This window comes from Acinetobacter sp. FY683 (assembly GCF_059515885.1).
Genome location: NZ_JCAKNA010000013.1, coordinates 1 through 57671 on the forward strand (window position 1 = coordinate 1; position 57671 = coordinate 57671).

Below are 57671 nucleotides of genomic sequence, written 5' to 3' on the forward strand. Positions count from 1 at the left end.
TAGGGTCTGTTGACATTTGCTGTGCAAAAAAAATAGCGAGAAAGTAAAATTTAATCGCCAAACCAAATCTACTCCTCGCTATGCCTCGTACAATGTTGACTGATCAACACTGGTCTAAGTTAGAAACTATTTTCCGTAATTTTCGTATTTATCTCAAACAAAATCTTCGTAATTTTATTGAAGCTATTCTTTATAGAATCCGTACAGGTTGCCCATGGCGGGATTTACCCGCCACTTTTGGAAAGCCAAACTCCATATTCAAGAAATTTTCTAGATGGTCGAAAGATAATAAGCTATTAAAAATATTTAAGTTAATTTCATCTGATGCTGACCTAGAGTGGATATTTATTGATGCTAGTCATGTGAGAGCTCATCAACATGCTACAGGAATTAAAAATCAGGCTATTTCAAAAAGTATCGGTGGAAACAGTTCTAAAATTCATTTGGCTGTTGATGCTCATGGGAACCCTGTTCAGTTTCTAATAGAGGATGGCACGACCCACGATGTAAAAGTGGCACCTAAATTAGTTGATAGCCTCTACCTAAACGAGACAGAAACTCTATGTGCAGATAAGGGTTATGACTCTGAATCCTTGAGAGAACAGATAGAAAATACGGGTACTCAAGCCAATATTCCTAAGAAATCCAATACACTATCAAATCATGATCATATGGATTGGTATTTATATAAAATCAGGCATTTAGTTGAGAATGCCTTTGCTAGATTAAAGCACTTTAGAGGCATTGCCACACGCTATGATAAGCTAAAGCAAAGCTATGAAAATTCTGTTGCCTTAGCTTGCATCTTTATTTGGTTACCATTATGAAATGTCAACAGCCCCTACTATCTTCTACTTTAATAAATTTTTCTTTACCCGTTACAACAATGGTATTCCCTTGCTGATAAGTCTTTAAAATATCGAAGTACTCAACCTTTAATGTCGTGAAGTTTGCTTGGAAAAATTGTTTTACACCTTCTTTTCCCTCAAAATGTAAAGATGGCAATTTTTGTGTACCATGGTGAATCCAAACTGAATCATCCGATACTGTTTCTACTGCTGCATCTACATTTTGCTCAGCAAAAGCTGCATACATTTTATCGAGTGTTATTTGTTCTGCTGTTCGGCTCATTTATTTACCTTTTTATCTGTTTTTAATGATGTAGTGAGCATACGATTTTTATACTTTTAAAAGCACTATCACGAGTGATAGTCTAATTTTTACCAATATTTAAGTACTGTTTTATTATTAACACTGAACATTTATAATTTAATGACTCCTCGTAGATAGCTTTTAATCTTCGCCCACCCATTATTATGCTTTAATATTCTTCTAATAATCTTAATTAATTGGGGGAATAAGTGGCTAAGTTTTTGAATACCAGTGCAACTAACTTTTTTTTAGAAGAGCTCATTAAAAATGCGAAAGAACGCCTTATTCTTATCAGTCCATATTTAAGATTAAATGATCGCATCAAAGAATTACTTGAAGATAAAAACCGACTAAAAATTGATATTCGTATTGTTTATGGCAAAAGTGACTTGCATCCAGATGAAATAAAATGGATGCAAAAATTAGATTATGTCCGCTTAAGTTTCTGTAAGAACTTACATGCAAAATGCTATTTAAATGAATCTGAATGCATTATTTCAAGCTTAAATCTTTATGAGTTTAGCCAAGTCAATAATAATGAAATGGGTATACTCGTTCGAAAATATGAAGACAATGATGTCTTTAAAGAAGCCTATGAAGAAGCTCAGCGCATTATTCGTATTAGTGATGAGGTTAGAATTACATTAGATGAAGTAAAAGCTGAAACAAGCGCTGATGAAGATATAGAAACAGAAAAGCAAACCGCTACTTTTGAAAAATTAACAACCTCTAAATTAGCGGCAAAACATAAATTGAAAACAACAGAACTATTAGAAAAGCTTGTCGAAAAAAATTTACTTACCCTAAATGAAAATGGAAAACACTACTTAACTGACTCAGGTAAAACCATTGGTGGTGAATTCAGAGCAAGTCAATATGGTGGCTATTTCCTATGGCCTGAAAATACTGAACTTTAATTTCCAATAATCCATAAAAAACCGTACAAATGTACGGTTTTTGATCATCTAAAAAATTAAACCACCAAATCGGCTAAATTACCTTTTTGCTCTAACCAATCTTTACGGTCACCCGAACGTTTTTTCGCAAGTAACTTATCTAACAAACCTGCGGTAAATTGCATATCGTCTAAATCAAGTTGAACCAAACGACGTGTATTCGGGTCTAATGTCGTTTCACGAAGCTGACTTGCGTTCATCTCACCCAAACCTTTAAATCGAGTAATTTGAGGATTCTTTGTTTTACACTTTTTCAAAATACCTTCAAGTTCAGCATCATCTAAAGCGTAATGAACTTCTTTTGCATCATCAATTCGGTACAACGGCGGCATAGCGACAAATAAATGCCCTTCTTCAACCAATGTCGGGAAATGCTTCACAAACAGCGCGCATAACAAAGTTGCAATGTGTAAACCATCCGAATCGGCATCGGCAAGAATACAAATTTTACCGTAACGAAGTTCTGAAAGATCATCACTGCCAGGGTCTACGCCAATCGCAATCGCAATATTATGAACTTCTTGAGATGCCAAAACCTCATCTGATGAAACTTCCCAAGTGTTTAAAATTTTGCCTCGAATTGGCATAATGGCTTGAAAGTTTTTATCACGTGCTTGTTTAGCAGAACCACCTGCAGAGTCACCTTCTACAATAAATAGTTCAGACTCTTCCAAAGTATGTCCCACACAATCGGACAATTTACCCGGAAGTGTTGGACCTGAAACAATCTTTTTACGCTCTACTTTTTTCGCTGCTTTTAAACGACGACCCGCTTTGCTAATCATCATTTCAGCCAATTGCATGGCAACTTCTGAATTCTGATTGAGCCATAATGCAAAAGCATCTTTGGCAATATTTTGTACAATACCTGAAGCTTCACGGCTCGAAAGTCTTTCTTTGGTTTGTCCTGAAAATTGTGGCTCTTGAAACTTTAAAGACAGAATGTAATTCACGCCATCCCAAACGTCTTCAGCAGAAAGTTTAAGATTACGTGGCAACAAATTACGTAGTTCACAAAATTCACGTATTGCATCTGTTACGCCCGAACGTAAGCCATTTACATGCGTACCACCTTGTGCTGTAGGAATTAAGTTCACGTAGCTTTCTTGAATACTTTCGCCACCTTCCACATTCCAACAAATGGCAAACTCAGCACTTGAACGGTCAGCTTCACCCGTTGCTACAAATGCAGGATGTGGAACAATTTCACGATCTTCCAATTCATCCATCAAATAGTCGACTAGACCATTTTCAAACTGCCAAACAATTTTTTCATCGTTAATTTGGTCTACATAAGTAATTTGTAAACCTGCAGCCAATACTGCTTTTGCTTTTAAATTATGCTTTAAGGCTTTTAGAGCAAATTTTGGTGAGTCAAAATATTTTGCTTCAGGCCAAAAATGAACACTCGTTCCGCTTGCACGTTTTGGTGCTTTTCCTTCTAAAACTTCAAGTGGCGCAACAGGTTCACCCTGTTCAAACGCCATTTTGTAAAGATTGCCTTGACGCTTCACTTCAACTTCTACACGGGTAGATAAGGCGTTTACCACCGAAATACCAACACCATGTAAACCACCTGAAAATTGGTAATTATCTGTACTAAATTTACCGCCTGCATGAAGCTTAGTCAGAATAATTTCAATACCGCTTTGCCCATATTCAGGATGAATATCGACAGGCATACCACGACCATTATCATCTACAGATAATGAACCATCTTTATAAACAGTTACCGTAATTTGGTTAGCATGACCTGCAAGTGCCTCATCGACAGCATTATCAATAACCTCTTGTGCCAAATGGTTTGGACGAGTGGTATCTGTGTACATGCCGGGACGACGGCGTACTGGATCTAAACCAGATAAAACTTCAAGTGATTGAGCCGTATATTGAGACACGTTGTACTATTTCCTTTATTTTATGCTGTCCGATAAAAACTGCAGTGCCATTGGGATTTTAGTTTTAAAATCATCCATTGCATGATTTCCATTGGATTCGCTAATGAGCAAAGACCGCTTATAATAGCGTTCTGCTTCACGATAATCCAAAACTTCATCGCCTTGTTGTAATAACACCAATATTTTGTCTGCATCTTGCACAAACGGTACAGCAAGTTGTTCTAAATCGATCAATTGAGCCTGATTTAAAGTCCATTTATCACAGACTTTGTACGGAATCTGCCCATCCCCAAATAAATCTTTAAACAGTTGCCATGGTCGCATAGCAGGATTAATTAAAACAGCAGGAACAGCAAACTTTGCGACCAACTGCGTCGCGTAAAATCCACCTAAACTGCTTCCAACAATTACAACATTGTCTAAACTCTTTATTAAACTTTCCATTTTTTTCATGACATCTAAAGGTGGCATGTTTAAATCTGGTAAATGAATCTGAATATTTTGTTGTTGTTCCACATAATCTTTCAACCACTGTCCTTTCATAGAGAGCGGTGTGCTTTGAAAACCATGTAAGTAAATAAGATTCATCAATTTTTTGCTTATTTCTTCAATTAACTTTAAACTATTTTATGTGATAATCATCACAAATGTTTAAATTTGTATTTTAAATATAATTGTCAGACAAAATAGCTCAAAAATAGTAATCGTGCCCTGTATTTTTAAAGTTGAGATAAAAAACCTCTCAAATTGTAGAAATTTATACCGCGATCATGACTAAAAATAAAGCGTTAATAAAATTATCACCTTATGAGGTGTCTAAATATGCCCAGTTTAACCCCCCTACATGAAACATATTGTAAATGGGATCGTACACCTCCAAGTCAAGCAGACTTATTGGAAGGGGTCGCTCAGGTTGTTAGCACACCATTTAATAACATAGCACGTGAACTGATTCAAACCATCCAACATGAAGTCATTTCAAGTGTTTTTGGCATAAGCCGAAAACAGTCGACTCAGTTAAAAAACAACTCAAATATTCAAAAATTTTATAAATATTCTTTCGATACGGTTCAAAACTACGGTAGCCAATATATTGCACCGGGTTTACGTCAAATTATTACCAAGTTTCCAACATTACATGCTTCACCATTAAGCCCTAAACAACATTATGTTGTTGGCGCCTTAAATGGCATTTGTGGTGATTATTTATTAGAACAGCATAATCCCATTGGTTTACCTATGGTCATTTATGATCACTATGGAAGCGTACAGAAAGGTGAGCTCACTGGACATGTTGTGTTATTTATACATGGTTTGTGTATGAACCATTTAGATTGGTCAAATCATCAGTTTGGCGGTATTGGTGAAAAACTCTTAGCACAACGTGACCATAACACCATGCTGTATTTAAATTACAACACAGGTCGTCGTATTTCATCGAATGGACGTAGCCTTGCAAATACATTAGAAGACCTAATTCAACGCAACCCCCAAATCACCAGTTTAAGTTTAATTGGACATAGTATGGGTGGGCTTGTTGCACGTAGCGCCTTATTTTATGCAAAGCAAAGCTTATACTCATGGCTTAATTTGACTGAAAATTTGGTGTGTATTGCATCACCTCATCATGGAGCTGCACTAGAACGTTTCGGTTTTAGTATTCAAAATAAACTCGGTCGATTTCCAATCGTCAAAATTTTTGGTCATTTATTTAATATTCGTAGCAATGGTATTTTAGATTTACGCCATGGAAGTATTCGAGATGATGATTGGGAGTACAATCATGCCCGAATTGGCTTTGTAGATGATCTAAGAAAGCCTGCTCCCCTACCTTCGCATATTCGAGCATATTTAATTGCGGGCTCTATTGAACGTGAAAAAAAGAATCCTAACTCTCGCCACCTTTTTGGTGATTATTTGGTAAGTATACAAAGTGCATTGGGTGAACATTCAAACCCACGTTTACAACTGAATGTAGCAGATTCACATAAAGCTATTTTTTATGGTCTAAATCATTTTCGGATTCATCACAACTCAAGTGTTGCCGAACAAATCGCTCTTTGGTTCTATCCATTTCAGCAAGAAGGTTCTGACGCTCAGGTTCATGAATATTTTATTAATTTAGATCACTATGAAGGTATTGCCTTAACCTAAAAATATATTAATAAAATCAGAATAAAAAAGGCCAGTTGGAACTGGCTTTTTTACATTTCTGAAAATAAGTGTCTTAAACATTAAGCAGGATATTTTCTAAATAGCTGCCACAAACTAACGAACGTTAAAACAACAAAAAATAGAAGTGACCAAACAGGTAAAGACTGTCCTAAAAATGTCCAATCAATAACAGCACACTCTCCAGAACCACTTAAAACCTGAGATAAAACAGATTTTAATGGAAGTGCATCAACTAAATAATCTAAACCAGGACCACAGCTTGGTACTTGATCTGGTGGCAAGTGTTGCAACCAAACATGCCTTGCAGCAACACCAGCAGACCATAAAATACCTAAGGATCCAAGCAATGCATAAACACGCTTCATAATATTTGAAGCTGGATTATGAAGAAATGCAATAAGTGAAATTACCCCTAAAGCAATTAAGCCTATGCGTTGAAATACGCATAGTGGGCAAGGCTCTAAACCTTGCACATGTTCTAAATATAAAGCGAATGCCATACCAATGACGCTCGCCAAAAATAAAAAACCACTCACGAAGCGATAACGACTCCAATTCATGGTAAATCCTCTTTAATTTTTATCGAAATTGAGAAAGATATTCCTCAAAGCTTTGAGTCGTATCTTGTTCCAGTTGTTCTTGCTTTTCTAAAGAAACTTGTGCAACTTCTTTGAAATAAGCCGATGTTTTTTTACTAAGCTGATGTTGCTCATAAGCTACCGCATGTTGTTGTGCTAAATAACTACCAAAGCTCCAAGTACCACCATATTCCACAGTATCTTCAATCATTTTGGCAGATAAAGTTTCATCGACTTCATTAATTCGAGCTTGCATCACTTGCAATGCTTTTGAATAAGTTTCCGTTTCGTAACTCGTATCTAATAACTCAGCAAATGTTTGCATCTTCTCTAGATACGTGCGGCTCCAATCTTCAATAAAATATGATTTTCCATTTTCCAAAATTGTCGCATTTGGTGCACGACCACGGTTCACGACTTCTGTTTGGTTTTTTTCAATCACATCTTGTTCTTGCTCGAGTAGTTCAGGGCTCTCTGAGAATAAACAATACAATGCTAAGACTTCTAAGAAGCCCGCTGTAGTTTCATCAATACCAATTGGACTATACGGATTCACATCTACTGCACGAAGTTCCACATAACCAATACCACGATTTGCCAATGCTTGAGATGGTGTTTCACCCTCTTTCGGCACTTGTTTTGGACGCACTAAACTGTAGTATTCGTTTTCAATTTGAAGAACGTGATCATTAATTTGTAGTGGTTTACCATCGGCATCATTTAAACCTAAATGGCTAAATGCCTTGTATGATGTTTTTACTGCTTTTTGTAAACCGTTTAAGTAATCAGGCAAATTATTGTAGTGAATACCTAATTGCTTTTGAGCAGAGTTTTGATAACCGAAACGCCCCATACGCAATGCTGTTGCATAAGGCAAATACAATGTTCCTTTCAATAACGGTAGCAATTGATGCTCACGTCCTGTCATAAAACATTTGCACACAGAAGGACTTGCACCCACCAAAAACATGACCAATGGCGTTAAACGAATAAAATTACGAATTAGACCCAAATAACGGTGACTACGATAATCTTGAGCGCTTAGTGCTTTTAGTTTTTCATCTACTTCATTTATTTGCAGTGCTTCAAATAATTGCTCAGGGAATGATAAATTATAATGAACCCCTGAAATCGTTTGCATACGGCGACCATAACGCACCCCTAAGCCACGGCGATATAAAGTTTTAAATAAACCAATATTTGATGTGCCGTATTGTGCTAAACGAATACTTTCATCGGAATCATCTAACATACATGGCATAGAAAGAGGCCATAACTTCTCACCATTTTCTAAATGCTGATGTGCAACAGCATGAATATCTGTTAAATAATCTAAAGTTTCTTGAATACTCTCTTTAGGAGGCGTAATAAACTCCATTAAAGCTTCAGAATAGTCCGTTGTAATGTGAGGATGCGTCAATGCCGAACCCAACGCCTTAGGATGTGATCCTTGAGAAAGGAAACCGTTACTTTGCATACGTAAAGTTTCACGTTCTATGCCACGCAACATCCCTTTGAATAGCGAAGATTCCACCCAAGTCGGTAATTGGTCTTGAGAGGTCGATTCAGGTTGACTCATTTCTATCTCGCTTTTGGAAGAAACTACATAAATAAAATCATAAGTTTATATCAATATACTGAGTTTGAGTTACTGCTTCATACAAGCTGTCTACTTTTCACCCAAAAAAAAGCATATATTTTTCGCAAATTTTTATCACAAACTTACCCTTTTAGACATATAAAATTTGTGTTTCTATACACTAATAAATGATAAAGAGTTATAAAAGTTATGAATTATCAAGAGATTTTAAATTTTTGGTTTAGTGAAAAAACTCAACCTCTTTGGTTCGCTAAAAGCGATGAATTTGATCAATCGATATTTAAAAATTTTAAAGATATTCATCAACAAGCTGCTCAATCAGAATTATGGCATTGGCGTGACACAGCAGAAGGGCGTTTGGCTGAAATTATTGTCTTAGACCAATTTTCACGTAATTTATATCGCGATTCAGCTCAAGCCTTTGCTCAAGATGCTTTAGCACTTGCACTTGCTCAAGAAGCAATTCGTTTAGGTTTAGACCAAAAACTATCTGAAGATTATCGCAAATTTTTGTATATGCCATTTATGCATAGTGAATCAAAAGTAATACATGAAGAAGCATTAAAACTATTTCAAGATTTAGGAAACCCGATTAACTTAGACTTCGAAATTAAGCATAAAGTGATTATTGACCGTTTTGGTCGTTACCCACATCGCAATGCCATTTTAGGTCGTGAATCGACTGCTGAAGAAATTGAGTTTTTAACACAACCCAATAGCAGTTTTTAACCCTCTCCCCTTGCTGTTTAACTATCCACCGAGGAGGTATAGCATGAAAAAAATACTCATTGGCTTAGCCCTAGCAACCACACTTACCATGACTGGTTGTGCGACATTATCAAGTAAACCACGTACATTCGATCAATTGGGTCTGTTTTCAAATACACAGCTCAATGCAAAAACATACCGCATTAGTTTTGTCGCAGACTCCAATATGAGTTATGGCACAGCAGAAGAAATCACCCTAGTGAAAGCGGCTCAAACAACTCTAAAAAATGGCTTCCAATTCTTTAAAGTCATGGATGATCCGAGTAACCGTTCACAAAAGCCACCTCGCCAAGCCGTGGTTTATCCAAATCCACCAATGTATGGTCCAGGTTTTTATCGTCGTCATCCTGCATTTTGGCATGATCCATTCTTCGACACTCCGCAAGTAGTCAATGTAGAACCTGCTCAAGTTTCTTATACAATTGAATGCTTTAAAGACCAAAAATCTGCGCCACAAGATGCATTTGATGCCAAACTCATCTTACAATCTTTAGGTCAGAAATATGGCTTGAGCGTAAATGGTGATGTCTTACAACCTGAACCACCTGCGTCTGCCAAATAACCTACGGAACATATATGGCTATACCAGATCGAGAAATTTCACCAAGCCTACAACGTAGTAAAAAATTTGCCACTTGGGCACTTTTAACTGCTGTTTTTATTTGGTTGGTGCTCATGGTGACTGCAAAATTAGTCCCCGAGTATGTCTGGCTCATCCACATTTTAATGCTCTCTGCTGAAGCAGGCGTTGTGGGTGGGCTTGCCGACTGGTATGCCATTACCGTGTTATTTCGTAATCCTTTTGGAAAAATGCCCATTCCTAAATTTTTACGTGATCACACCGAAATTATTCCTCGAAATAAAGCACGTATTGCAGAATCGATGGGTCGTTTTGTTCAAGAAAATTTTCTATCTCCACAAGTTGTAGAAAAAAGCCTGAGTAATACAGACCTTTCTTTGGCTGTAGGGAAATGGCTTGCTAACCCACAAAACAACATTCAAATTACACAGGCTATTCAACAAACTGCACCCAAAGTTTTTGAATTTATTGGGCAAGAACAAATCGCACATTTTATTCAATCGAACAGCGTGCAATGGGTCAAAAATACAGACATCAATTATTTAGCAAGTGAAATGCTGCGTGCTGTTTTAGAAAATGATTTCCACCAAGATGTTTTACAACGTGGTTTAGATGTTGCGCATGAATGGATGATTCAACATCCTGATCAAGTGCAAAGTTTGACCAAACAAATGTTTAAAGAAATTGGTGTATGGAAAATTGCTAAAGGTGCAAGTTTCTTTGGTTTAGATGTTCAACAACGCTCAATTGATTCTTTAGTACAAAAAATTGAAGCGATGTTGTCCGATGCCGATCATCCTTGGCGTATTAAAATTGAAGAACTTGGACAGCAACTGATGTTGCAACTGACCGACAAAAGTAGCCCTGCAAGTATCAAATTAAATGAAACTAAAAACTCATTACTCGAAAGCCCACAAGTCCTGAACTTTATTAGCGGTGCCGTGGTTATTTTATGTGATGCCATCAAAAGTGATTTAGAAAAATCGAATTCAGGAATTGCTGAGAATATTCGAATAGCTATTCAACAAGTCGGCGAAAATATTGTGTCTAATGATGCTGTTCGTCAGTTATTAAATGAAAAGTTAAGTGGCATCGCAATTAATTTATCTGATCAATACAGCGAAAAAGTCATTCGATTTATTAGTGAACGTATTCATGAATGGGACTCGAGTGAAATGATCGACAAAATTGAAAATGAAGTCGGTGGTGATTTGCACATGATTCGTGTAAATGGTGTTGTTGTTGGTGCATTTATTGGTTTGGCTTTAGGAATTATCCGCGCCCTTGTAGATGTACTTTTATAACGCTATTCAGTCAATTTTTTGATGTTTTCTGCAACTATTTAGAATACGTAATTCGTGCCGACCGTGCTATTTTTAGCCTTATGATTAACTTAACAGTTTAGTGCGGTCATGATCGAAATCCAATCCAAACTTCCTTCGCAAGGTGTCACCATTTTCAGTGTCATGTCTGCCCTTGCGCAACGCTTAAATGCCTTAAATTTATCTCAAGGATTTCCTGACTTTCCCGCACCATCTGCGTTATTAGAAGAACTCAGCCAAGCCACACTCAATGGTTTTAATCAATATTCATCAGGTGATGGATTACTTTCATTACGTGAACAAGTCGCAACTCAATTTTTAAATCGCGATCACCTTCAACTTGATCCTATTTCAGAAATTACGATTACACCAGGGGCAACCATTGGCATTTTCAGTGCCATACAAGCCATTGTACATGCAGGTGATGAAGTCATTATTTTTGATCCAAGTTATGACAGCTATGCACCAAGTATTCAATTAGTCGGGGCAACGCCTATTCATATTCCACTCAATGCTCCCACGTTTTCGGTCGACTGGAATCAAGTAAAAGACGCCATTTCTATAAAGACTAAAATGATTATTGTGAATACACCACATAATCCCACAGGAGCTATTTGGTCAAAGCAAGATTGGCTAGACTTAATTGAACTGATTCGAGACACCAATATTGTTGTTCTATCCGATGAGGTTTATGAGCATTTAATTTTTGATGGGCAACAACATTATTCTGCACTGTCATTTCCTGAGTTACGTCACCGTAGTTTTGTAGTCGGTTCTTTTGGAAAAACCTTTCATGTGACAGGTTGGAAAACAGGATATTGCATTGCTTCATCTGAATTAATGAAAGTGTTCCGACAAATTTATCAATTTGCCAATTTCTGCGGTGTAACACCCGTACAAGTTGCTCTTGCAAACTTCATGCAAAAGCATCCTGAACATATTTCGGAACTTGGCTCTTTTTACCAAAGCAAACGTGATTTATTTAATTCAGGCATCACCCAATCGCGTTTTAAATGGACACCATCTTTTGGGACATATTTCCAAAATTTAGACTACAGTAATATTCGTCCAGATTTGAATGATGTTGAAATGTGCCAATATTTGGCTGAAAAATATAAAATCGTATCGATTCCTGTATCTGTTTTTTATCAGAAAAAACCCCAAGATTTACGTCTTTTACGTTTTTGTTTTGCTAAAAAAGATGAAACGCTGATACGTGCAGGTGAAATCTTATCAAGTATCTAAACATCAACAAAAAATATCTATAAAATTAAGCCTTTGTTACTGAACAACTAAGGCTTTTTTTCTCAAATTCGGCTACTGTTACAACTCAATCACAATCATAAAAATACCGAGAGCCCACTTTTTCATGTCCAAAACTCAGCAAACTTTAGTCACTCAGCCCAATTTATGGAAAACTTTTTTAGTTTTTCTATTGCCCCTTATTATGACTAATATCTTGCAAAATCTTTCGGGCACAATTAACACGATTTTTGTGGGGCAAATGCTTGGTGTTCATGCCATTGCGGCTGTTGCTGTATTTTTTCCAATTCTATTTTGTCTACTTGCCTTTGTGATTGGCTTATCTTCAGGTGCAACCGTACTTGTTGGACAAGCTTGGGGAGCACAAAATATTGAAAAAGTAAAAAATGTCGTTGGTTCTACCTTATATATGACCCTTATAGGTGGAACAGCCATCGCCATTTTAGGTGTTATTTTTGCCAAGCATATTTTACTTGGTTTAGGTCTTGATGATGATGTTATGCATCTTTCATTGCCTTATGTTCAATGGATGCTTGCAGGTAGCCCACTACTCTTTATTTATATTGTATATACCTCTATTTTACGTGGTGTTGGTGATAGTAAAACTCCTCTTTATGCCTCTACTATGTCTATTGGCGTTGGTATTATCACAACACCTATACTTATTGGTGGTTATTTGGGTTTCCCAAAATTAGGAACGCTAGCACCTGCAATTGCAACGAACTTAGGCATGTTCACTGTTCTCATCTTTTTGACGGTTTATCTCAACAAAATAGACCATCCATTAAAACCAGACTTAAAACTTATTAAAAGCATTCGCCATCACCGTCAACTTAGTAAAGTGATCCTTAAACTGGGTATTCCCACAGGTATTCAAATGATTACAACCTCTGTTGCGGGCTTAGTTATTGTGGGTTTAGTCAATCGTTATGGTGCAGATGCAACAGCAGCCTATGGTGCTGTAAATCAGGTTTTAAATTATATTCAATTCCCCGCACTTTCTATTGCAATAGCAGCATCCATTTTTGGTGCTCAAGCAATTGGTGCAGGTCGTTCAGAGTTATTATCTAAAGTCACAAAAACCGCTTTAGGTATGAATATTTTATTTACGGGAAGTTTGGTCATTTTGGCTTATTTGTTCTCTAAATATTTAATGGCGCTATTTATCACCGATCCAAATGTTGTCGTGTTAGGTCAGCAGTTACTCTTTATTGTGCTGTGGTCTATTTTATTCTTTGGTGCAAGTGCCATTTTTGCTTCAGTTATGCGCGCAAGCGGTACAGTGAATATTCCCATGATTATTAATGTTATCGCAATTGTTGCAATTGAAATTCCAGCTGCCTATATGTTTAGTGAGTTATGGGGGCTCAAAGGTATTTGGTACGGCTATGCACTTGCATTTGTGTGTCTATGTTTCATGCAGGGTTTGTATTATCAATTTGTTTGGAAAAAGAAAGCTATTCGTGCCCTCATCTAATTTCACATGAATATAAAGATAAACCTATAATTCCATATTTGTTATAAGGTTTTATTTTTATCTTATTTTTCATTCATATTTAGAGTTGCTATAAACCTATTCATAAATTAAAAATGTATAGGTTTCCTCATGACAAAACGACAAATAAAACTAGGCGCATTTATTCCAACAACATCACAACATGCAGCAGGTTGGCGCCATCCAGAAGCTCGACCACAAGAACATTTAAGCCTTGACTATGCCATTGAACTTGCAAAAACTGCTGAGAAAGGCTTATTTGATGCCTACTTTTTAGCAGATGGTTTATCTGTAAATTGGAGCCATGGATCTTCAAAAAATTCGAACACCATAGGTTATACAGACAAAGCTGTTGGCTTTGAACCTGTGACATTATTTGCAGCCATTTCTGCTGTCACTCAAAATATCGGTTTTATTGCTACAGCATCCACCACTTATGAAGATCCATATTTACTTGCACGTAAATTTGCATCTTTAGATCATATTAGCAAAGGCCGTGCTGGATGGAATGTTGTAACAACTGGTGCAGCAGATACTGCTCGAAATTTTAATATTGACAGACACCCTGACCCTGCTTCACGTTATGAACGTGCTGAGGAATTTATTGAAGTTACTCAAAAACTTTGGGACTCATGGGAAGACGATGCTTTCAAATACAATAAAGAAACAGGACAGTTCTTTGAGGTTTCACAAAGCCACGAACCATTGCATAGCGGCAAATATTTTAATGTTCAAGGTGCTTTGAATGTGCCACGGCCACCACAAGGCTATCCTGTAATTGTACAAGCAGGTCAATCTGAAGCTGGTCGTGAACTTGCCGCAAAATACGCAGAAGTCATTTTTACGTCCCAACAAAGTTTAGAAGATGCTCAAGCTTTTTATCGTGATGTAAAAGGTCGTTTAGTAAAATATGGTCGCCATGCCGATGACATTAAAATCATGCCTGGCGTTTCGATTTTTGTTGCAAAAACTGAAGAAGAAGCTCAAGCCAAATATGACCTTTTAAATAGTTTAATTTTACCCGATGTTGGTCTGGGCTTACTTTCAGGATTATCGGGCGGTATCGACTTATCTAAATATGATTTAGATGCCCCCTTCCCTAAAATTAGTGATGCCGACTTAACTTTCTCAAGCCGTCAACAGCTCATGATTGATATTGCTAAAGCGCATAATTTTACCATTCGTCAACTTTATGAATATATCGCTTCGGCACGTGGTCACTGGACGCTAATTGGTACACCTGAACAAGTCGTTGACCAACTACAAACATGGTTTGAAAATGAAGCTGCTGATGGCTTTAATGTACTACCACCATCTACGCCTGCAGGCTTAAATGATTTTGTTGAATTTATAGTGCCTGAATTACAACGTCGAGGTCTGTTCCGTACAGAGTATGAAGGCACAACTTTACGTGAGAATTTAGGTCTAAAACGTCCTGAAAATCAGTATGTCATTGCAAATCATCTGCAAAATATCGAAGCATCTTAATTTATTTAAATCATTCAAAAAAAGCCTGTACATGCAGGCTTTTTATTTTCTAATTTTAATTATTTTTTAGATTTACTCGCAAATTCAATGACCTTTTGATAGCCCGTTGGAAGTAAGCGTTGAAGTAAATCTAAGACTTTTGCATCATTACCAATAAGTAAACGACGCTTATCTTTTTTTACCGCTTCTAAAATTTGGCGTGCTGCTTCTTCAGGTGGACAACGTAATAATTTATTAAATGACTTTGTCGATTTATCAGGATTAATGCCCAAAGTTCTCAGGCTATCATTCTTTCGTGCTGAATTGGCAATATTGGTTCGAATACCACCTGGATGAACACATAGTGCACTTACACCACTATTTTCCATATCCAATTCTTGACGCAATGATTCTGTAAAACCGCGTACCGCAAATTTTGTTGCATTATATGCAGATTGTGTCGGCTGTGCCGTTAGACCAAATAGACTAGAAATATTAACAATATGACCATCGCCTGTTTGCTTAATCAATGGTAAAAACTCTTTAGTGCCATACACTACCCCCCAAAAATTAATATTTACAATCCACTCAAGCTCTTCATACGATGCACCTTCAACAGTGGATGCCAAAGCTACACCAGCATTGTTGAAAATCATATTCACAGAACCGTGATCTTTCACCGTTTCTTCTGCCCACTCTTTCACTGCAATACGGTCAGACACATCTAATTTTTTAATCGTGATCCGCACATCACTTTCTTTGAGCTTTTCAACTGTTTCAATTAAGCCTTGCTCATTTACATCGCTTAAAGATAAATGACATCCCTCTTTTGCCAATAAAATTGCAAGCTGTTGACCAATACCTGAACCTGCACCTGTAATAGCTGCCACTTTGTTTTTAAAATTTTTCATTACTTATCCTTTAAGCTAAGCTTAAGCAGTAGAGATCTCATATATTTTTCAATTTTAAATATAGTATTCTGAAATCATCAGTATGCTTAAATATATTTGTGACAATATGTATTGTCAATTTTATATTTATATTGTGAAACTTGAATTTTGTTCCATATTACAAGTCATATCTCTATAATTTTTTCATCACTTTATTGATCAATCCTATGACTGAAATAACACTTGCTTCTTCAAAAAATAATGTAGATAAAGAACGTCAATTCAAAGGCATATCTCTTTCAGAACGAAAAGCAATTAGATATGAAAAACTAATTCAAGCTGGAATTAAAATTTATGGAACACGCGGTTTCTTCGCCACAACAGTAAAAGATATTTGTTTAGAAGCGAAATTAACTGAACGCTACTTCTATGAATCATTTAAAAAAAGCGAACAGCTTTTTCAAGCTATTTTTTTAAAACTAATTGATGAATTACAAAAAAATATCAAACAAGCAACTGCTACGAATATCGGTGACTCCAAAGCGATGATAGAAGCCTCACTCAGTGCTTTTCTCGACACGCTTTATCAAAATCCTCACATGGCACGTATTATTTATATTGATGCTTTACTTGTGCAAGACCTGCACAAACAATCAACCATACATGACACAATGACGCGCTTTGACCAAATGATTCAACCGCTTTTAACATCAACAAAATGCAATAATGAGCAAACAAAAAATGAAATTTCACTCATTGCTTCAGGCCTAAATGGTTATGTGACTCAAATTGCGATTCGTTGGGTCATGAACAATTTTCAGCAACCAAAGGACGAAGTTTTATCCGCATGTTTATGGCCATTTTTAGCATTGGTTACAAAAAAAGTAGAATAAAAACATAATTTTTTAGATAATGTAACTTTATATTTCAATTGAAGTTTAATGTCTAAAATACTGTCATATCGGTGCTTTCAGACTTTAATTTCGTCATAAAACTATCAAAAAAATGTCACATTTTCATTTTAGAATTGTCATATTTTCTATTTTGCAATGATACTGTCATAATTAATCTTTGTAATAAGCCTGTCATAAATACAAAAACGGACAACCGTTTATATTAATAGGGTATTGCGCTGTGAAAGATGACTACATTTTAATTGTTGATGATGAGCTCCCGATTCGGGAAATGATCCATACTGCTTTAGATATGGCAGGTTTTAATTGTCTACAAGCTGAAGATGCTCGCCAAGCGCATCAAATGATTGTCGATCAACGCCCTTCTTTAGTCTTGTTAGATTGGATGATGCCTGGTGGTGTAAGTGGTGTCGATCTATGTCGCCGCTTGAAAAAAGATGAAAGTTTGTCTGAAATTCCAGTCATCATGCTCACTGCTCGTGGTGAAGAAGACCATAAAGTTCAAGGTCTAGACGCTGGCGCAGATGACTATATGACGAAACCTTTTTCTACACGTGAATTGGTCTCTCGCATTAAAGCTGTGCTTCGTCGCTCTAATGCTTTAAGTGGAGAAAAATCAATTGATGCCAATGGTTTACTACTAGATCCTATTAGCCAACGTGTTAGTTTTGGTCCTCATATTTTAGAAATGGGTCCAACAGAATATCGTCTTTTAGCATTCTTCATGACACATCCTGAACGTGCATATACACGTGCTCAACTTCTTGATCAAGTATGGGGTGGAAACGTATATATTGAAGATCGTACAATTGACGTTCATATTCGCCGTTTACGTAAAGTTCTAGAACCTTTTGGTGCAGATCGTTATGTCCAAACTGTTCGTGGAACAGGCTACCGTTTTTCTACGCGAGCAGATGTCGCATTAGGTTAATTATTTTTTATGTACGAACCATATCCTGTCCCAGAAATTGCAAGAGAACATAAAAAGTTTCGATATAGCAGCTTATGGGCATTTTCCAAACAAGACCTAAGACTTCTCGCATTTTTTATCGTGATCGCGGCATTTATCGGCTTGGGAATAGGATATTTTTGGATCTGTATTCTTTGTGCATTTGCTGTGTTCTGCATCATCCAATTGCGTTCACTGTATCTAGTAAATGATTGGATTTCTAATAGACCCTATGATGTTCCACCAAACTTAGGTGGAATTTGGGGTGCACTACTTTTTAATGTCTATCGTGCTCAGCGCCAAGAACGAATCGTACAAGCAGAAATGGTTGGACTAATTGACCGTGCTCAATCGTCACTCGTTGCTTTAGCAGAAGCCGTTGTTCTTATTGATGATAATAATCAAATTGAATGGTGGAATCCTGCTGCGGAAAACTTACTCGGTTTTCAAACACATGATCGTGGGCGTAATATTCTCAGTATTTTACGCCAACCCAACTTCATTGAATATTTTAACCACATAGATGAATCACCAGACGGTTTAAAAATGAAATCTATGGTTCATGAAGATCGTTATGTTCAAGTTAAAATGACTCGTTTTGGTGGTGAAAGTCGTCTGTTGGTAGCTTATGATGTAACACGCATGCATAACCTTGAACAAATGCGAAAAGATTTTGTCGATAATATTTCCCACGAACTTCGTACGCCCTTAACCGTGCTAAGTGGTTATATCGAAACCTTTACAGATCAAGAAGATATCAACCCACGTTGGAAACGTGCATTTGACCAAATGCAATCGCAAACACGTCGTATGAATGCCTTGGTTAATGATTTGCTTTTATTATCACGTTTAGAAAATGAAAAAAGTGTCGCTAAAAATCAAATCATTGAAATGCCAAGTTTAATGAATCAATTATTTGACGATGCCCAAGCTTATAACGTCGATTATGGCCACACCCTCAACTTAGATATCGATAGTCATTGTGATTTAATTGGTTCAGATATGGAACTTGCTAGTGCCTTCAGCAACCTCATTACCAATGCTATTAAATACACACCTAAAGGTGGAACAATTACCATTGGCTGGCATGATGATGGCACACATGGTTACTTTACAGTTGAAGACACAGGTATTGGTATAGACCCTAAACATTTACCACGTCTAACCGAACGCTTTTACCGTGTAGATAGCGCACGTAGTCGTGCCACAGGTGGTACAGGCTTAGGACTCGCAATTGTGAAACATGTTCTTATGCAACATAACGCATATTTAGATGTGGAATCTAAAGAAAATCAAGGCTCAGTTTTTAAAGCAGTATTTCCTAAAGAACGTTTATATCATTTAAGTTAAGCGATAAAAAAAGCACCTCACGGTGCTTTTTTTATGACTATATAACTTATAAGGTATGACCTAAAGCTTTACCCATTTCAACAGCAGAATTTGCTTTAAATTCAGCATCCCACTGCATTTTATTTTCTTCAAATAAAACCACTGCGGTTGAACCTAAATAGAAACGACCTAATTCAGCACCCTTTTCTAAGAATAAATTGTGCTGATTTACTTCTAAACGACCCGATGGTTTTACTTTTCCTGTTGCAACAGTTTCAATGCCGGCAACAATCATTGCACCCACAAGAACAACTGCCATACGACCAAGTTCTGTATCAAACAAACACACCATACGTTCATTACGTGCAAATAAACCTGGAATATTTTCTGCTGTTGTTTGATTTACAGAGAATAACTCACCTGGTACATAAAGCGTTTCGGTCAATGTACCTGCAAAAGGCATATGCACACGATGATAATCTTTAGGTGAAAGATATACTGTTGCAAACTGACCATTCTTAAAAGGTTCAGCCAACAAAGGATCTGCAATTAAATTTGCAGTATTAAAACTTTGACCTTTGGCTTGAAAAATTTCGCCTTCTTCAATTTTGCCTAACTGAGAAATTGCCCCATCTGCAGGCGATACAATACTAGTTGCATCTGTATCAATTTCACGTACACCCTCTTTTAAAGAGCGTGTAAAAAACTCATTAAATGATTTAAATTTCAAAGCATTTTGTTGCTCTGCAATGGACATATCAATGCCATATTGCGCTTTAAAAGCACTAATCACAGTATTTTTAATGATTGGTGTTTCACTTGCAGCAAGCTTACCAACAACACGAGATAATTGATGTTGTGGCACAACACGTTGAGCTTGAATGAAAAGTTGTTTTTTTAAACGTGACGTGAGGCTCAAGACGGCGTCTCTCCAGTAATAATTGGACTCGCGAGGCTGTTGCCCCATTCACTCCACGCACCATCATACGCTTGAATATTCCACCCCAATAAACGCCCAAGAATATATGCTAAACCTGAGCGATGATGTGACTGGCAATATACAACAACAGGCTCATTCAAATTAAAGCCCAATTGTTCCAAACGCTGTTGCGTGTTTTGTAATGGTCGCAATTTTAAATGATTTTCACGGTTTAGGGCAGTACTCCATTCAAAATGTCGTGCACTTGGAATATGACCGCCTCGTCTAGCCGCCAATCTTAAACCTGTATATTCATCCTCTGTACGACAATCCCACACTTGAACTTCATTATTTTGTACTTTTTGCAAAAGTTCATCGTATTGAATACGGTATTGTTCATTTAAATGAACTTCAACTAGAGGTTCTACTTGTTCAAATTTTTCTACTTCAGATGTAGTCGGCAAACCTGCACCTAACCATGCATGAATGCCACCATTCAACAAGCTCGTGTTATAAAAACCTAAACAATGTAAATTCCAAATTAAGCGTCCTGCCCACGCTCCACCTTCATCATCATAAACAATAACTTGATGATCTGGCGTGATATTTAAAATTCGAATAAGTTCTTCTAAGCCTTCTTTTTCTGGCAATAACCCAGAAGCATTTTCTTCTTGGCGAACTAGATATTTCGGTTGTAAATGAATCGCATGAGGAATATGAAGCTGCTCAAAAACGGAACTTCGTGTTAAATCCACAATTCGGATTTTTTCATGTCCCAAATAAGGAACTAAATCTTCAACTTCAATTAAAAGTTCAAAATTAAATGCAGACTCAGACATCTTTTTTTCTTTATATACTTAGCAGAATATCTTTAATCTTAGCATATTTGCTTTTCTTGATTATGTTGATTTTTGATATGTATTTAGCACAATTTTAGATGATAAATATAAACCTTCATGCAAAAAAAATACCGAACAATCTATTCGGTATTTTTCAATTTTAAAATTAAATTACGCTTCAGCAATATCAAAAACCTGACGCAAATATGCAAGGAATGTATCGTTATCAGTCATCGTTTTTCCTGGACTATCGGAAATTTTTGCCACAGATTGTCCATTACATTCAACAAGTTTTAACACAATATTTAATGGTGTTTGCCCCATATCATTGGTTAAATTTGTTCCAATACCAAAGCTTACTTGGAAACGATCTTTAAAGTAATTATGCAATGACCATGCTTTTTCTAGATTTAAACCATCACTAAAAGTCAGCATTTTCGTTTTACTATCAATTTTTAGCTTTTTATAGTGCGCATAAGCTTTATCGCCCCACTCGTACGGATCGCCACTGTCATGACGTAAACCATCGAAAAGTTTTGCGAAATACAAATCAAAGTCACGAAGGAACGCATCCATGCCCACAACATCGGTTAAAGCAATCCCTAAGTCACCACGGTATTCTTGCACCCATGTTTCTAATGCTGATTTTTGGAAATTACGTAAACGCACATCAAGTGCCTGAAATGCTTGTAAGAATTCATGTGCCATTGTCCCAATTGGGGTAATGTTCATTTCTTTGGCAATTAATACATTACTCGTACCACGGAAAATATCTGGCGCACTTTTATGAAACTCTTGAATAACGTGTTTTTGCCATTCGAAACTATAGCGACGACGTGTTCCAAAATCTGATACTAAAAATGGAGGATCATTTGGATTTTGTTCTTTTGCATATTGCTGAATAAGTTCAATTTTCGCTTTTAAACGACGTTCACCTTCAGCGATCACCTCATCACTACGAATACGCTGGAAATAAAGTTGATTTACAATGGCTAATACAAAGATTTCAAACATCATTGCTTGAACCATTGGACCTTCAACCCAAATATCCAAACGACCTTCAGCATCAATCCCCGCTTTAATAAAACGGCGTTTTAATTGAAATAATTCTAAATAATCGACAAAGTCACTTTTAAGAAAACGCAAACTGCGTAAATATAATAATTCATCTTCTGTATATTGAAGCTTACATAGATGATCTAGCTGTTCATTCAAATCATCTAAAATATCTACCAGTGGATAAACCGTGTCATCTAAGTTACGGCAACGGAAGTGGTACACACTATGCGTCTGCGGAAACTTATGAAGCACCACTTGCAACATGGTGAATTTATATAAATCTGTATCCAGTAAAGATTGAATGATTGGAGCCATATCTTGATGTATTTCGCTATGCTTAGTGCATTAAAGCACATTTTTTAAGTAAAAATTGAAAGTTTTAATAAGAGTTACATAAGTTTGAGACAAAATAAAAGGTTCCTCTATTGTTGAACCTTTTATTAACTTCAATTTTTAGTAAAATTTCTTCAAACTAATGATTTATCACGTTCAGAATTAATCTGTAAGTTGTTTCAATTTCTCATCTTGACCAATTATTTTGGCAAACTCTTCAACCGTTTTTTGTCCTGTCTGTTTAGCATTTACATCACAGTCCGTTTTTCGTAATTGTTTTACAATAGACCACTCTAATTTAAACATCGCACCCATCAATGCTGTATTACCTTTATTGTCACGCGCACAGCGATCTGCACCATACTTAACAAGCGTTTTTACTGTATCTAAATGACCATAATAAGATGCCATAATCAAAGCGGTATACCCTGCTTGATTACGCACATCGACTGGGAAACCATTTTTTAGAAATTCAACAATAACTTCCTGATTTCCAGTTTTAGCAGCATCAAAAAAGAGATTGATCAATTCTTGTTGTGAGGTCATCTGATCATCAGCAGCCACCTTAGCTGGAGAGATATTCCCAACCTCAGTAGCAGTTGCGAATGCAGAACCAAAAGTAAGAATACTCGCTAAAATTGTGCATTGCATAACTTTCATGATGGACTCCAACAAAAATCGAATTAAAAAATAAAAGCGCCTGTAAAACTCCCCTAGGGTGCAGGAAAGGGTCTGAGTTTTACAGGACTTTTGAGAGGTGACTCCGAGTGCACCGGTCACCAATTTGGCAGACTAATAAATTAGTCTTTCAATTTTGCAGCTTTTGCTTTAACAGTCGCTAGGTTACCGTTAACAGCTTTAGTCATACGCGTACCGTAGTCTGCATCTGCTTTGTAGAAGTAAGACAACATGATGTGCTTAGTTTCTGAATCTTTAACATTGCCTAAGTCAGCAGCCAAATTCATGATTAAGTCATCTTTCTCTTTTGCAGAGTAAGAACGGTAAAGGTCACCAGCTTGCTTGAAGTTTTGCTCTTTAACACCAATTTGCTGTACATGACCCGTTAATGGTGTTTGTACCGCACGAGCAGCAGGAGTCGATGGTTTTGGATCGATACGGCTTGGCTCATAGTTCACGTTAGAGTCTGTTTCAGACATATTCATGAAACCATCTTGGTTGTTGTTATTTACTTTAACAAGCGGACGGTTTACTGGAATTTGTTGGTGGTTAGCGCCCAAACGGTACATTTGTGTATCTGAGTAAGAGAAGATACGACCTTGAAGTAAACGGTCTTCAGAAGGTTCAATACCTGGTACTAAGTTACCCGGAGCCAATGCAACTTGTTCAGTTTCGTTGAAGAAGTTTTTCGGCATACGGTTCAATGTCAACGTACCCACTTTAGTTTCTTTTACTAAATCTGTAGGCCAGATTTTAGTTGGATCAAGTGGATCAAAATCAAAGCTGTTTCGGTCTTTAGGGTCCATAACTTGGATGTAAAGATCCCATTTAGGGAATTTCCCAGCGTTGATCGTGTTGTAAAGATCGTTCGTTAAATGGTTGAAGTCTTTACCTTGTTGTTCCGCAGCTTCTTTAACGTTAAGACCTTTCACGCCTTGTTTAGAGCGGAAGTTAAATTTAACGTATTTGTATTCACCTTTGTCATTGTACAATTTGTACGCATGAACACCGAAACCATCTTGTTCACGATAGCTCGTTGGAACGCCTTGATTGCCATAAACATAAGTCAACATATTTGTTGCCCACGGTTGGCTAGACAAGAAGTCAAATACACGGTTAGCGTCTTGAACGTTATTGATAGGGCTTGGCTTCATCGCATGAATAAAGTCAGGGAATTTAATTGCATCACGAATGAAGAATACTGGAGTTTGGTTACCCACTAAGTCCCAGTTACCTTCTTGTGTATAAAATTTGATTGCAAAACCATGCGGGTCACGTAAAGTTTCAGGTGAACCTTTGCCATGAATTACAGTAGAAAAACGTAAGAATACAGGAGTTTTTGTACCTGCTTTAAACAGTGAAGCAATAGTAAGATCAGATAAATCTTTCGTTGCTACGAATTCACCATAAGCACCTGTACCACGTGCGTGTACAACACGCTCAGGAATACGCTCACGACCAAAACGTTGTAGTTTTTGTACGAGTTGAACATCTTGAAGCAATACAGAACCATTTGGACCTGCAGTGATTGAATTTTGGTTATCGCCAACTGGCGCGCCGTTATCTTTTGTTAATGGTGCTGCAAATGTGCTAGCTGTAACAGTAGCAAGCATTGCAACCAATAAAGAACGCTTAAACATCGTCTTCTCTCTCAAAAATACCTTTCCTGCAGGGGTAAATTACAGACTTATTGTTAACAGGTAAAAGCGTCATTTTTTATAATTTTGATCGAATAAATAGATTGTGAGCTCAATTTAGCCACTTAATCTTTTTAAATTAACTACTTAACTATTCATGTTTTATTTAATAATCATTCAATCCTCTAATTTTGCTACAATTTGAATGTATTAAAAAACATCATATGTGGTTGTGTTATGCGTGCTTTATTGCAACGAGTATTAGAGGCAAAAGTTGTTGTTGATGGTCAAACAACTGGTGAAATTGAAAAAGGCATCTTAGTTTTCCTTGGTTTAGGTAAGGAAGATAACTTAGAAAAAGGCAAAAAAATGATCGATAAAATTTTAAAATATCGTTTTTTTGATGATGAACAAGGGAAAATGGGCTGGAATATCAGCCAAGCAAATGGTGGATTATTACTCGTTTCACAATTCACTTTAATGGCTCAAACACAAAAAGGATTACGTCCAGACTTTGGTCCTGCTATGTCACCAAACGATGCAAAAGAGCTTTATGAACAACTCGTAGATTATGCAAAATCACAATTTGAAAATGTTCAAACAGGCATTTTTGCAGCCGACATGAAAGTTCATTTGGTCAATGATGGACCTGTTACATTTAACTTAGAAATTGAATAACTCATATTTTATAGATACAAAAAAGCCCTCATATGAGGGCTTTTTCGTTCAATCCTGTTGTACCCCTTCACTTTCAAAAGAAGAAAATGCAGAAGGGATATTCTTATTTACCAGTTTTATCTTTAATAAATTGGCGGGCAAATGACAATTTTTCTTTTACAGGTTTTGGCAATTTTGGTGGAATCAGTTTAGCAGCACGGTTAAACCACACCAATAAACTGAAATCACCTTCCATTTTAATTGTGCCGTTTTGCATACCAGTCATAAATACAGAAGGATCACCTTTTGCTAAAGTTTTCACGCCTTGCTCACTGTCAGCAAACTGCAAGGTAAAATCAGCAGGCTCTGCACTTCCCGAGACCGTCTCAATTTTGCCATTATTGACAATAATTTGACGTGCCATACCTAAGTCTGTACCAATTTGAATACGAAACTGTCTATCGTGAATTAATTCAATAAATTTAGGACTTGTACGAGCCAACTGCTTCATACGTAATGCTAAGCCTGCAACCATAAGATCAAGTGGGTCTGTACTCACATCAACAAGTGGTAGTTTTACGACAGGTAGTGAAGGAAGTTTCATGACATCGAAGCCTATTGTAATTGTATAAAATTAAACTACGACATCCTACCATAGCTTATTTTTTTGCAGTATTGCTTTACGTAATAAAGCATAAATTTTGGATATAAAAAAATGCACATGAATGTGCATTTTTCAAGAAGGATCAGTCTTTGCTTAACGGCTAGAATACTGTTGCTGATCATCCTCATATACTGGCGTATGTTCAATATAACGGCGCTTTGCCACTGCTGCTCGTTCCGCTCGGCGATCTTCAACTAAAAGCAAGAGTGTCATCATAACCATTGCAAATGAGATCGCTGCTAAATAACTGTAAGTTACTGGGAGTTCAAAAACTGTTTGCACACTAAAACGTACAGCTTCTAGCAATCCCCAAAATACCATTCCAGCCATCATAAAACTTAACCAGCGGCGATAAGGCGATAAGAAAACAGCAATCAAAGCAACCGCAACTAAGCTTATGCCGACAATACTTGCTAAATTCGCTGTTGCCATAAAAACCTCCGTAAGTGTTAGATTTGTGCTTTTATCAAGCGCCCATCTAACGCGAATACCTTTAATTAGATTAATGGGCTATGTGTATTTAAAACTCTATGAAAAGCATTATGAGCAGTTTTTTGTATAAAAAAAGACTTGTTATTTGGTTATGCGACATACATTGTCGCAATATTATATTGTAATTACATTTTTTTTGATTTGAACTTTTAGGGAACTTAAGCCTGTTCTTTCTTCGCGTGTCATTACAAAAAAAAACAGTGCTCTTTTTAAGTCAAAAATTTTTTTTACCGATGGCATTTATCGTTATTTTGTTCTTGCATTAAATCCCGACTTGTTTCTCTTTTTCTGATTGCTATCCCAATAAAAAATACGGCAACTATGCCGTATTTTTTATTCAATTGATTCAATCATTAATCACGATTTAAATCTTTATCGTGTACACCAAGCAAATACAATACACCGTCTAAACCTACACTTGAAATGGCTTGATTGGCATTTTGACGAACCAATGGTTTAGCACGGAATGCAACACCTAAGCCTGCAATTGAAAGCATTGGTAAATCGTTTGCACCATCACCTACTGCAATTGCTTGTTCAAGTGAAATACCCATTTCTTCAGCAATTTGCGTCAGTAATAATGCTTTACGGGCACCATCTACGATATGCCCTTTTACTTCCCCTGTCACAATGCCATCTTGAATATCTAAGATGTTTGCATGCACTTCATCTATGCCTAATTTTGCTTGTAAATATTCTGCAAAATATTGGAAACCACCAGATAAAATTGCAGTGCGATAACCCAATGCTTTTAAGGTAGAAATAAGACGTTCTGCGCCTTCTGTAATGGTTAATCGTTCTGCAATACTTGCAAGTACAGAGGCATCCATACCTTTTAACAATGCAACACGTGCGCGGAAACTACTTTGGAAATCAAGCTCACCTTGCATTGCACGTTCGGTAATTTCAGCAACTTGCTCACCTACTCCAGCCTCTTTTGCAAGTTCATCAATGACTTCTTGTTCAATCAGTGTTGAATCCATATCAAAGCAAACTAAGCGACGATTACGACGATAAGCATTGTCTTCTTGCACAGCAACATCGACATTTAATTCACTAGACAATTTTAAGCAAGCTGCGCGCATTGCTGCTGCATCTAACATCTGCCCTTTTAAACCAAACTCTACACACGCACGTTTAGGCTCATTAGACTCACCTGTTAAAGTTGGTCTACCAGATAAACGTGTCACTGTTTCAATGTTAAACCCTTGGTTCGATACAATTTGGGTAACTGCTTGTAAGTGCGAAGCTTTTAATTCGGGTGCTAGCGCAGTTACAATATAACGTGTACGTCCACCCTCACTTACCCATTGATCATAATCTGTTGCCAAGATTGGTTTAAAGCGAACTGTTAAACCAATTTCATGTGCTAAAATTAAGATCTCTTTCATAGCTAATGCTGTTGCTGTCTGATCTTCAGAGGCTACAACAATACCTAAAGTAAGCTGATTATGGATGACGGCTTGGCCAACATCTAGAATTTGTAAAGAATGGGCGGACAACACCTGCATTAATCGAGTAAACTGATTAGGTTGGTCAGGTCCTAAAAATGATATAAGAATGATTTCTCGCATGAATTGACTCGGGTCTGAGCTACAACTATTGTTAGAATCATAATCGAATTTAAATAGAATTACTTTGGAAGTTTACGTTGAATGCGCCTAGACAAGGGCTATTTGCTAGCCTACTGATTGTAAGCTTTATCTTGCATACCTTTTTATTGGTACTTGCAACGACACATCAATTAAATGAAAACCGCGCCAATCAAGGGCAATTGATGACAACTCAATTGGTTACGGACAGCTTATCTGAGCTAGATCCACCCAATACAGTGTCTCTTGCTTTATTGGCAAATCGTTATGCAACAAACCCGAATATTGCTTCCATTCGTATTTTAAATACAAATAATCAGGTACTTGCAACTGGCGGAATGTCTAAAACACGTCAAGGCGAAATTTTTGTTAGAGATGCGTTACAAAATGAAAAGAAAGTCGGCACAATTGAAATTACGTTAATAAAACCAAGTATTGGTGAAATTTTACGTACTCAATGGATCGCTATTCTATGTTCATTACTTATCCATTGTTTATTATGGTTAGCGTATCGTGCAATTGCTCGACCAAGCCGCACAGAGTATCTAGCAAATATTAATAATGAAGCTCGCTTAAAACACGAACTTCAGATGTTGACTCAGGCTTTAGAACAAGAAAAGCAAAATACAGCATTGGCTTTAACTCAGTCACAACATCTTGCACAATCATTACCTAAAGCAAAAACGCCTAAAGTTGAACTACAAGATAAAAATACAATTGCGTTAACCATTCAATTCTATGACCCTAAGCAATTACTTGACTCAATTACAGATAAGGTCTCTATCCCTTACTTTAATTTATGCCAAATCTTTTTAACTAAAAGTATCGAACTTTGTGTTCAACATTACAAATTGAATGTTTCCGACATTACAACTGTTCAGCAATTTAGTCGAAATGGTGCAACATTAACTATTTCTTCTGAAAAGCCAGATTCAGCAGAATGTTTAGCGATGATTGGAACTGTTTTCCAACTTCTTTCCGAAGTACTTTATAAGCGTTATCGTGAAGATAAACGCTTTGTACTACAAACACGTTGTGCTATGGCGACTTCTGTTGAAACAATGCAATTAGATGCTATACAAGCAGCGGAGCGTTTGGTCAATCAACTTTCAGCTAAAGAAAGTGCACTTTATTTACCAAATGAATTGCTAAAAGATTTGTCTACGCATTATGAATTAGTCAATTTGCCAAATCCAACCAATGTTCTCACCCGCCACTCATTTATGATTAATGGGATGGATACCAAGCATGCTGAGTTGGCTCAAACCATTCGTACCGAAATTTTAAAGGCAAAACAATCACGCTCTGCCTAAGCTTTAAAATAGAAATAAAAAAGCCTGATTCAATATCAGGCTTTTTTATTCAGATAAAAATGCAAATATAGCGGTGTACTACCCGATTACATCTTTCATAGAAATCCGTTCTACACCTTTATGCTGCATATCTTTCCATGCTTTTGCTAAAGAGCCATTTAAATCAATACCCTTTGTTGCATCTTCAATAACGTAAGTTTTAAAGCCTAAATCTGTTGCATCCATTGCTGTCCACGCTACGCAAAAATCTGTCGCAATCCCCACAATAAATACGGTATCAATACCACGTGCTTTTAAATAGCCCTCTAAACCTGTTGTGGTCTTTTGATCGGCTTCCATAAATGCAGAATAACTATCGATATGACTATGAAAACCTTTACGGATAATAAGCTGTGCTGTTGGTAAATTTAATTTTGGGTGTAATTCCGCATCATGCGTACCTTGAACACAGTGTTTTGGCCAAAGCACTTGTGTACCATAATCCAATTCAATTGTTTCAAATGGTGCTTTATCTATATGATTTTCCGCAAAAGAAATATGATTATCAGGATGCCAATCTTGGGTAATTACAATATTGTCAAAATATTCGGATAAGGCATTTATATTAGGAATAATTTGATCTGCATCTGCTACTGCTAAATTTCCCTCTGGAGTAAATCCATTTTGAACATCAACCACAATTAGAGCTGTATTCTTCAACATTCATCATATTCCTTTATCTGCCTTTCAATAGTTAAGCATATTTTAATGAATTTATTGAAATAAAATGTGCCTATAAATCTTAGATTTCACATCTTATAAAAACAAAAAGCCCACTTAAAAGTGGGCTCATGTGCTACTAATTTTTTTATGTTTTATTTAAACGATTCACTAAAACCAACATGAATACTGCAGAGATTAAAATACATGGAATTGCTGCTGAAATTACCCCTGCCGCACCAAAACCTGCTGTAAGAAGTTGACCTGCAATCATTGGTCCAAGCATTGCACCAACACGTCCTACAGCCGATGCTACACCAACACCTGTACCACGAACTTCTGTTGGATAAACAATACTGCCAAATGCATACAACACGCCTTGGCAACCAATAACAAAGGCACCAACCAATGCAGAAGCCATATACATTTGCGTTAATGAACTTGCACCATTTAAAGCAAATAAGCCGGCCAAAATACCGCCATACATTAAGACAATGACATACGCCTTTTTCCAGCGGTCAGTTAGCATACCTAAAATAACAGTACCAACAGTTGCACTTACCATGAAATAGAACTGAGCGGTTGCACCTTCTTTACGACTAAAACCTAATTCTGTGAATAATGATGGCAACCAACTTAACATGATGTAAACCACCATCAATGTGAAGAAATAGCTTACCCAAATTAATAAAGTACGCAGTACATTGTCAGAATTAAACAAATCTTTGAATGAAGCTTTAGCTTGCTGAGGCTCATCTTTACTCTGTGTTTGTGCTTTTAAGAACTCTTTCGATTCAGGTAAAAACAACATCATTACAGGAATAACAACAATGGGCAACAAACCACCTAAATAGAAAATATTTTTCCAATCCGCCCCAAAGCTTGTACTTGCGACCAAAGATAAAATTGCAGCACCAACAGGCATACCACAATACATTAAGCCCACAGCACGACCACGATTTTGTGGTGATACTGCTTCAGAAGCTAATGTAATTAAGATTGGCATTGCAGCACCTAAGCCTGCACCTGCTAAAAAACGCACCGCCAATAATGAGCTAAAACTATTCACCCATACTGTACATAATGTAAATACTGCAAAAATAGCCGTAGAGAAAATCAAAACTTTTTTACGACCAATTCGATCGGCAAAACGACCGCCAACCAATGCACCTGGCAATAAACCTAAAATACCTGCACTAAAGAAAATGCCCAACTGAGAACTATCTAAACCAAAATGCTCTTTAATACCTGCAGCGGCAATCCCTGCTGCTTGAATATCTAAGCCTTCGATAACTGCAATAAGAAAGCAAATTGCAACTGTTACAATTGCATGCTTTTTATCTGATTGATGAACGACTTTATCCATATGATCAAGCTCAAAGTGAATTCTAAGATATCCATCTTCTGAGACTTTCATAAAAAGCTGTAGCTACCTAATAGTGGAATAAAAATACGGCTCAATCTTCTGCAAACATGAAGTTTCACGTAAAAAAAGATTATGAAATAGCGCTAAAACCAATTACTAAAAAAAATACTCCACATAATTTTTCAAAAAGCAGGCATATTCAATTGTCTTTTCTCACCATATAAGAACTGTTCTTTTCTTTTATATACCTAAAAACACTTAAAAATCACCATCACAACCAAGGTGATTTACTGTATTTACCATAAACATTAAGATTTTCATGATCTAAAACAAGATGTATTTCATCTTAAATATTTTACTGACTTCGATGAAAAAAAAGAATTACAAGGATTTCACCCTTTATTTAAGCAATATTTTTGTTGGAATTTCATAATCCAAGTTCAGAAAAACAAAGGTTTTTACACATAAAAATAGATGAATTTTCAAATCAACCCCATCATTTCAATAAAGTTTTATAAATATTAAAAACTTTGTTATTGCTTTGACTAAAGGTTATTGTTCTGACACACTGAATCAGTCATAATTTGCATAAGCATTATTCAATGATGACTTATTGAATTTTGACTCAAATCAAAATACTGCAACCATCCACATTTTCTGTTTCTCTACATAACGTGGATGGGAAAATAGGATATTTTTAAAAAATGACTCAGCAAGCACAGACCATTCAAGGCTCAATTGTCGCAATTGTCACCCCAATGTTAGAAGATGGCAGCGTAGATTGGAAAGGTCTAGAAAAGCTCGTTGAGTGGCACATAAAACAAGGCACGAATAGCATTGTTGCAGTTGGTACAACTGGTGAAGCATCAACATTAAGTATGGCTGAACATACACAAGTGATCAAAGAAATCATTCGTGTAGCAAACAAACGTATTCCAATTATTGCTGGTACTGGTGCAAACTCAACACGTGAAGCCATTGAATTAACACAAGAAGCGAAAGAACTAGGCGCAGATGCAGCTTTGTTGGTAACACCTTATTACAACAAGCCAACACAAGAAGGTTTATATCAGCATTATAAAGCTATTGCAGAAGCAGTAGATCTTCCTATCATTCTTTATAACGTACCAAGTCGTACTGGTGTAGATATGCAGAATGAAACTGTTATTCGTCTTGCAGATATTGCAAATATTGTCGGTATTAAAGATGCCACAGGCGATGTTCCACGCGGTCAAGAGTTAATTGCTGGCTTAAAAGATAAAGCAATGACTGTTTACTCTGGCGATGATGCAACGGCTTATCAACTCATTACACTTGGTGCAAAAGGTAATATTTCGGTTACAGCAAACGTAGCACCGAAAGAAATGAGTGAAGTATGTGCAGCTGCTCTTTCTGGAGATGCAACAAAGGCTGAACAATTAAATAGTAAAGTTGCTATTTTACATGATGTTCTATTCTGTGAATCAAACCCAATTCCTGTGAAATGGGCACTTCATGAAATGGAACTTATTGGTACAGGGATTCGTTTACCGCTTACCCCTCTTGCAGAAAAATATCGCACTCCGCTTCGTGAAGCACTCACGTCGGCAGGCATCATTAAATAAAAGAGCTTACATTATGCAAATACGTTTTGGTTTAGTCACTGCGCTTTCAGCTTTAAGTTTGGTTGGTTGTAGTTCGTTTGGTATCAGCAATGGTTCTTTAAACTATAAAAAAACAGCAACAACCGAATCACTACAATATCCTGAAGGTTCAATGGTTAGACCAGCAACGCCTTTGTATCCAGCTCCTATTGTTGATCCTCGTGCAACTGCTAATGCACCTAAATATGAAAATGAACGTGGCAACCGCTTCGCTCTTCCTCGTCCAACAACATTTACACAAGTAAATACTCAAGATAATTTGAACGAAGATTCTATTGGTCGACTTCAGCAAATAACTGATGGAAATCAAAATCCTTTGCTCAAAATTGATGGTAATTCTGCTACAATTTGGCAATATACTCTTGCCACACTTAGTAGCCTTAACCACAAAATTGTTGGTCAAAGCAAAAATGCAAATGATGTAACTATCATGATTGATCAAAAATCTTACGTATTAAGACTTAACTCAGTTGGTTCAAGTAATAGTCTTGCCGTGTTCAATACCAATAACACTTTTGCAGACAAACAAGTTGCTGCAGAACTGTTAGCCCAAATTTACCAAAATTGGCCAGCCTAGACATTTCTAGGCATTTTTTTTGAAAAAGGTTCCCTCCATGTTAAAACAAACCTTGCTCTATACTGGTAAAGCGAAATCTGTTTATGAAACAGACAGTGCAGACCATCTGATTTTAGTCTTTCGTGATGATGCTTCTGCATTCAATGGCGAGAAAATCGAACAACTAGATCGAAAAGGTAAGGTGAATAACCGTTTTAACGCCTTTATCATGGAAAAGCTAGCTGCGGCTGGTATTGAAACGCATTTCGAAAAACTTCTTTCTCCTACAGAAGTTTTAGTGAAAAAATTAGACATGATTCCTGTTGAATGTGTAGTTCGTAACTATGCTGCAGGTTCATTATGCCGTCGTTTAGGTGTTGAAGAAGGTAAGGAACTTGTTCCACCTACTTTCGAATTGTTCTTTAAAGATGATGCACTTGGTGACCCAATGGTTAACGAGTCTCAAGCAATCACTTTAGGTTGGGCAACTGCAGAGCAACTTGCTCGCATGAAAGAATTAACTTACCAAGTAAACGAAGTTCTTAAAGAATTATTCGCAACGGGTAATATGCTTCTTGTTGACTTTAAACTTGAATTTGGTGTGTTCCATGACCGCATCGTTCTTGGTGATGAATTCTCTCCAGATGGTTGCCGCCTATGGGACAAAGACACGAAGAAAAAACTCGACAAAGACCGTTTCCGTCAAGGTTTAGGTGGTGTTGTTGAAGCTTATGAAGAAGTTGCTGCTCGTATTGGCATCGATCTTTCAGACATCTAATTCAGTCTGAACTTCAAAAAAACCGAGCTTAATCGCTCGGTTTTTTATATTTAAATTCTTATAAACTCATTGTTATACCCAACTGAAGCCCTCTTCCTGGCAGTGGTGCAATATATTTTAGTGGTGAGTTTTGAGGTCTAGCTTCTTCATTGAGTAAGTTTGTTCCATTTAAATAAAATGCTACATCTGCATTTTTTAATGCAACTTTTTTACTTAATGATAGATCCAATAAATTATACGCAGGCAATGCAATTTCCGTATTTACACTTTTCCCTAAGTACTGTGGTTTTGCATAATAAGTATTTGAAAGACGAAGATGATAATCATCTTTTTCCCACTCTATGCTTGCACCATAACGATTTGTTGGCATATTTGTAGGATATTCTCCATCATTTGAAGATTGATTTTTTGTATTTTTCACACGATTTTTAACAAAGTCACCAAAAGCACTGAGCGTTAAATCTCCCCATTCATTGAATAAAAATCGATGACTTAAATCTATTTCAAAACCATCAATTTTGACATTAGTTTGTCTCCAATATTTCAAAGGCAAACGGTTTTTCATTGCTGTCCCTGAATGCACTAAATAAATATAATTATTAAAATCCATTTGATATAAGGATAAATTTATTTTCGATTGATCAAATATAAAATCTGTATTTAATTCAATAGATTTGACTTTTTCTTTATCTAGATTTTGGTTCCCTTCTTCTTGGGTCATAACCGAATAATGCGGGTTACTCGAATACAATTCATTAATTTCAGGTGCTCTTTCAGATTCACTATACTTGGCATAAACATGGACATAATCGCCCCAATTAAAACCAGCACCAACATAATATTGAGATAAATCAAAATTACGATTTTCCAACTTTCCATTATTTGCATTACGTGCCAATTCAAAAGTGTGATCTTGAATCTGATGCTCTACTTTTTCTTTACGATAACCTGCATCAAAATAAATTGGATTAAAGCTCAACTTCTCTTGAATAAAAAAGGCTTTCCTATCAGTTTTTACATTCGGCAAATAACGTGCATAACCCTGCCCATGAACATCTCGTTGTCCCCAACTTAGACCCATTTCACCAGACAAAAATTTTTGTTCTTTTTGCTTAACAACAAATTCAGCAAAGTTTTGTTCAAATTTATATAAATTTTCTTCGCTTGTGCCAATATATTCCCCCGACTTATTAACCAAGTTAGAGGCTTTAAACTGAATATTTTCTAGAAATGGTAAAGGTCGATTCAATAAAGTATCTAATAAGAATGTATTTTGCTCAGTCTTTACACCAACAGGTAAGCCATCGGCATAACTTGTTTGAAAAGACTTATTTTCCATAGAAAAACCAGGCACGCCATAATGGCTTTTTTTATAATCAGCACTAAAACCAATATAGCCATTTTTTAGAAAATACGTAGTACCCAAAGCAATATTGTCATTAATTGCATAACTATTACCGAGTTTTTTATTATAATTTGGTGTTACATCATTATTAATTTTTTCATTTTTGAATGGCTCAGTCCCGGGAATATAATCAGGATTTACTGGATTTTGATAGGATTTACCACTCCAATTTGAAGTCGGTTTATCCGTGTAATATGAAAACTCACCATCCGCATAATCTGGATTTTCCGTTATAAACTGATTGATATAAGGTTGTGATGCTGTGTTATAGATACTTTTTATTCTTGTATCTTTCTGACAAGCATCTGCCAAAGGGCTATTTACCCCTCCATTTATAAAAACCTCTGTTTCGCACACTTGCGCTTTGCTTTTACCCGGAATGTTATAAGCCTTAATTTCTTGCCTTGAAAATTGAATATTTGTTGCTAAGTTTTTTTGATTATTTAATTGTAGCTTTAAACCTTTCGCATCAAAATTATTCCAACCATTCTTAAATACCAAGTCTAATTGATGAGATTTTTCTATAATTTTTTTCGGAATCAAACCACTATCAACTTCAACACTTCCACCTAAAGATTGATCCCCATATCTCACACTATTATTCGATTTATTTATTTTTATAGATTCAGTGAAAATAGGATCGAAAGGAATATTCACATTTCCACTTATGGCATTTAAGCCTTGAATAGACGTTCCATTTTCAAATATTCCTACACGATTTCCTTGTAATCCACGAATGACTGGTGCACCTGAATTTGGCCCAAATGAACTATTCTGTACACCCGAAACATGTTTAATTGCATCTCCTAAAGTATTTGATTTTTCAATAAACCTTTTATCAACTGTATATTCTTTTTTAGGTTCCTCTTGTGCGGTAATTTTAATAGGCTTTAAGTATTGAAGAGACATTATTTCTGCCGCCTCAGCTTGTTTAATAAGTAGGAATAATAATATTAAAAGCTTTAAACTGTTCATCTCTTGATCTTTATTGTTACGTTATAACATATCATTATACGGTTTTATTAAATAATACAAATGTACTAAAACCAACTTTTAAATTTTTTTAGACTTATTTTTATATCTTCTTGAATTTACAAAAATTAAAGTTAATTTAAGATTCTAATAATAAAGGTGTTATTTGAAATAAATCAAAATAATTAAATTATGATCGGATAAACAAATCATTGTTATTAAAATCATCCTTTTTACTTTTTTAGTTTATTTTTCTATTATTTATTTCATACAAGGCAATGTAGAAATTAACTCTGTTTTTCGCACTACATTGCCGACCAGTTTACCCTCTGGATGTAATCTCCCTAAGAAACATCCATTTTATGCCCGATCCTCCAAAGATCGGGCTTTTTTTATTGCTGCTGTTGCTGTTGTTGCCAACGTCGTTGTTGCAGTTTTTCACCTTCAACCTCACGCTTATTACGTGCAGATTCATATAATTTTGTACCTTTTAATTCAGATGGTAAGTATTCCTGTAGTACAAAATGTTCTGGGTAATTATGCGGATATAAATAGTCGACACCATATCCCTGTTCTTTCATTAGTTTTGTAGGAGCATTTCTTAAATGAAGTGGAACAGGTAGGTTTGCTGTTTTTTCAGCTAAATCCATTGCTTTATTAATCGCTAAATACGTACTGTTACTTTTTGCACTTGTTGCTAAATAAACGGCACATTGTCCAAGAATAATTCGTGATTCAGGCATTCCAATCACTTGAACTGAACGGAAACATTCCCCAGCCAAAAGTAAAGCATTTGGATTCGAATTCCCTATATCTTCAGATGCAGCAATTAGCATACGACGTGCAATAAAGATAGGATCTTCACCACCTTTAAGCATACGTGCCATCCAATAAAGTGCACCATCTGGATCACTTCCACGAATGGATTTAATAAAAGCAGAAACGAGGTCATAATGCTGTTCACCTGCTTTGTCATAACGAGCAATATTTTGCTGTGCCACTTTTACAACAACAGCATTGGTGATGATATTTTCTAAATCAGGTTCAAAGGTGCTTGCAATTAAATCTAGTAAATTTAAAGCCTTACGAGCATCACCTGCTGAAAATTGAATTAGTGCATCAAACTCTTCTATTTGAATATATCGATCTTTTAAAAATTGATCTGTTTGAATCGCATTGTTAAGTAAGGTTTGAATCGCATTTTCATCTAAAGCATTTAAGGTATAAACCTGACAACGTGAAAGTAATGCGCTATTGACTTCAAATGATGGATTTTCTGTTGTTGCACCAATCAGTGTAATTTTGCCTTTTTCAACAGCATTCAAAAGTGCATCTTGCTGTGTTTTATTAAAACGATGAATTTCATCAATAAATACTACAGGTGGCATCAAATCGCCACCATCAGAAATCACTTCTCTTAATTCTTTTACGCCTGTATTTAGCGCAGATAAACTTACAAATGGTCTATCTATGGCTTGAGCAAGTAATAATGCGATAGTCGTTTTTCCAACACCAGGGGGTCCCCAAAAAATAATTGAAGGCAAATGCCCCTGATCAATCATTTGACGTAAAGGAGCATCTGAACCAAGAAGATGGTCTTGTCCTATAATTTCAGATAAGTCTCTAGGACGTAGGCGTTCAGGAAGTGGAATATTGCTGTCTGACATCTTGTTATTACTTTGCTAAGCTTTTACTTAGTCTACTATGTTATACATCTATCTAGGCAACAGTTTTAAATACAAAATTTACGATCATTCTTATGAAGCTGTTATCTTTATGAAATATTTAATTAGCGCTTGTTTGGCAAACATTCCTGTACGTTACGATGGAAAAGCCTATTACTATGAAAAAATCACGCAGCTAGTACAAACACAACAAGCTATCACTATATGTCCTGAAGTGGCAGGAGGATTAAATACGCCTCGATTAGCTGCAGAAATTATAAGTGGAACAGCTCAAGATGTTTTAAACAACACTGCAAAAGTAATCGATTCTCAAGGAAATGATGTAACAAAAGCCTTTATAGATGGCGCTTTTAAAACATTAAAAATCGCACAAAAGCATCAAGTTTCCACCGTTATTTTAAAAGAAAATAGCCCTTCTTGCGGCACACATTTTATTTATGATGGCTCATTTTCAGGTACAAAAACTGTTGGTTTGGGTATAACAGCGTGTTTACTACAGCAATACGGATTTCATGTGATATCTGAAGATGAGTTTTTAAAATCTTTACAGTAAACCTTCATTTTTTAATTAGCGAACCCAACGCACAATATAATCTTCAATTTCATCTTCATCGACTTCAGCTTCTGAAACACAGCGACCAGCAACTGACTTTCTTGCTTTAATAACGCTTTCTCTTGAACCTGTATTTAAATAGTGCCAAGACGGTAAACTCTTCCCCTCACTCATCCGCTGATAAGCACATGTCGATGGTAACCAATGTATTTTCGCTAATTTTTCAGGCGTTAACTGAATACAATCAGGTACATGTTGAACGCGGTTTGGATAATCGGAACAATGTCCTGTTTTACAATCTAATAACTTACAAGCAACTTTGGTATAAGCCACCTCATTCGTTTCATCATCTTCTAATTTAATAAGGCAACACAATCCACACCCATCGCACAAAGCTTCCCATTCAGCAGTATTTAACTCTGATAATGTATAGTTTTTCCAGAATTGCGGACGTAAAATTTCAGGCATGAACATAGGTTATAAAAAAGAAACGTATCAACATTATATCAGGCTTCAAGAATCAATAGAGAAAAGAGCCTGCTTTGAATAAAACACTTCGCACTTGTACAAAAAACAAACAAATACATCACAAATATTAGAATTATCATCTTTATACTGAATCGCATAATCAAAAAAATCACAAGGAGAATTCGAATGTTTCGTTGGGCTATTATATTTGCAGTTATCGCCTTAATTGCGAGTTTACTAGGTTTTGGTGGTGTTGCTGGTCTATCAAAAGATTTTGCTGTCATTTTACTTGTTGTTGCAGTCATTCTTGCAATTGTAGGCTTTCTGTCTCGAGGAAAAGTCTAAATAACGTATGCTATTTCATAAAAAGAAGAGCTTAGCCTCTTCTTTTTTTATTTGCATTGAACTCGTCATAATTTCTCACATTTGTTTCTATTTCATTTAATTCTTTCAGAACATCTGCAATATTTTTATGCTTTAATCAGGTTAATCATAATTAAAGCTTCAAGGATTGTGCATGAACTCTGTAATCAAAACACGTGAAATTCAATACACTGCTAAAGATGGTTCTACCTTAATTGGATACTTTGCTACGCCAGAATCCATAACACCTGTAGCAGGTGTAATTGTAGCTCCAGAATGGTGGGGACGAAATGAATATACAGAACAACGTGCACGTGAATTGGCTGAACATGGTTATGCAGCCTTAGCAATTGATATGTATGGCAACAAGAAGGTAACAGCGGAAGCCTCTCAAGCAAACGAATGGATGACAGAAACCTTTCAAGACCCAACTACCATCGTAACTCGTGCATCTGCTGCTTTAGAAACTTTAGCTGCACAAGATGAAGTCGATAGCTCAAGACTTGGTGCTATAGGCTTTTGCTATGGTGGCAAAGTCGTTTTAGATTTAGCCCGCTCTGGAGCACCAGTAAAAGCTGTTGCAACCTTTCATGGAATTTTAGCTGCTCAATCACCTGCCGAAGAAGGTAAAATTCAAGCAGAGATTTTAGTTTTACATGGCGAATTAGACAGCATGGTATCTTTAAATGATGTTGCAAGTTTCCGTGAAGAAATGCATGCAGCAAAGGTGAACCATGAAGTGATTGTTTTTGAAGATGCTAAACATGGCTTTTCAAACCTACTTGCCGATGAAAGAGCCAAAGCGAATGGTGTAGATCTTGGCTATAATGCAGAAGCAGAAAAGCAAGGCCTCGACGCGATGTATGAATTACTCGCACATCAACTAAAAGCTTAGAGCAGAATTACCAATTATATTCACATGAATATGAAAGTAATAAAATGAAAAAAGAGGATGAACAAATGACTGAAAATAACTGCATATATTGTAACTTTGATGAATATGACATCATTGCAAAAAATGATTTCGGCGTGATTTTACCCGAACCAAATGCGCTATCTAAAGGACATTGTGTAATTGTGCCTCTTCGTCATGTTAGCTCTTTTTTTGATGTCACAGACAAAGAGCGTAAAAGTCTAATGACGTTATTAGAACTAGCGCGAAATGAACTAAAAATACGCCATCAGCCTGAAGGTTTTCACGTTGGTTTTAATGATGGTAATGTTTTTGGTACAGCATCTGAGCATTTACACATTCATATTATTCCACGCTACGAAGGACAAGCATTACAACTTGATGCTCGTTGGGGAATGACAGGCTAAAGTTATATTATTTTTATTTTAAAATGGTGTTTAGGCACCATTTTTTATGTCTAAAAAATGCTTTCAATCTAATGCTTCTATTTAATTTAAGGGCTACTCAGGCAATTCCGCTATACTAAAGCCATAGTTTATATTTCCCCTGCCCTATGTCTGAATTTTCCTTTTCAAATGCACTTTTAACTTGGTTCGATGAACATGGTCGTCATGATTTACCATGGCAATTAGCCAATGATCCTTACAAGGTTTGGGTGTCAGAAATTATGTTGCAACAAACTCAGGTCAAAACTGTGTTGCAATATTTTTCCCGTTTTGTTGAACGCTTTCCAACGGTTGAAGATTTAGGATACGCATCTTGGGATGATGTAGCACCCTACTGGGCGGGTTTAGGTTATTACGCACGTGCAAGAAATCTACATAAAGCAGCAGGAATTGTTGCACAAAAAGGGCAATTTCCAAGTAGTTTAGATGAGTGGATAGAACTCCCAGGAATTGGTCCATCTACAGGTGGAGCACTTATGTCACTGGGTTTACGCAAGTACGGTGTCATTATGGATGGTAACGTTAAGCGTGTGTTATCTCGCTTCTTCGCTATTGAAGATGATTTATCTAAACCAGTTCACGAACGTGAAATGTGGAACATTGCAAAAAGCTTATGTCCTACTGAACGTAATCATGACTACACACAAGCTATTATGGATTTAGGTGCAACGGTCTGTACACCCAAAAAACCCTTGTGTTTGTATTGTCCAATGCAACAGCACTGCAAAGCACATCAACAAGGTTTAGAAACTGAATTACCCTTCAAAAAACCTAAAAAAGCAGTCCCTATAAAATCTGCTCATATTTTATTAATTCAATGTGAAGATCAATGGTTATGGCAACAACGTCCAAACTCTGGCTTGTGGGGCGGTTTATGGTGCTTACCTATTATTGAAAATGAAATGAATTTTATAGAAAAAACTCAAAGTTTAGGGTTAAAAAAAGTCATTAAAAAAGTGCAAATATCCCATAACTTTACTCATTTCACATGGTTGTTAGACGCTGCTTGTTTTGAGGTTGATGCTGACTTAAAAGAGCATTTAGCAATTGAACTTGATGGCACTTGGTATTCATCACAAATTGCTACAGAAATGGGCATTCCCACTGCCATGAAAAAATTGATCTCTGCTGTAAATTTATGACATAGTCAGGTGATTACTAAAACAGTTATATAAAGAAAAGGAATGTCTTGTGCTGCGCCTTCGCTCTATTTTAAGTTTAATTTTTATTGTTGTTTTTCTTGCAGCATGTAGTACAGCACCGAAAAAACCAAACCAACCACTCAATCCTGCTATGGTTCAAAAACTCAAGAATATGAGCTTACCCGATAGGCTTCCTGTTCCTGTCCAAGGTGTAAAGAACAATAATTTAACAGATACATGGGGTGCATCTCGAAGCAGTGGTAGAATACATGAAGGTGTCGATATTATGGCTCCACGTGGAACGAAAGTTTTTAGTACAACAGAAGGCTTAATTGCAGACTTGCGTAATAATAACTTGGGCGGAAAGGTCATTTGGATTTTGGGTCCAAGTGGAAGTTGGCATTACTATGCGCATTTAGATGACCATAAACGTGGTTTACGCGTAGGTGATTATGTCAAAAAAGGTGACTTGCTAGGTTATGTTGGCAATACTGGTAATGCTCGTAAAACTGCGCCACACTTACACTATGGAATTTATTTAGGTGGTAAAGGTCGTGGTGCTGTTAACCCCTATCCATATTTACGTTAATTTTCTTTAGGAATTATTCATGTCAGAAGCGTTGATCAATCGTCTGGTAGAGTTTGCTGAATCAGGTAATCAACAAAAAATTGTGGTGGCTGGGAAAAGTCGTCAGGGTTGGGTCATGGAAATTACAGAAGAAGCTTTATTAATGAGCACAGGTTTTTCAGACAAAGTAGGCAAAGATGACTGGATTTCTTTTGAAGATATTCAACAAGCTGAACTCTTTTATTGGGATAACAAATCTGACCAATGGACTGAATTTAAACTTTAATTTATTCCTTAAATAATAAAAATAATGGAGCATTTCCATGACGTCTTTAACTGTAAAACGCTGTGGTTGGTGCTCCAATGATCCTCTTTATATGGCTTATCATGATCAAGAATGGGGATGTCCAATTTCTGCTGAGCAACAACTCTTTGAAATGTTGTGTTTAGAAGGTCAACAATCTGGTTTATCTTGGATTACCGTACTCAAAAAACGCGAATGTTATCGTGAACATTTCTTTAAATATTCCATTTCAGACATTGCAGATTTAAGTGATAAAGATTTAGAAATTAAGGTTCAAGATATAGGACTTATACGCCATATTGGAAAACTAAAGGCAATTCGCGATAATGCCATTGCTTGGCAGAATCTTAAAAATAACGGTGAAGATGTATCTGCTTGGCTATGGAGTTTTGTTCAAAATACCCCTCTTGTAAACGATGTACCAGATTATAAGAAAGCACCTGCACACACTGAGTTGAGTGTTTTAATGTCAAAGCAACTTAAGAAAAAAGGCTTTAAATTTGTGGGACCGACAACTTGTTATTCTTTTATGCAAGCTGTAGGAATGATTAACGATCATGAAAATGACTGTACGTTTAAATATGCAATGAAATAAAAATGTATTAGTCAGCTCACTGATTTTTTACCCATGTTGCCAATACTTGAACAGCAGCTCTTATTTCATCTGAAAGCTCATGCCCTGCATTTAAACGAATACAATTTAAATACCTCTCATCTTCACCAAAGACTATACCTGGCACAATATTAATTTTCTGTGTCTGTGCAAAGCGATACAGATCCAAACTATTTATATTTTCTGGTAGTTGCAACCAAATAGAATATCCGCCTTCTGGCTGACTAATTCGAACATCAATCCCAGAAAAAGCTTGCTTGATATATTGTCTATATTCAGCCACTTGTTTAAAAAGTTTTGGTCTTAATTGATTTAAATGCCTTCTATAAGCACGACAATGAATTAAATCTGCTAGACCTAATTGTAAAGGCGTATTCACGACAACATTTCTATTAATAAATTGCGTTCTAGAAGATGTTAATTGGGAAGTGATGCAGAACCATCCAACTCTATATGCAGAAGAAAGTGACTTTGATACAGAACCACAATAAATCACATAGCCATCTTGATCCCAATGCCGAATAGGTAAAGGTCTGTTTTGATTAAATCCACATTCTGCATAAATATCATCTTCAATAATAAAACATTGATATTGAGATGCTAATTCTGCAATTTTTTGTTTTTCTTCATTACTTAAGCAAAAGCCTAAAGGGTTTTGATAATTTGCAGTAAGTAAACAAGCTTTTGCTCCTGAATACTTCATTTCATGTTCTAAACGCGCTAAATCAAATCCATCGTGTTGAGCTGGAATTTCTACTATTTTCCTTTTTAAACTCGCTAATAATTGAAGCTGACCATTAAAATTTGGCGTTGGAATAATAATACTATCGCCCTGCTCCGTAAGCGTTTGTATAACAGCAGATAAAGCTGGCATACAGCCATTACTAATAAAAACATCATCTTTAGAAATGTAAATGCCATCTTCTAGCCAATGTGAAACTAAGGCTTCTCTTAAAATAATATGCCCTTGCCGATCGCTATATAAAAAATCTTCAGGTTTGCTGTGCTTCAAAGCGCGTTGAATTGAACGGCGTAGTGCATCTGTCGGAATAAGATTAGGCGATAGCTGAATTGCACCTAAATGAATTAATTTGTCATGTATAGAAGCGGCATTAATTTCTATTTGTAAGTCTAAATTAGAAACCTTTCTTGGATGAGATTTAAAGTCATTATGCAAAGGTTGGTCACTTTCAACTTTAAATGCTTTTACAAAATAGCCCGATTTCGGTTTTACATAAATCAGCCCCTGCGCTTCTAATAATTCATAACAACTTTTTGCTGTATTCAAACTGATCTTTTGCTGTTCGGCAAAATCTCTCAATGACTTAAGTTTTTGTTCATTTTCTAACTCACCCATATATATTTTTTGTGCTAGTTGCTGAGCAAGACTTTGATATTGAAACGTCACAATCTGTACCTATTTTTTATAAAATATTGTATCTGTAACCAAATTAAACCTTAATTTATTCTTGAATTATAGTTTTACAGGAATAATTCATGAAAAATATCATTATATTCGCATTAAGCACTTGTTTATTTGCATGCCAGCCTATTCAAACCAAAGATGAACTTGAATATGCATTTGTATGTAAGTCACTAATTAATGGCTACTTAAATGCTCAAAGAATCACTGAATTTGAACTTCAAGATGAATCTTTCATTAAGGATCAACTCATTTATACATATAAAAAACAGAACGTATCAGGAATGGTACTGGGTATTCCTCAACCTCCAGAGCTTTTATTTGCATGCTCAAAGCAAATGAATAGGTACCAATTAAGCCTAATAAATCATGATAAAACTCAATTAAATATCCTGCAATTTAGTGAATCTCCTAAATCTTGATAAGGTGTTTATTGAAAACTTAAATTACATTCACAATGTTCAGGACTTTTCTCTTTATGTTAGATTTATTGTATAAAAAATGTTTTATATATTCAGACCGTTATAGAATATTATAAACGATCAGAATATATTGATCATAAAGATACACGTGACTCAAATGCCCGTGTTTTACCCAAAAGTCTGCTAAGATAACTGCAACTTTTAAACTATAAAATGAATTTGAGAAAACTTATGAGTAAAGCCTTACCCATCGCTGTAGCTGTAATTTTAGGCGGTGCTGCACTTGTTCCTGTTTACTATGCAACTCAAACTCCAGCTACGCAAACTGCAAAAGCATCTGCGAATGCATCGGGTATTGAAAAAATTAGTTATGCTTTAGGTTTTGAAGTTGCACATCAAACTCCTCCAGAGCTTGATATTGACAGCTTTGTAACAGGTATTCGTGATGCACATGCACGCAAACAACCTGCATACACAGAAGAAGAATTACAAAAAGCATTTGAGCAATACCAGCAAGAAATGCAACAAAAACAAGTTGCAGATACTCAACAAGCTCAAAGTACAAATGATTCTTTCCTAAGTGAAAATGCGAAAAAAGATGGCGTAAAAACAACAGCTTCTGGTTTGCAATACAAAATCACTAAAGAAGGTACTGGTAAAGCACCTACAGGCTCTCAAACAGTTAAAGTTCACTACACAGGTAAACTTGTAGATGGCAAAGTATTTGATAGTTCTGTTGAACGTGGTGAGCCTATCGAATTCCCACTCAACCAAGTCATTCCGGGTTGGACAGAAGGTCTTCAACTTATGAAAGAAGGTGGCAAAGCGACACTGTATATTCCAGCCAATTTGGCATACGGCGCTCAAGGTGTTCCTGGTACAATTCCACCAAATAGCACATTAGTTTTTGATGTTGAACTTATTCAAGTTAAATAAAAATACAGAATAAGGAGAGCATTGCTCTCCTTATTTATTTAAGGAAATATAATGAAAATTCAAATGACACTCTTGTGTTTAGCGCTATGCAGTACGGGTCTTTCTGCAAAAACAATAAACAACAAAAGTAGCTACGAAGATAAAGTTGGCTACAGTTTTGGCTATATTATGGGTCGTGGTAATGCAGATGCACTCAAAAACATAGACTTAGATGCATTTTTAGATGGTTTAAAAGCCGCATCAAAAGGACAATCTTCTGCATTATCTGATGAAGAAATGTCTAAAGTATTAACTCAATTCAAAAAAAATGCCGAAGCAAAACAGCTTCTTGCACATAAAAACCTAGCTGAACAAAATGAAAAAATTGGTTCGGCATTTCTTGCAGAAAATGCTAAAAAACCCAATGTTAAAGTCACTAAATCTGGCTTACAGTACGAAGTTATTAAGCAAGGCTCTGGTAAAACACCAAAAGCATCTTCTAAAGTAAAAGTAGATTATGAAGGTCGTTTATTAAATAACACGGTATTTGATAGCTCAATTGCACGTCAACAACCTGCTGAGTTTATGGTAAGCCAAGTAATTTCAGGTTGGACTGAAGGGCTCCAACTCATGAAAGAAGATTCAATCTATCGTTTCTATATTCCTGCAAAATTAGCATATGGTGAAATTGGTTCAGGTGATGTTATTGAGCCAAATAGCACATTAATTTTTGATGTTGAGCTTTTAGAAGTTTCTCCAAAATAATTTGCAAAGCACAATTTTAAGTCATAAAAAAAGACCGCAAAATGCGGTCTTTTTTTATAAATATCATATTATGGTTTTAAATTACGAGGTCTAAAGCCTGTCGCAATTAATACGACACCATAAACGACAACACCCGCAATACACAGCCCAACAAGTTCAACTACACGCATCCATTGCGAAGCATCACCATTATATAAAGTTAAGCCATACCATAAAGCGACTATCATTGCTGCATTCGCAATAGCAAACTGAACTATCAGCTTTTTCCAATGTGCACCAAATCTGAAAATATCGCGCTTATGTAAATAAAAATATAACATCCCAGCATTGACTACAGCAGAACCTGAAGATGCTAAAGCAAGCGCCATATGGTTTGCATGCCAATCAATAAGCTTAAATACCCCAATAAAGATGATGTTTAAAACTGCATTGACTGCAACTGCCATTAAGCCTACACGTACCGGCGTTCTAGTATCTTGACGTGCATAGAAACCTGGTGCGAATACTTTAATAAGCATAAATGAAATAACACCTGCACTCATACATTGTAATGCTAAAGCAGTCATATACGTATCTTCAGCGGTGAATGCACCGCGTTGGAAAAGTGTCTGAATAATTGGTGTTGAAAGCATAAATAGCGCAATACTTGCAGGTACACCAACCAAGATAATCACTTTCGTAGCCCAATCCATCATACTACGAAATTTTGCCTGATCTTGTTCTGCAATACGTTCTGACAATGACGGTAAAATGACAGTTCCAATAGCAACACCAATTAAACCTAAAGGCAATTCTGTCATACGTTCTGCACTGTATAACCAAGAAACAGAACCATCTTGCATATAAGATGCCCAAATTGTATTAAGCAATAAATTGATTTGAGTAACAGATACACCAAAGAGTGCAGGTAACATCAATCTCATGATGCGATCTACACCTTCGTGTTTGAAATCTATCTTTGGTGGAATGAGTAATTTTTTACGCCACAACTCAGGAATCTGAATCGCTAACTGTAAAAATCCTGCTGCAACAACAGACCATCCTAAAGCCATAATAGGTGTATCCATATATGGCGTGAACCATAATGCACCCGCAATCATCGCAACGTTTAATAATACAGGGGCAAATGCAGGGGTGGTAAAAGATCCGTAACTGTTCAAAATACTGCTCGCAAAAGCAGTTAATGACATAAACAATAAATATGGAATCGTAAGGCGGAACATATCCGTAGCCAAAGCAAATTTGGCAGGATCGTCATGGAAACCAGGTGCATAGACATAAATAATGACTGGCGCAGCAATCATGGCAAAGAGCGTCAATAAAGACATAACCGTTGCTAAACAACCAAATACGCGGCTAATGAGTATTTGAACTTCGGCATGTGCACGTGTGGTCTTATATTCTGTAAGTACTGGAATAAAAGCTTGAGAAAATGCACCTTCGGCAAACAATCGCCTAAAGAAGTTTGGAATACGAAATGCCACGACAAAAGTATCGAAGTCTTTGCCTGCGCCAAATACACTGAGTAAAACAATGTCACGTACTAATCCCAATACGCGAGATAGCATTGTCATTGCACTTACAATTACGGTCGATCGCCAAAGCGCCATCGGAACCACCTAGTTTAAAATCAAGTCGCTATTGTAATGAAACTCTTTGTGAAATTGCATTGTTTAATCATTCTACAATTTAACAATTTATAGGTTTTTTAGTTGCTTTAGTTGATTTCTAAATTTTACCCAGTCAAAAAATGGACCCGGATCGGTTTTTCGCCCTGGTGCTATATCTGAGTGCCCTGCAATATGTTGTTTAATTTTTGGATATGCTTTTTGTAGTGTTGCGACCACATTCGCTAAAGCTTCATATTGTGCTTCATCAAAAAGTAAATCATCACTCCCCTCTAATTCAATACCAATAGAATAATCATTACATTCATTTAAAGCTAAATAACTTGAACGTCCTGCATGCCAAGCACGATCTTTAAAATTAACAAATTGAATAATTTTTCCAGATCTTAAAATTAAAAGATGTGCAGAAACCTGCATTCCTTCAATGGTTTGGAAGTATGGATGCGCTGACCAATCTAATTTATTTTGAAAGAAATCTTCGATATATCCACCACCAAATTGTGACGGTGGCAAACTAATATTATGGATAACAACCAACTGAATATCTGTATCGTCAGGACGCTGATTAAAATTTGGCGAAGGAATTTGTTGAGCACATTTGAGCTGTCCATCAACGACCTGAAAAGACGATGCCTGTTGCATAAATCAGTCCTGAATATTTTGAGTTAAATTTCGCGATCAATCCATCCTAAAACTTTCACTTAAAAATCTCAAACTTAGTGATGTAACTTGGTTAAAAAATGCGTTTTTTAATGCAACAATGCTAATATATCCCACAATTTTATGGGCTCTCAAATACGGATATTGCTATGAGCATCTCACAAGCTTTATTAGAACAATCTATTCAACTCAATATTCAACAAGTGCTGCAAGAAGATATTGGTGATGGTGATATTACCGCTTTATTAACGCCTGAGAATGAACAAACAACAGCAACGATTATTAGCCGTGAAGAGATGGTACTTGCGGGTCAGCCTTGGGTAAATGCACTTATTCAAGCTTATGATGCAACAGTTCAAATAATATGGCTTAAAAATGATGGCGATATTGTTGCTGCAAATGAAGCTTTTTTAAAGCTCTCTGGTTCTGCCCGTAGCTTACTTACCGTAGAACGTCCTGCCCTCAATTTTGTACAAACACTTTCTGCTGTAGCAACAAAAACAGCTGAATATGTAAAACATTTAGATGGTTTAAATACAAAATTACTCGATACACGTAAAACTTTACCCGGCTTACGTATTGCACAAAAATATGCGGTAGCTATTGGTGGTGGTCAAAACCATCGCTTAGGCTTGTTCGATGCCTTCTTAATTAAAGAAAACCACATTATGGCAGCAGGTGGCATTGCCCAAGCGATTGCAAAAGCACATAGTATTGCGCCAAATAAACCTGTGGAAGTGGAAGTGGAAACTTGGGAAGAACTAGACCAAGCACTTGAAGCAGGTGCAGATATCGTCATGCTTGATAATTTCAGTCAACAGCAAATGATTGATGCAGTAAAACATGTTGCAGGTCGATGTAAACTAGAAGCTTCAGGCAATATTACAATTGAAAACTTACGTGAAGTTGCAACCACTGGTGTCGACTATATTTCAATGGGTGTTTTAACCAAAGATGTTAAAGCGATTGATTTATCTATGCGGTTTAATGGTTAAATCTGCGTACTAAATTCAGGCTTATCATGAATAACAGAGTGAATCCTTTTTTAAAACTTCACTCTGAGTTCTGTTGATCTGTCTGAATGATTCATTTCTCATCATTTCCCCGTGGCGCACAGGTACACATTAAAAAGGTAGCAATCATTAAACCTATAATAAGAACAATCATGTTTTCTCCTTTTAAAGAATTTCACGATGCCCAATATGTTAAAAATGAATTGTGTTGGAAAAATAAATGGTTGTTATAAGATTGTCTAAAAATAATTACCTACGTATTTTTTCTACTTCTTTATGTAATGTTTAGCCATAAAAAAAGCGCCATTTACACGGCGCTTTTTTTATGACAACTTAGGTTTTAAACTTACCAACCTAAAGCTTCTTGTTGTTTTTTCACTAACTCTTGAATACCTTTTTCAGCCATTTCCAACATTGCATTTGATTGTGCACGAGTAAATGGTTTATCTTCTGCAGTACCTTGAATTTCAATAAACTCACCTGCTTGCGTCATTACAACATTCAAGTCAGTTTGGCAGTTAGAATCTTCTTCGTAGCAAAGATCTAGAAGTACTTCATCTTTAAAAATACCCACAGAAACCGCAGCCACTAAACCTTTTAATGGATCTTGCTTAATTTTCTTTTTCTCAAGTAGTACATTCATCGCATCAATTAATGCCACTGCTGCACCTGTAATCGATGCTGTACGTGTACCACCGTCGGCTTGAATAACATCACAGTCAATTGTAATTGTATTTTCACCAAGCTTTTTAAGATCAACCATTGCACGTAAGCTACGGCCAATTAAACGCTGAATTTCTTGCGTACGACCACTTTGTTTACCGCGGGCAGCTTCACGGTCACTACGAGTATGTGTAGAACGTGGCAACATACCATATTCAGCTGTTACCCAACCTTGTCCCTGACCTTTTAAAAAACGAGGTACTGAGTGATCAATACTTGCTGTACAAAGGACTTTTGTATGACCGAATTCAACCAATACAGAACCTTCCGCATAACGAGTGTAGTTACGGGTAATTTTAACGTCACGCAATTGATCTAAAGTACGTTGGTCAATACGCATAATTTGTCCTTATTTATTACTCAAATATATTACAACCAAGTATAACAGAAGCAGATACAAAGGTTTTGTTACAGCTGTTAAACCAACCCTATTTAAAGATAGAACTATTGCAATAATTTGAAATGCTTAAAAATAAGATGACTATTTAAATAATGGTTTTGCTAAACTGAGTTGATAACAATTGTAGGGATACATTTGACATGTCCATTCGTGACGAACGTAAACGACAAAGTCGACAAGCTATTATAGATACGTCATTGCGCCTTAGTATTTCTGGACGTTCATTTAGTAGTATTAGCTTACGAGAAATTAGTCGTGAGACTGGACTTGTTCCTACAGCGTTTTATCGCCACTTTAAAGATATGGATACTTTAAGCTTAGAACTCGTCGATCGAATTTCTCTCAATTTAAAAAGTACTTTACATCAATTAGGACAGACCTATTTATATCAACCAGAAGCCAAAATTCAGAAAAGTTTAGAACTCTTTTTTCAAACAATTAATCAACAATCTGAAGAATGGATTTTTGTGATTTCTGAACGCTGGGGGGCATCTCAAGTCCTTCGAAAAGCCATTGCTCGAGAAATTGAATATTTGGTAGAAGATCTAGCCATCGACTTACATCGCTTAGAAAGTGTTAAACATATTCAACAATTAGATGATGTAAAAATATTAGCCCAGCTTTTAATCAATTTAGCATTCAACTGGGTCATGACTTGGATTGAACTTCCTAAACAATATGAGCCACCTGCTTTAGCTCAACAACAACAACTTTTACAAGATCAAGCGGTAACACAAGTTAGACTACTTTTTCATGGAATTTCAAATTGGGGAAAAAACCAAATTTAGAATATTCAATGATAGGCAAAAAAAACCGCTCAAAATGAGCGGTTTTTAGATGTATCAAAATTATTTTGCTTTATGTTCTTTTTCAACTAAGTACTTCACGACTTGAGTCACTTTAGCATCTTCACCTTGAACGACATATTTACCATTCACAACAACTGCTGGAACACCTGTAAGTTGGTACTGTTTCGCCAATTTATTTGATTCAGCAATTTTTGCTGAAATTGGAAAAGAGTTATACATGCTATTAAATTTAGCTTCTGGAATACCATACTTCACAAAGAATTTAGCTTGTGATTGTTGATCGAAAATTTGTTGACCATTTTCATGAATTGCTTTGAACAATGGTAAGTGAATTTGGCGACGCTTACCTAAAGCTTCTGCTACATAGTAACCACGTGCATTTGCTTCCCAAACAGGGTTCATTGCAGCAGGTGTACGAACAAAGTTTACATAACTTGGACGTGTTTTTAACCATGACTGCATATGTGGTTCTAATTTATGACAATGGCCACAGCCGTACCAAAAAAATTCACGAACTTCTACTTTTCCAGGAACATCTACTTTCCCAGGATTCGCAAGTACTGTGTAATCTTTACCAGCAACAAAGTTAGCTGCCATTGCACCACTTGAAATTGCCAACATCGCCGTAGCGAGGCTACCCAAAAGAATTTTTTTCATTGAACTTATTTGCCTCAAAAATATTATGATTAGCTTATTCAAATACTATAAAACAATTATGCCTATTTCGTTTTCATTCTGTGAACTTTTTTACTGCTTTTATCGCTTTTTTTATAATAATCGCTACACTAAGCCTATACAAAGTTTTTTGAATTATAACGACTTGATTGAGGTAACCCCGATGTCGCATTTGAATGTTGATCCACAAGAAATTGCAAAATTCGAAGCATTCGCAGCCATCTGGTGGGATCAGCATTCTGAATTCCGCCCTTTGCACATGATTAATCCATTACGTTTAAATTGGATTGATGAACATTCAGGTGGCATCACAGGTAAAAAAGTACTCGATGTCGGCTGTGGTGGTGGTATTTTGGCAGAAAGCATGGCACGTCGTGGTGCAAATGTTCTTGGTATCGACATGGGCGAAGCGCCTCTCAATGTAGCTCGTTTACATGCAGAGCAAGAAGGTGTTCAAAATATTGAATATCATCAAGTTCCTGTCGAGCAACTTGCAGAAGAACAAGCTGGTCAATACGATGTAGTTACTTGTATGGAAATGCTCGAGCACGTGCCCGATCCTGCATCTATTATTCTTGCTTGCCAAAAATTAGTTAAGCCCGGTGGTCACGTATTTTTCTCTACCATTAACCGTAATCCAAAGTCATATTTATTTGCCATTATTGGTGCCGAATATGTCCTTCGTATGCTCGCAAAAGGTACGCACGATTACAGTAAATTTATCAAACCGTCAGAGTTAGCCCACGACATTCGTAGTGCAAATTTAAAACTCAAAGATATGACAGGTTTACACTATAACCCTCTCACTAAGCGTTATTGGTTAGCACCAAATGTTGATGTGAACTATATGGTTTATACGCAAAAAGAAGAAGCATAATGAAAGCGGTATTATTTGACTTAGATGGTACTTTAATAGATACCGCAGCAGATTTTATCCGCATTATTCAAGACATGTGTCGTGAAGAAGGCAAAGCTGTTGTTGACGCAGATCTCATTCGCACACAAGTCTCTGAAGGCGCTCGTGCAATGGTGAAATTAGTCTATCCTGAACTAGAAGTGACAGATCCTATTTTCCTTGCACATCGTCAGCGCTTTTTAGATTTATATGGCGCAGATATTGCTGTAGATACAGACCTTTTCGAAGGGATGTATCCGCTACTAGAAGATCTTGAAAGCCAAAATATTCCTTGGGGAATTGTGACCAATAAACCACGTTGGTTAAGTGAAGAATTACTTAAAGCTCTTCATTTAACATCTCGTTGTTCTGTATTAGTTTGCCCTGAAGATGTAACGAATACTAAGCCAGATCCTGAGCCTATGTATCTTGCAGCAAAACAAATCAACATAGATGTTCAAGACTGTATTTATGTCGGTGATCATCCACGAGATATAGATGCAGGTCGTAACGCTAATATGTACACTATTTTAGCTGCTTATGGTTATTTACCAATCGAACACAAAGATGACTTAACAGCATGGCATGCAGATTGTATAGTGAACAATGTGGATGAATTACATCAGGTCATTCGTCAAATGGTGATAAAACCGCAATAAAAATTTAAAGTCATAATGATATAAAACGAGGAGGTTCGACTATGAAGTATTCAGAATATAAGCCTCGCCCCGACTTATTAAAAGATCGCATTATTTTAGTTACAGGCGCAGGTGATGGAATTGGTCGTGCAGCAGCACTTAGCTATGCCCTACACGGCGCAACAGTTGTATTACATGGTCGAACCTTAAATAAACTTGAAGTCATTTATGACGAAATTGAAAGTTTAGGTGCACCACAACCTGCTATTTTGCCACTACAACTTTCAAGTGCATCACCACGTGATTATGAGCTTTTAGTTGATACCTTAGAAAAGCAATTCGGTCGTTTAGATGGCATTTTGCATAATGCTGGTATCTTAGGTGAGCGTACAGAGCTAGAGAACTACCCTGCGGATGTATGGGACGATGTAATGGCTGTGAATTTACGCGCGCCTTTTGTTCTTACTCAAGAATTACTTCCTTTATTAAAAAAATCGGAAAATGCATCCGTTGTATTTGCAAGTTCTGGTGTTGGACGAGAAACTCGCGAACGTTGGGGTGCTTATTCTGTTTCTAAAATTGCCATAGAGGCAGTTAGTGAATTATTTGCTAAAGAAAATACACATCCAAATTTACGTTTTAATTGTATAAACCCAGGTGCAACACGTACCGCAATGCGTGCAAAAGCCTTCCCAAATGAAGATCCCAAAACACTTGCCACACCTGAAATGATTATGCCTGCATATTTATATTTAATGGGTGATGACAGTCTTGCTTTGAACGGTCAAAGCATTGATGCTCAAGATTAATATCAAACGATTTAATCTAATTCTAAAAAGAGGGCTTTCGCCCTCTTTTTTATTTTTAAAATGACTGTTTTTTATTCAGCTAAAAATTGAAGCATTGTTTTTACAACAATTTAAATCATACTTAGCCATATCCTAAAATTTAGAGAAGCACATGTCTGACTTTAGCAATATTGGCGTTACTCACCTTGAAGATGGAATGGTATCTTTACTTGTAGATGGCAAACCTATTTCTGAAAAATACGGCATGAAATTTGAAGCAACGATTATCAATGAACTTCAAGCCCTAGAAAACGGAAAAAATATAAAGCTGTTTGATCAATTTGTTTTTTCACATACAGATTTAAACTTCGAACACTCTTACCATTACGTTACAAGTCTTATAAAAGAAGATGATACATACCGCACAGTAACAAACTTCGTCTATAAAATTATTGCTTCAGGACAAGCACCTTTTGAACATGTGATTACAAAACAAGGCGTACCTTTAAGCCCAGAAGATGTCAAAGAATTTATTAATGCGCATGTTCAAAAATCTTTAACAGATTACACAGACATGAAATATGCATACTAAAAAAACAGCATAAATTTCATATTTAAAAAGGCAGCTCGAACTGCCTTTTTTATGCGAACAAAAAATATAAATCGTTTTTTTATATCGTTACAATAATATTATTCGGTTTTTATGATTAAGCTCTATTCCTTATAATACCCTGCAAGCAAAGCGGCAGATAAGGAGCTATCAATGACTGATTTAAAACATAAAGTTGAAATGATTCGCTCAATTGAAAACTTACAACTTTCTACAGATTTAATTCATGCATTAGAGGACGCGCAGCAAGCTCAATATGTAGTTGAAGCTGTGAACTCTCTACAAGACTTAGTACAACATTGGAACTAAATTCGATAAAACAGTCCTACATTGGGCTGTTTTTAATCGGCTTATAATAATTGAAAAATCCATTTTAAAATTTGTTCTGATATGTAATTCAAATTTTATAAATTCTCTAAAATGTATCATAATGTCTTAATATTTATATGGCTTTAAAATAAAAAGTTAATCTTTCTTCACAGTTTCTCTGCATTTTTTCAGTAGAGTAATCTAATAGTTAAAATAATATTAAGAGGGTTAAACATGAAAAAGATTTTGTCGATACTCGCAATTTCTTTCAGTGCTTTGATGGCAAGCAGTATCACAACTGCTGCACCTCATCATGATGATGAACGTGGTTTTGACAAACCGCGTAATGAACAAGGTAGATATAAACGCGAGTTCCGTGCAGAAGATAATGATCAATGGGTTGAAAAACGTCGTGTACGTGAAGAAAGAGGCGTTCAACGTTTACAGCAACTAAAATGGCAAGAAGGCTATGTCATGCCTCAACATTATCGTGGAAACAGTTATAAGGTAGATTTTAAAGACACCAACCTGCCTAAACCTTCACGTAATGAACAATGGTATAAAATTAATAATAGCTATATCTTAGTCAATACCGACAGTAATACGATTACACGTATAGCAGATTAATGCTGAACGTTTAAAAGAGCCCAATATTTGTTTGGGCTTTTTTATATCTATTATTTTATCAATTCTTAATTTCTTCATTTATTTCACAATTCCGCTATATATCTCTCATTATTTATCGTTAGTTTTCCACTAATTTAAAGCTATAGGAAAAACACTCCAATATATTTAATGGTGAAACTAATGAATAAAGTCTTAACAACAATCGCCCTCTCATTAAGCGCACTTATGGCAACTTCTGCGATGGCGGCACCACAACAAGATTCTCGTTTCAATCATCAATCACCTGCATCTGCACACTGGAATTCAAATGACAAACATTCAAGTAACCAATATTCAAATTATGGTAATCGATATAATTCACATAAAGTAAATCCAAAA

61 protein-coding genes (1 of these 61 running past the window's edge) are annotated in these 57671 nt (G+C 36.3%); 37 read left to right on the forward strand and 24 right to left on the reverse strand.

Going from position 1 to position 57671, the window contains the following annotated elements:
• Window positions 1-80: 80 nt before the first annotated feature.
• Window positions 81-827 (forward strand): IS5 family transposase, encoded by a 747-nt coding sequence (locus AC5YDH_RS08545; protein WP_496116939.1) that lies wholly within the window; start codon window positions 81-83, stop codon window positions 825-827.
• Window positions 828-831: 4 nt separating this feature from the next.
• Here the strand turns inward: AC5YDH_RS08545 and AC5YDH_RS08550 are convergent, their stop codons facing one another.
• A complete protein-coding gene (locus tag AC5YDH_RS08550; protein WP_496118557.1) occupies window positions 832-1131 on the reverse strand; it encodes a nuclear transport factor 2 family protein in 300 nt (99 codons plus the stop codon).
• Window positions 1132-1361: 230 nt separating this feature from the next.
• On the opposite strand from AC5YDH_RS08550, the gene AC5YDH_RS08555 reads away from it, so the two are divergent.
• Window positions 1362-2069, forward strand: a complete 708-nt coding sequence (locus tag AC5YDH_RS08555; protein WP_496118559.1) for a phospholipase D family protein — start codon at window positions 1362-1364, stop codon at window positions 2067-2069.
• A gap of 56 nt (window positions 2070-2125) precedes the next feature.
• Here AC5YDH_RS08555 and parE read toward each other — a convergent pair whose 3' ends face one another.
• Together parE and AC5YDH_RS08565 are read right to left on the reverse strand one after the other, a co-directional pair.
• The gene (gene parE / locus AC5YDH_RS08560) at window positions 2126-4006 is read right to left on the reverse strand and encodes a DNA topoisomerase IV subunit B (protein ID WP_496118561.1); all 1881 of its coding nucleotides are present in this window, start codon (window positions 4004-4006) and stop codon (window positions 2126-2128) included.
• A 15-nt stretch (window positions 4007-4021) separates the two neighbouring features.
• Window positions 4022-4594 (reverse strand): YqiA/YcfP family alpha/beta fold hydrolase, encoded by a 573-nt coding sequence (locus AC5YDH_RS08565; RefSeq protein ID WP_496118562.1) that lies wholly within the window; start codon window positions 4592-4594, stop codon window positions 4022-4024.
• A 234-nt stretch (window positions 4595-4828) separates the two neighbouring features.
• Between AC5YDH_RS08565 and AC5YDH_RS08570 the strand changes: the two genes are divergently transcribed.
• Window positions 4829-6160 (forward strand): alpha/beta fold hydrolase, encoded by a 1332-nt coding sequence (locus AC5YDH_RS08570; protein ID WP_496118563.1) that lies wholly within the window; start codon window positions 4829-4831, stop codon window positions 6158-6160.
• 80 nt (window positions 6161-6240) lie between these two features.
• Here AC5YDH_RS08570 and AC5YDH_RS08575 read toward each other — a convergent pair whose 3' ends face one another.
• Both AC5YDH_RS08575 and gshA read right to left on the reverse strand, forming a co-directional pair.
• Window positions 6241-6741 carry a disulfide bond formation protein B gene (locus AC5YDH_RS08575; protein ID WP_496118564.1) on the reverse strand — a complete coding sequence of 167 codons (501 nt, stop codon included), beginning with the start codon at window positions 6739-6741 and terminating at the stop codon, window positions 6241-6243.
• Window positions 6742-6760: 19 nt separating this feature from the next.
• Window positions 6761-8338: a glutamate--cysteine ligase gene (gshA, locus tag AC5YDH_RS08580; RefSeq protein WP_496118565.1), complete on the reverse strand. Its 1578-nt coding sequence runs from the start codon at window positions 8336-8338 to the stop codon at window positions 6761-6763.
• A gap of 210 nt (window positions 8339-8548) precedes the next feature.
• Between gshA and AC5YDH_RS08585 the strand changes: the two genes are divergently transcribed.
• From AC5YDH_RS08585 to AC5YDH_RS08610, 6 genes are all read left to right on the forward strand, one after another.
• Window positions 8549-9088 (forward strand): DUF924 family protein, encoded by a 540-nt coding sequence (locus tag AC5YDH_RS08585; RefSeq protein WP_496118566.1) that lies wholly within the window; start codon window positions 8549-8551, stop codon window positions 9086-9088.
• A 43-nt stretch (window positions 9089-9131) separates the two neighbouring features.
• The gene (locus tag AC5YDH_RS08590) at window positions 9132-9689 is read left to right on the forward strand and encodes a CC0125/CC1285 family lipoprotein (RefSeq protein WP_496118567.1); all 558 of its coding nucleotides are present in this window, start codon (window positions 9132-9134) and stop codon (window positions 9687-9689) included.
• Window positions 9690-9703: 14 nt separating this feature from the next.
• Window positions 9704-11011, forward strand: coding sequence for a DUF445 domain-containing protein (locus tag AC5YDH_RS08595; protein WP_496118569.1), 1308 nt, complete (start codon window positions 9704-9706; stop codon window positions 11009-11011).
• A gap of 108 nt (window positions 11012-11119) precedes the next feature.
• Window positions 11120-12274: a methionine aminotransferase gene (locus AC5YDH_RS08600; protein WP_496118571.1), complete on the forward strand. Its 1155-nt coding sequence runs from the start codon at window positions 11120-11122 to the stop codon at window positions 12272-12274.
• A gap of 124 nt (window positions 12275-12398) precedes the next feature.
• Window positions 12399-13769, forward strand: coding sequence for an MATE family efflux transporter (locus tag AC5YDH_RS08605; protein ID WP_496118573.1), 1371 nt, complete (start codon window positions 12399-12401; stop codon window positions 13767-13769).
• Between the two features lie 129 nt (window positions 13770-13898).
• A complete protein-coding gene (locus tag AC5YDH_RS08610; RefSeq protein ID WP_496118575.1) occupies window positions 13899-15275 on the forward strand; it encodes an LLM class flavin-dependent oxidoreductase in 1377 nt (458 codons plus the stop codon).
• A 59-nt stretch (window positions 15276-15334) separates the two neighbouring features.
• Here the strand turns inward: AC5YDH_RS08610 and AC5YDH_RS08615 are convergent, their stop codons facing one another.
• The gene (locus tag AC5YDH_RS08615) at window positions 15335-16165 is read right to left on the reverse strand and encodes an SDR family NAD(P)-dependent oxidoreductase (protein ID WP_496118577.1); all 831 of its coding nucleotides are present in this window, start codon (window positions 16163-16165) and stop codon (window positions 15335-15337) included.
• Window positions 16166-16371: 206 nt separating this feature from the next.
• Here AC5YDH_RS08615 and AC5YDH_RS08620 point away from each other — a divergent pair, with 206 nt between their 5' ends.
• From AC5YDH_RS08620 to phoR, 3 genes are all read left to right on the forward strand, one after another.
• Window positions 16372-17037 (forward strand): TetR/AcrR family transcriptional regulator, encoded by a 666-nt coding sequence (locus tag AC5YDH_RS08620; protein ID WP_496118579.1) that lies wholly within the window; start codon window positions 16372-16374, stop codon window positions 17035-17037.
• A gap of 241 nt (window positions 17038-17278) precedes the next feature.
• The gene (gene phoB / locus AC5YDH_RS08625; RefSeq protein ID WP_496118581.1) at window positions 17279-17989 is read left to right on the forward strand and encodes a phosphate regulon transcriptional regulator PhoB; all 711 of its coding nucleotides are present in this window, start codon (window positions 17279-17281) and stop codon (window positions 17987-17989) included.
• Window positions 17990-17998: 9 nt separating this feature from the next.
• Window positions 17999-19357, forward strand: coding sequence for a phosphate regulon sensor histidine kinase PhoR (phoR, locus tag AC5YDH_RS08630; protein ID WP_496118583.1), 1359 nt, complete (start codon window positions 17999-18001; stop codon window positions 19355-19357).
• A gap of 46 nt (window positions 19358-19403) precedes the next feature.
• Here the strand turns inward: phoR and asd are convergent, their stop codons facing one another.
• The 5 genes from asd to AC5YDH_RS08655 form a co-directional block, all read right to left on the reverse strand.
• Window positions 19404-20255 (reverse strand): archaetidylserine decarboxylase, encoded by an 852-nt coding sequence (asd, locus tag AC5YDH_RS08635; RefSeq protein ID WP_496118584.1) that lies wholly within the window; start codon window positions 20253-20255, stop codon window positions 19404-19406.
• Window positions 20252-21094 (reverse strand): sulfurtransferase, encoded by an 843-nt coding sequence (locus AC5YDH_RS08640; RefSeq protein ID WP_496118585.1) that lies wholly within the window; start codon window positions 21092-21094, stop codon window positions 20252-20254. Before AC5YDH_RS08640 ends, asd begins: the two co-directional genes overlap by 4 nt.
• 171 nt (window positions 21095-21265) lie before the next feature.
• Window positions 21266-22468, reverse strand: coding sequence for a nicotinate phosphoribosyltransferase (gene pncB / locus AC5YDH_RS08645; protein WP_496118587.1), 1203 nt, complete (start codon window positions 22466-22468; stop codon window positions 21266-21268).
• A gap of 180 nt (window positions 22469-22648) precedes the next feature.
• A complete protein-coding gene (locus AC5YDH_RS08650; protein ID WP_496118589.1) occupies window positions 22649-23146 on the reverse strand; it encodes an ankyrin repeat domain-containing protein in 498 nt (165 codons plus the stop codon).
• A gap of 140 nt (window positions 23147-23286) precedes the next feature.
• Window positions 23287-24804 (reverse strand): catalase, encoded by a 1518-nt coding sequence (locus AC5YDH_RS08655; protein WP_496118591.1) that lies wholly within the window; start codon window positions 24802-24804, stop codon window positions 23287-23289.
• A 234-nt stretch (window positions 24805-25038) separates the two neighbouring features.
• Between AC5YDH_RS08655 and dtd the strand changes: the two genes are divergently transcribed.
• Window positions 25039-25479, forward strand: coding sequence for a D-aminoacyl-tRNA deacylase (gene dtd / locus AC5YDH_RS08660; protein WP_496118593.1), 441 nt, complete (start codon window positions 25039-25041; stop codon window positions 25477-25479).
• A 103-nt stretch (window positions 25480-25582) separates the two neighbouring features.
• On the opposite strand, the gene AC5YDH_RS08665 is transcribed toward dtd, so the two are convergent.
• The 3 genes from AC5YDH_RS08665 to serB form a co-directional block, all read right to left on the reverse strand.
• Window positions 25583-26062 carry an SCP-2 sterol transfer family protein gene (locus AC5YDH_RS08665; RefSeq protein ID WP_496118594.1) on the reverse strand — a complete coding sequence of 160 codons (480 nt, stop codon included), beginning with the start codon at window positions 26060-26062 and terminating at the stop codon, window positions 25583-25585.
• Window positions 26063-26215: 153 nt separating this feature from the next.
• Window positions 26216-26554, reverse strand: a complete 339-nt coding sequence (gene aciT, locus AC5YDH_RS08670) for a ciprofloxacin tolerance protein AciT (protein WP_496118596.1) — start codon at window positions 26552-26554, stop codon at window positions 26216-26218.
• A 413-nt stretch (window positions 26555-26967) separates the two neighbouring features.
• Window positions 26968-28188 carry a phosphoserine phosphatase SerB gene (gene serB, locus AC5YDH_RS08675; protein ID WP_496118598.1) on the reverse strand — a complete coding sequence of 407 codons (1221 nt, stop codon included), beginning with the start codon at window positions 28186-28188 and terminating at the stop codon, window positions 26968-26970.
• A 53-nt stretch (window positions 28189-28241) separates the two neighbouring features.
• On the opposite strand from serB, the gene AC5YDH_RS08680 reads away from it, so the two are divergent.
• Window positions 28242-29519 carry a hypothetical protein gene (locus tag AC5YDH_RS08680; RefSeq protein ID WP_496118676.1) on the forward strand — a complete coding sequence of 426 codons (1278 nt, stop codon included), beginning with the start codon at window positions 28242-28244 and terminating at the stop codon, window positions 29517-29519.
• A gap of 78 nt (window positions 29520-29597) precedes the next feature.
• Here AC5YDH_RS08680 and pncA read toward each other — a convergent pair whose 3' ends face one another.
• Window positions 29598-30221: a bifunctional nicotinamidase/pyrazinamidase gene (pncA, locus tag AC5YDH_RS08685; protein WP_496118600.1), complete on the reverse strand. Its 624-nt coding sequence runs from the start codon at window positions 30219-30221 to the stop codon at window positions 29598-29600.
• A 145-nt stretch (window positions 30222-30366) separates the two neighbouring features.
• Window positions 30367-31584 carry a 3-(3-hydroxy-phenyl)propionate transporter MhpT gene (mhpT, locus tag AC5YDH_RS08690; protein WP_496118602.1) on the reverse strand — a complete coding sequence of 406 codons (1218 nt, stop codon included), beginning with the start codon at window positions 31582-31584 and terminating at the stop codon, window positions 30367-30369.
• Window positions 31585-32288: 704 nt separating this feature from the next.
• Between mhpT and dapA the strand changes: the two genes are divergently transcribed.
• From dapA to purC, 3 genes are read left to right on the forward strand one after another with little or no spacing between them, the layout of a single operon-like run.
• Window positions 32289-33188, forward strand: coding sequence for a 4-hydroxy-tetrahydrodipicolinate synthase (dapA, locus tag AC5YDH_RS08695; protein ID WP_496118604.1), 900 nt, complete (start codon window positions 32289-32291; stop codon window positions 33186-33188).
• Between the two features lie 13 nt (window positions 33189-33201).
• Complete coding sequence (locus AC5YDH_RS08700; protein ID WP_496118606.1) at window positions 33202-33804, forward strand: lipoprotein-34 precursor (NlpB); 603 nt, start codon at window positions 33202-33204, stop codon at window positions 33802-33804.
• Window positions 33805-33841: 37 nt separating this feature from the next.
• Window positions 33842-34561, forward strand: a complete 720-nt coding sequence (gene purC / locus AC5YDH_RS08705; RefSeq protein WP_154773304.1) for a phosphoribosylaminoimidazolesuccinocarboxamide synthase — start codon at window positions 33842-33844, stop codon at window positions 34559-34561.
• Between the two features lie 58 nt (window positions 34562-34619).
• Here the strand turns inward: purC and AC5YDH_RS08710 are convergent, their stop codons facing one another.
• Together AC5YDH_RS08710 and AC5YDH_RS08715 are read right to left on the reverse strand one after the other, a co-directional pair.
• Complete coding sequence (locus AC5YDH_RS08710; RefSeq protein WP_496118608.1) at window positions 34620-36941, reverse strand: TonB-dependent receptor; 2322 nt, start codon at window positions 36939-36941, stop codon at window positions 34620-34622.
• Window positions 36942-37330: 389 nt separating this feature from the next.
• Window positions 37331-38605, reverse strand: coding sequence for a replication-associated recombination protein A (locus AC5YDH_RS08715; protein ID WP_496118609.1), 1275 nt, complete (start codon window positions 38603-38605; stop codon window positions 37331-37333).
• Window positions 38606-38714: 109 nt separating this feature from the next.
• Here AC5YDH_RS08715 and AC5YDH_RS08720 point away from each other — a divergent pair, with 109 nt between their 5' ends.
• Entirely contained in the window at window positions 38715-39176 is a 462-nt protein-coding gene (locus AC5YDH_RS08720; protein ID WP_496118611.1) for a 2-thiouracil desulfurase family protein, read from the forward strand.
• Between the two features lie 15 nt (window positions 39177-39191).
• On the opposite strand, the gene AC5YDH_RS08725 is transcribed toward AC5YDH_RS08720, so the two are convergent.
• Window positions 39192-39644, reverse strand: coding sequence for a YcgN family cysteine cluster protein (locus AC5YDH_RS08725; protein WP_496118613.1), 453 nt, complete (start codon window positions 39642-39644; stop codon window positions 39192-39194).
• 186 nt (window positions 39645-39830) lie between these two features.
• On the opposite strand from AC5YDH_RS08725, the gene AC5YDH_RS08730 reads away from it, so the two are divergent.
• The 7 genes from AC5YDH_RS08730 (at window position 39831) to AC5YDH_RS08760 (ending at window position 43975) form a co-directional block, all read left to right on the forward strand.
• The gene (locus AC5YDH_RS08730; RefSeq protein WP_004656956.1) at window positions 39831-39989 is read left to right on the forward strand and encodes a DUF1328 domain-containing protein; all 159 of its coding nucleotides are present in this window, start codon (window positions 39831-39833) and stop codon (window positions 39987-39989) included.
• A gap of 172 nt (window positions 39990-40161) precedes the next feature.
• Window positions 40162-40902 carry a dienelactone hydrolase family protein gene (locus AC5YDH_RS08735; RefSeq protein ID WP_496118615.1) on the forward strand — a complete coding sequence of 247 codons (741 nt, stop codon included), beginning with the start codon at window positions 40162-40164 and terminating at the stop codon, window positions 40900-40902.
• Window positions 40903-40967: 65 nt separating this feature from the next.
• Window positions 40968-41327: an HIT family protein gene (locus tag AC5YDH_RS08740; protein ID WP_496118617.1), complete on the forward strand. Its 360-nt coding sequence runs from the start codon at window positions 40968-40970 to the stop codon at window positions 41325-41327.
• 146 nt (window positions 41328-41473) lie between these two features.
• Complete coding sequence (gene mutY / locus AC5YDH_RS08745) at window positions 41474-42508, forward strand: A/G-specific adenine glycosylase (protein ID WP_496118619.1); 1035 nt, start codon at window positions 41474-41476, stop codon at window positions 42506-42508.
• 49 nt (window positions 42509-42557) lie between these two features.
• Entirely contained in the window at window positions 42558-43097 is a 540-nt protein-coding gene (locus tag AC5YDH_RS08750) for a M23 family metallopeptidase (protein WP_496118621.1), read from the forward strand.
• A gap of 19 nt (window positions 43098-43116) precedes the next feature.
• The gene (locus AC5YDH_RS08755; RefSeq protein ID WP_496118623.1) at window positions 43117-43362 is read left to right on the forward strand and encodes a hypothetical protein; all 246 of its coding nucleotides are present in this window, start codon (window positions 43117-43119) and stop codon (window positions 43360-43362) included.
• A gap of 37 nt (window positions 43363-43399) precedes the next feature.
• Window positions 43400-43975 (forward strand): DNA-3-methyladenine glycosylase I, encoded by a 576-nt coding sequence (locus AC5YDH_RS08760; protein ID WP_496118624.1) that lies wholly within the window; start codon window positions 43400-43402, stop codon window positions 43973-43975.
• A 16-nt stretch (window positions 43976-43991) separates the two neighbouring features.
• On the opposite strand, the gene AC5YDH_RS08765 is transcribed toward AC5YDH_RS08760, so the two are convergent.
• Window positions 43992-45401, reverse strand: coding sequence for an aminotransferase-like domain-containing protein (locus AC5YDH_RS08765; protein WP_496118625.1), 1410 nt, complete (start codon window positions 45399-45401; stop codon window positions 43992-43994).
• A gap of 89 nt (window positions 45402-45490) precedes the next feature.
• On the opposite strand from AC5YDH_RS08765, the gene AC5YDH_RS08770 reads away from it, so the two are divergent.
• The 3 genes from AC5YDH_RS08770 (at window position 45491) to bamJ (AC5YDH_RS08780) (ending at window position 47518) form a co-directional block, all read left to right on the forward strand.
• Window positions 45491-45838 carry a hypothetical protein gene (locus AC5YDH_RS08770; RefSeq protein WP_496118627.1) on the forward strand — a complete coding sequence of 116 codons (348 nt, stop codon included), beginning with the start codon at window positions 45491-45493 and terminating at the stop codon, window positions 45836-45838.
• Window positions 45839-46069: 231 nt separating this feature from the next.
• Window positions 46070-46774, forward strand: coding sequence for a BamJ family beta-barrel-assembly machinery protein (bamJ, locus tag AC5YDH_RS08775; RefSeq protein WP_496118628.1), 705 nt, complete (start codon window positions 46070-46072; stop codon window positions 46772-46774).
• Window positions 46775-46825: 51 nt separating this feature from the next.
• Window positions 46826-47518 carry a BamJ family beta-barrel-assembly machinery protein gene (gene bamJ, locus AC5YDH_RS08780; RefSeq protein ID WP_496118630.1) on the forward strand — a complete coding sequence of 231 codons (693 nt, stop codon included), beginning with the start codon at window positions 46826-46828 and terminating at the stop codon, window positions 47516-47518.
• Between the two features lie 68 nt (window positions 47519-47586).
• On the opposite strand, the gene murJ is transcribed toward bamJ (AC5YDH_RS08780), so the two are convergent.
• Together murJ and ampD are read right to left on the reverse strand one after the other, a co-directional pair.
• Complete coding sequence (gene murJ, locus AC5YDH_RS08785; protein WP_496118632.1) at window positions 47587-49128, reverse strand: murein biosynthesis integral membrane protein MurJ; 1542 nt, start codon at window positions 49126-49128, stop codon at window positions 47587-47589.
• Window positions 49129-49215: 87 nt separating this feature from the next.
• Entirely contained in the window at window positions 49216-49788 is a 573-nt protein-coding gene (ampD, locus tag AC5YDH_RS08790; protein ID WP_496118634.1) for a 1,6-anhydro-N-acetylmuramyl-L-alanine amidase AmpD, read from the reverse strand.
• 167 nt (window positions 49789-49955) lie between these two features.
• Here ampD and nadC point away from each other — a divergent pair, with 167 nt between their 5' ends.
• Window positions 49956-50801, forward strand: coding sequence for a carboxylating nicotinate-nucleotide diphosphorylase (gene nadC / locus AC5YDH_RS08795; protein WP_496118636.1), 846 nt, complete (start codon window positions 49956-49958; stop codon window positions 50799-50801).
• A 364-nt stretch (window positions 50802-51165) separates the two neighbouring features.
• Here the strand turns inward: nadC and rph are convergent, their stop codons facing one another.
• The gene (gene rph, locus AC5YDH_RS08800; RefSeq protein WP_496118638.1) at window positions 51166-51882 is read right to left on the reverse strand and encodes a ribonuclease PH; all 717 of its coding nucleotides are present in this window, start codon (window positions 51880-51882) and stop codon (window positions 51166-51168) included.
• Window positions 51883-52082: 200 nt separating this feature from the next.
• Between rph and AC5YDH_RS08805 the strand changes: the two genes are divergently transcribed.
• Window positions 52083-52730: a TetR family transcriptional regulator gene (locus AC5YDH_RS08805; protein ID WP_496118640.1), complete on the forward strand. Its 648-nt coding sequence runs from the start codon at window positions 52083-52085 to the stop codon at window positions 52728-52730.
• 60 nt (window positions 52731-52790) lie between these two features.
• Here AC5YDH_RS08805 and AC5YDH_RS08810 read toward each other — a convergent pair whose 3' ends face one another.
• Window positions 52791-53408, reverse strand: coding sequence for a thiol:disulfide interchange protein DsbA/DsbL (locus AC5YDH_RS08810; protein WP_496118642.1), 618 nt, complete (start codon window positions 53406-53408; stop codon window positions 52791-52793).
• 181 nt (window positions 53409-53589) lie between these two features.
• Here AC5YDH_RS08810 and ubiG point away from each other — a divergent pair, with 181 nt between their 5' ends.
• The 7 genes from ubiG to AC5YDH_RS08845 form a co-directional block, all read left to right on the forward strand.
• Window positions 53590-54303 (forward strand): bifunctional 2-polyprenyl-6-hydroxyphenol methylase/3-demethylubiquinol 3-O-methyltransferase UbiG, encoded by a 714-nt coding sequence (gene ubiG, locus AC5YDH_RS08815; protein WP_496118643.1) that lies wholly within the window; start codon window positions 53590-53592, stop codon window positions 54301-54303.
• A complete protein-coding gene (locus AC5YDH_RS08820; protein WP_496118677.1) occupies window positions 54300-54980 on the forward strand; it encodes an HAD family hydrolase in 681 nt (226 codons plus the stop codon). The genes ubiG and AC5YDH_RS08820 overlap by 4 nt, the downstream gene beginning before the upstream one ends.
• A 41-nt stretch (window positions 54981-55021) precedes the next feature.
• Complete coding sequence (locus AC5YDH_RS08825) at window positions 55022-55768, forward strand: YciK family oxidoreductase (protein ID WP_496118645.1); 747 nt, start codon at window positions 55022-55024, stop codon at window positions 55766-55768.
• A gap of 151 nt (window positions 55769-55919) precedes the next feature.
• The gene (locus tag AC5YDH_RS08830; RefSeq protein ID WP_496118647.1) at window positions 55920-56339 is read left to right on the forward strand and encodes a hypothetical protein; all 420 of its coding nucleotides are present in this window, start codon (window positions 55920-55922) and stop codon (window positions 56337-56339) included.
• A gap of 171 nt (window positions 56340-56510) precedes the next feature.
• Window positions 56511-56666: a hypothetical protein gene (locus AC5YDH_RS08835; RefSeq protein ID WP_496118648.1), complete on the forward strand. Its 156-nt coding sequence runs from the start codon at window positions 56511-56513 to the stop codon at window positions 56664-56666.
• Between the two features lie 234 nt (window positions 56667-56900).
• Window positions 56901-57293, forward strand: a complete 393-nt coding sequence (locus AC5YDH_RS08840; RefSeq protein ID WP_496118649.1) for an RcnB family protein — start codon at window positions 56901-56903, stop codon at window positions 57291-57293.
• Window positions 57294-57473: 180 nt separating this feature from the next.
• A protein-coding gene (locus tag AC5YDH_RS08845) for an RcnB family protein (protein WP_496118650.1) crosses the window boundary here: on the forward strand, window positions 57474-57671 show its 5' portion. It continues 177 nt past the right edge of the window; the window shows 198 of its 375 coding nt (coding positions 1-198); the start codon lies at window positions 57474-57476; its stop codon lies off the right edge, out of view.

What these genes read in the sequence shown, in the direction of transcription:
- aciT (WP_496118596.1), bottom strand. Translation starts at nt 26,554, where the DNA reads ATGGCAACAGCGAATTTAGCAAGTATTGTCGGCATAAGCTTAGTTGCG.
- AC5YDH_RS08590 (WP_496118567.1), top strand. Translation starts at nt 9,132, where the DNA reads ATGAAAAAAATACTCATTGGCTTAGCCCTAGCAACCACACTTACCATG.
- AC5YDH_RS08770 (WP_496118627.1), top strand. Translation starts at nt 45,491, where the DNA reads ATGAAAAATATCATTATATTCGCATTAAGCACTTGTTTATTTGCATGC.
- gshA (WP_496118565.1), bottom strand. Translation starts at nt 8,338, where the DNA reads ATGAGTCAACCTGAATCGACCTCTCAAGACCAATTACCGACTTGGGTG.
- AC5YDH_RS08545 (WP_496116939.1), top strand. Translation starts at nt 81, where the DNA reads ATGCCTCGTACAATGTTGACTGATCAACACTGGTCTAAGTTAGAAACT.
- AC5YDH_RS08595 (WP_496118569.1), top strand. Translation starts at nt 9,704, where the DNA reads ATGGCTATACCAGATCGAGAAATTTCACCAAGCCTACAACGTAGTAAA.
- AC5YDH_RS08810 (WP_496118642.1), bottom strand. Translation starts at nt 53,408, where the DNA reads ATGAAAAAAATTCTTTTGGGTAGCCTCGCTACGGCGATGTTGGCAATT.
- AC5YDH_RS08650 (WP_496118589.1), bottom strand. Translation starts at nt 23,146, where the DNA reads ATGAAAGTTATGCAATGCACAATTTTAGCGAGTATTCTTACTTTTGGT.
- mutY (WP_496118619.1), top strand. Translation starts at nt 41,474, where the DNA reads ATGTCTGAATTTTCCTTTTCAAATGCACTTTTAACTTGGTTCGATGAA.
- nadC (WP_496118636.1), top strand. Translation starts at nt 49,956, where the DNA reads ATGAGCATCTCACAAGCTTTATTAGAACAATCTATTCAACTCAATATT.
- AC5YDH_RS08605 (WP_496118573.1), top strand. Translation starts at nt 12,399, where the DNA reads ATGTCCAAAACTCAGCAAACTTTAGTCACTCAGCCCAATTTATGGAAA.
- AC5YDH_RS08615 (WP_496118577.1), bottom strand. Translation starts at nt 16,165, where the DNA reads ATGAAAAATTTTAAAAACAAAGTGGCAGCTATTACAGGTGCAGGTTCA.
- AC5YDH_RS08840 (WP_496118649.1), top strand. Translation starts at nt 56,901, where the DNA reads ATGAAAAAGATTTTGTCGATACTCGCAATTTCTTTCAGTGCTTTGATG.
- AC5YDH_RS08805 (WP_496118640.1), top strand. Translation starts at nt 52,083, where the DNA reads ATGTCCATTCGTGACGAACGTAAACGACAAAGTCGACAAGCTATTATA.
- bamJ (WP_496118628.1), top strand. Translation starts at nt 46,070, where the DNA reads ATGAGTAAAGCCTTACCCATCGCTGTAGCTGTAATTTTAGGCGGTGCT.
- AC5YDH_RS08835 (WP_496118648.1), top strand. Translation starts at nt 56,511, where the DNA reads ATGACTGATTTAAAACATAAAGTTGAAATGATTCGCTCAATTGAAAAC.
- AC5YDH_RS08665 (WP_496118594.1), bottom strand. Translation starts at nt 26,062, where the DNA reads ATGAAACTTCCTTCACTACCTGTCGTAAAACTACCACTTGTTGATGTG.
- AC5YDH_RS08565 (WP_496118562.1), bottom strand. Translation starts at nt 4,594, where the DNA reads ATGAATCTTATTTACTTACATGGTTTTCAAAGCACACCGCTCTCTATG.
- AC5YDH_RS08700 (WP_496118606.1), top strand. Translation starts at nt 33,202, where the DNA reads ATGCAAATACGTTTTGGTTTAGTCACTGCGCTTTCAGCTTTAAGTTTG.
- rph (WP_496118638.1), bottom strand. Translation starts at nt 51,882, where the DNA reads ATGCGTATTGACCAACGTACTTTAGATCAATTGCGTGACGTTAAAATT.
- AC5YDH_RS08740 (WP_496118617.1), top strand. Translation starts at nt 40,968, where the DNA reads ATGACTGAAAATAACTGCATATATTGTAACTTTGATGAATATGACATC.
- AC5YDH_RS08830 (WP_496118647.1), top strand. Translation starts at nt 55,920, where the DNA reads ATGTCTGACTTTAGCAATATTGGCGTTACTCACCTTGAAGATGGAATG.
- purC (WP_154773304.1), top strand. Translation starts at nt 33,842, where the DNA reads ATGTTAAAACAAACCTTGCTCTATACTGGTAAAGCGAAATCTGTTTAT.
- murJ (WP_496118632.1), bottom strand. Translation starts at nt 49,128, where the DNA reads ATGGCGCTTTGGCGATCGACCGTAATTGTAAGTGCAATGACAATGCTA.
- pncB (WP_496118587.1), bottom strand. Translation starts at nt 22,468, where the DNA reads ATGGCTCCAATCATTCAATCTTTACTGGATACAGATTTATATAAATTC.
- AC5YDH_RS08735 (WP_496118615.1), top strand. Translation starts at nt 40,162, where the DNA reads ATGAACTCTGTAATCAAAACACGTGAAATTCAATACACTGCTAAAGAT.
- phoR (WP_496118583.1), top strand. Translation starts at nt 17,999, where the DNA reads ATGTACGAACCATATCCTGTCCCAGAAATTGCAAGAGAACATAAAAAG.
- dapA (WP_496118604.1), top strand. Translation starts at nt 32,289, where the DNA reads ATGACTCAGCAAGCACAGACCATTCAAGGCTCAATTGTCGCAATTGTC.
- ampD (WP_496118634.1), bottom strand. Translation starts at nt 49,788, where the DNA reads ATGCAACAGGCATCGTCTTTTCAGGTCGTTGATGGACAGCTCAAATGT.
- pncA (WP_496118600.1), bottom strand. Translation starts at nt 30,221, where the DNA reads ATGTTGAAGAATACAGCTCTAATTGTGGTTGATGTTCAAAATGGATTT.
- AC5YDH_RS08825 (WP_496118645.1), top strand. Translation starts at nt 55,022, where the DNA reads ATGAAGTATTCAGAATATAAGCCTCGCCCCGACTTATTAAAAGATCGC.
- mhpT (WP_496118602.1), bottom strand. Translation starts at nt 31,584, where the DNA reads ATGGATAAAGTCGTTCATCAATCAGATAAAAAGCATGCAATTGTAACA.
- serB (WP_496118598.1), bottom strand. Translation starts at nt 28,188, where the DNA reads ATGCGAGAAATCATTCTTATATCATTTTTAGGACCTGACCAACCTAAT.
- AC5YDH_RS08710 (WP_496118608.1), bottom strand. Translation starts at nt 36,941, where the DNA reads ATGAACAGTTTAAAGCTTTTAATATTATTATTCCTACTTATTAAACAA.
- AC5YDH_RS08575 (WP_496118564.1), bottom strand. Translation starts at nt 6,741, where the DNA reads ATGAATTGGAGTCGTTATCGCTTCGTGAGTGGTTTTTTATTTTTGGCG.
- dtd (WP_496118593.1), top strand. Translation starts at nt 25,039, where the DNA reads ATGCGTGCTTTATTGCAACGAGTATTAGAGGCAAAAGTTGTTGTTGAT.
- AC5YDH_RS08570 (WP_496118563.1), top strand. Translation starts at nt 4,829, where the DNA reads ATGCCCAGTTTAACCCCCCTACATGAAACATATTGTAAATGGGATCGT.
- AC5YDH_RS08610 (WP_496118575.1), top strand. Translation starts at nt 13,899, where the DNA reads ATGACAAAACGACAAATAAAACTAGGCGCATTTATTCCAACAACATCA.
- AC5YDH_RS08720 (WP_496118611.1), top strand. Translation starts at nt 38,715, where the DNA reads ATGAAATATTTAATTAGCGCTTGTTTGGCAAACATTCCTGTACGTTAC.
- AC5YDH_RS08725 (WP_496118613.1), bottom strand. Translation starts at nt 39,644, where the DNA reads ATGCCTGAAATTTTACGTCCGCAATTCTGGAAAAACTATACATTATCA.
- AC5YDH_RS08550 (WP_496118557.1), bottom strand. Translation starts at nt 1,131, where the DNA reads ATGAGCCGAACAGCAGAACAAATAACACTCGATAAAATGTATGCAGCT.
- ubiG (WP_496118643.1), top strand. Translation starts at nt 53,590, where the DNA reads ATGTCGCATTTGAATGTTGATCCACAAGAAATTGCAAAATTCGAAGCA.
- AC5YDH_RS08760 (WP_496118624.1), top strand. Translation starts at nt 43,400, where the DNA reads ATGACGTCTTTAACTGTAAAACGCTGTGGTTGGTGCTCCAATGATCCT.
- AC5YDH_RS08600 (WP_496118571.1), top strand. Translation starts at nt 11,120, where the DNA reads ATGATCGAAATCCAATCCAAACTTCCTTCGCAAGGTGTCACCATTTTC.
- AC5YDH_RS08755 (WP_496118623.1), top strand. Translation starts at nt 43,117, where the DNA reads ATGTCAGAAGCGTTGATCAATCGTCTGGTAGAGTTTGCTGAATCAGGT.
- AC5YDH_RS08585 (WP_496118566.1), top strand. Translation starts at nt 8,549, where the DNA reads ATGAATTATCAAGAGATTTTAAATTTTTGGTTTAGTGAAAAAACTCAA.
- AC5YDH_RS08655 (WP_496118591.1), bottom strand. Translation starts at nt 24,804, where the DNA reads ATGTTTAAGCGTTCTTTATTGGTTGCAATGCTTGCTACTGTTACAGCT.
- bamJ (WP_496118630.1), top strand. Translation starts at nt 46,826, where the DNA reads ATGAAAATTCAAATGACACTCTTGTGTTTAGCGCTATGCAGTACGGGT.
- AC5YDH_RS08620 (WP_496118579.1), top strand. Translation starts at nt 16,372, where the DNA reads ATGACTGAAATAACACTTGCTTCTTCAAAAAATAATGTAGATAAAGAA.
- AC5YDH_RS08715 (WP_496118609.1), bottom strand. Translation starts at nt 38,605, where the DNA reads ATGTCAGACAGCAATATTCCACTTCCTGAACGCCTACGTCCTAGAGAC.
- AC5YDH_RS08730 (WP_004656956.1), top strand. Translation starts at nt 39,831, where the DNA reads ATGTTTCGTTGGGCTATTATATTTGCAGTTATCGCCTTAATTGCGAGT.
- AC5YDH_RS08640 (WP_496118585.1), bottom strand. Translation starts at nt 21,094, where the DNA reads ATGTCTGAGTCTGCATTTAATTTTGAACTTTTAATTGAAGTTGAAGAT.